Below are 57,671 nucleotides of genomic sequence, written 5' to 3'. Positions count from 1 at the left end.
CTTTTTTACTCTTTTTGGTTCTGCTTTTATTATTGCGGGATCGGCAGCGATGAATAATTATATTGATCGCGATATTGATCCAGTGATGAAAAGTAAAAAAGGAAGACCGACAGTTACAGGGAGATTTACACCATCAGCCGTGCTGATAACTTCTTTCTCTTTATTGGTTGTAGGTGAAATCTTTTTATTTATGGCTTCAACTTCTGCGGGAGTTTGGGGACTGGCGGGTATTTTTAGTTATGTAGTTTTATATTCTATGTGGTCAAAAAGAAGACATGTCAGTAATACAATCGTTGGTAGTATCTCTGGTGCCATTCCACCGGTAATCGGTTGGGCTGCAGTAGAACCAAGTTTGGGTATCGGTGCTTTCGGATTGTTTCTAATCATGTTTGTATGGCAACCACCACATTTTTATGCATTAGCAATGAAGCGTACGGATGAATACCGAGCTGCAAACATACCAATGCTACCGGTTGTGAAAGGCTTTAAACGCACAAAAGTGTCTATGCTAGCTTGGGTAATACTCTTATTCCCTTTGCCGTTCCTACTTAAGGAGCTAGGTATTGCTTTTCTAGTAATTGCTACAGCATTAAATATTGGATGGCTCGTGCTAGCACTAAAAGGCTTCCGTGCAAAAGATGATATCAAATGGTCTACTGGTATGTTCATATATTCATTAAACTATATGACTATTCTTTTTGTTTCCATGATCATCATTTCTATTTTTGTTTAACTACTGGAATTCTTTCTTTAATTGTTAAGAATTCATATAAAACTGAACCACAGTCCAAATGCACATGAACACAATAATGAAAGAGGGGTTTGATTTAGCTATGATGAAAGGGCTCAAAAAATGGCGACTTTTTTCACTGTTAGCAGCTCTTACGATTTTCTTGTCGGGTTGTGGCGAAGAATATTTATCTACGCTAGCACCTGCTGGACAAGTCGGAAGAGATCAATTTAATTTGCTACTACTCGCGACTGCAATTATGACTTTTGTTATTATAGTGGTAGTAATCATCTATGTAATCGCGCTTACTCGCTTCAATCGTAAAAAAGTTGGAGAAGATGTCATTCCTAAGCAAGTAGAAGGAAGTCACACACTTGAACTAATTTGGACAGTTGTTCCGATTATTTTAATTCTTATCCTTGCAGTTCCAACTGTTTATTACACGTATAAGCATGCAGATGTATCAGCAATGGAAGAAGTAGATGAAGAGGGGAATAAAACAGCTCTTCAAGTGAATGTAACTGCTAAACTATACTGGTGGGAATTTGAATATCCAGATTTAGGTATTGTTACTGCACAAGAATTAGTAGTTCCTACGAATGAAAAAGTTTACTTCAACTTAAAAGCAGCGGATGTTAAACACTCATTCTGGATTCCATCCGTTGGTGGGAAAATGGATAATAACGTAGAAAACGTTAACCAATTCTACTTAGAGTTTGATAAAGAATCTGAAGGTCTGAAAGACGGAGTATTCTACGGTAAATGTGCAGAGCTTTGTGGTCCATCCCATGCTTTAATGGATTTCAAAGTAAAAACACTAGCTAAGGAAGACTTCAACACTTGGGTAGAAGCAATGAAAACGACAGAAGCTTCTGCTGATTCAGAGCTAGCAGCACAAGGAGAAGAAATCTTTGTGAGCGCTGGTTGTATTGGATGTCATGCTACTTCAGGAACAGCACCTGCTGATCAACAAGGACCAAGCTTAGCGTCATTTGGAGATCGTAACCGTGTAGCTGGTTTCATGAAACATGACGAAAAAGATCTTAAAAATTGGATCAATGATCCTCAGAAATACAAGCCTGGAAATATCATGCCGCAGCCTGAAACAATGAACAACGGCAAGAAATTTAATGATGAGCAATTAGATGCTCTAGCAGAATACTTAATGGGATTATCTGTTGAAAAGTAATCTATCAACAGATAAATATGAGGGAGGTTTAAGCTGTGAGTTCTATAGCTAAGAAAAAAGGCTTTGGCGCAACCTTATGGGATTACCTTACTACGGTTGACCATAAGAAAATCGCAGTCCTTTACCTTGCTACCGGTGGTTTGTTCTTTGTAATCGGCGGTATCGAGGCAATGCTAATTCGTATTCAGTTAGCAAAACCGGACAATGATTTTTTAAGTGCTGGTCTTTTCAATGAAATTATAACAATGCATGGTACAACAATGATTTTCCTTGCCGCCATGCCGATACTCTTTGGTTTTATGAATGCCGTCGTGCCATTACAGATTGGTGCGCGTGACGTAGCATTTCCATTTTTAAATGCACTTGGATTTTGGTTATTCTTTTTCGGTGGTATCTTCTTAAACCTTTCTTGGTTCTTTGATGGTGCACCTGATGCTGGTTGGACTTCTTATGCATCTCTTTCTCTAGCATCACCTGGTTTTGGTATTGACTTTTATGCACTCGGGCTCCAAATATCCGGGGCAGGGACATATATAGCGGGTATCAACTTCCTAGTAACAATTATTAACATGCGTGCACCTGGTATGACGTATATGCGTATGCCGTTGTTCACTTGGACTACATTTGTTGCTAGTGCGTTAATTCTGTTCGCTTTCCCACCATTAACAATTGGTCTTTTCTTCTTAATCTTTGACCGTATGTTCTATGGTAACTTCTTTGATCACACAATGGGTGGTAATACAATTATTTGGGAGCATTTATTCTGGATTTTCGGACACCCTGAAGTATATATCTTGATCTTACCGGCATTCGGTATTTTCTCTGAGATTTTTGCTATATTCTCTCGTAAAAGACTATTTGGTTATACTGCGATGGTATTCGCTACAGTATTAATCGGTTTCCTTGGATTCATGGTTTGGGCTCACCATATGTTCACTGTTGGTTTAGGGCCTACAGCAAACGCAATCTTTGCGGTAGCAACGATGGCAATTGCGGTACCTACTGGGGTTAAAATCTTTAACTGGCTACTTACCATTTGGGGAGGAAGTATCAAGGTTACGACACCTATGCTTTATGCGTTAGGTTTCATTCCTTCATTCGTAGCTGGTGGTGTTACTGGTGTCATGCAAGCAGCTGCTCCGCTTGACTATCAATTACATGATTCTTACTTTATCGTTGCCCATTTCCACTACGTAATCGTAGGTGGGGTAGTATTAGCTATTTTAGCTGCGCTACATTTATACTGGCCATTAATGTTTAACCAAATGCTAAGTGAAAAATTAGGTAAGTGGACTTTCTGGTTCTTCTTTATCGGTTTCCACTTAACGTTCTTCGTACAGCATTTCTTAGGATTAATGGGTATGCCACGTCGTGTATTCACATTCGGAGCAGACCAAGGATGGGATTTATACAATGCTATCAGTTCTTCCGGTGCGATCTTCATGGCAATTGGTGTTATTATCCTAGTAGTGAATATTATTTTGACAGTTGTGAAAAACGAAAAAGTTGGTAATGACCCATGGAAAGATGGACGTACACTTGAGTGGGCGATTCCACAACCAATTCCATTCTACAACTTTAAACAAACTCCACTTGTTCGTGGATTAGATACTTTCTGGATTGAAAAGCAAGAAGGAAATAAAGAAGGAATGACATACGCAGAGCCAATCTCTGATATCCATATGCCAAATAATTCCTTTATTCCTTTCGTAATGTCTCTAGGTTTATTCATTGCAGCATTCGGTGCTCTTTACAATGACGTGCCTGATAGTGATTGGTCTGTACCAGTGCTCGTAATCGGTCTTGCAATCACAGTTGCTTCTATGGCTGTACGTTCTGTGAAAGATGATCTTGGATATCACATCCATAAAGAAGATTTAATGAAAGAAAAAGGGGGTAATTAATAATGGACTTAAATAAAAAGTACTCCCCGCAATCATGGCCTGATCATCCCGAGCAGGCTACACTGGAAGGTAAAAACAAGTTTTTAGGCTTCTGGCTATTCCTTGGTGGTGAAACGGTTCTTTTCTCGAGTTTGTTCGCAACGTATCTAGCGTTAAAAAACAAAGGTCCAGAGGGAATGGAATTCTCAACTCAAACATTATTTGAATTACCTTTAGTATTTGTGATGACGATGTTACTATTAACGTCTTCTTTGACAAGTGTTTACGCAATGTATCATCTGAAGAATCATAACTTTAAAGGTACTCAGACTTGGATGGCAATTACAGTTCTTCTAGGTTTAGCGTTCCTAGCATTAGAGATTTATGAGTTTAATCACTATGTACATTTAGGCTTTACTTATGGACAAAGTGCATTCTCCTCTGCATTCTTTACTTTAGTAGGAACACACGGTCTTCACGTTGTGATTGGATTAGGATGGATTATTCTATTACTAATTCGTAACGCAAAACGCGGATTTAACTTGTATAACGCACCAAAATATTATACTGCTTCGTTATACTGGCACTTCATTGACGTAGTGTGGGTATTCATCTTCACAGTAGTATACTTGATGGGAGTTGTTGGTTAAGATGGCACACGACACACAAGTTTACGTAAGATCTAACACGGAATTTGAATATTTAAAGCGCAAAAGAAGAGAAAATATGCGATTACAGGTTACAACCTTCGCTATCATGATTTTCTTAACGCTTATCGCATTTACTGCAGTAGCTGCTGATATGTCAAAATACTTCATTATTCCAATTATCCTGCTTTTAGCAGGAGTGCAAGTAGTACTTCAACTGTATTATTTCATGCACATGAGTGAGAAGGGACACAATGTACCAGCGTTCTTCTTGTACTTTGGCGCATTGATCGGTGCAACATTTGTTATTACGTTCATCACAATCGTTTGGTGGAACTAATAAAAAGAGGCTAAGTGAATTTTCACTTAGCCTTTTTATTATTTAAAAATGTATTCTTTGTATTTTGGTTGCAATGTTTTTAATCGTAACAAGTTACTAAAAGAGAAGTGCTGTTAAAGACAGCTGCATGACACCACCCAACATTTTACTGATGAACCTTTTTTCTGAATTGTCATAGTTCGTTCATTTGATGTTATGGTAGCAGCCCAGTATAATAAGATGGAGCAACGTTTAAAGGAGGGTGGACTATGTCTATCAGCATATTTGGGTTCCAGGCATTGTGGAGTCCGGTATTAATTGGATTATTAGCTTGTATGGCTATTTTATATTATTTAATCACAGTAAAGTGGAGAGGCGATTTTAAGGTCTCTGAACCATTGAAAAAGTCGGAAGCAATCAATTTTACTATAGCACTTGTTTTAATTTATATCGTAAAAGGCTCACCGATTGATTTACTTGCACATATTATGTTTTCTTTTCATATGACACAGATGGCTCTTTTACTCCTATTGGTGCCACCGTTACTGATCAAGGGGATTCCTTGGTGGGTGTGGAAGGCTGTAATTGAACTTCCAGTTGTGAAAAAGATATTTCCTATAGTGACGAAGCCCTTATTGGCTCTTATCGTGTTTACTGCTATTTTTTCGATTTATCATATTCCAATGATTTTTGATTATGTGAAGTTAAATGAAGCACTACATGGAGCATACACATTTGGCTTATTTTTATCAGCTGTGTTTATGTGGTGGTCTGTATTTGATGTAGTGGGAGAAGGTTTGCATGGCTTGAAAAAGATAGGCTTTATTGTGGCGAGTGCGATTCTTATCACACCAGCGTGTGCGCTAATTATATTTTCTGGACATGCCATGTATGAAACTTATACAAATGCGGATGTTTGGTTGAAGGCAATGGAGCTTTGTGTCCCAGTAGATACTTTATCCAGTCTAAACCTATCAGGACCTGAATTGTTCTCTAGTATGACACCTCATGCGGATCAGCAGCTTGGTGGCATTCTTATGAAGATAATTCAAGAGCTAATTTACGCATTTTTCTTAGCTTCGATTTTCTTCAAATGGTCTAAATCAGAAAAAGATAATGCGGACGCAATCACACAAAAGGCATTAGACGATTTAAAAATACAAGCAAAATTTTAATTTCTAAGGAGAATGAAGATGAGTCTTCCAGTTTTACCTACCATTAGTACATTTTTTATCGTACTAAGTGCGGTTTTAGTAGCAATCGGGTGGATATTAGTTAAGCAAAGAAAAATAGATGCACATCAAAAAGCTATGACCCTTGCTGCTATATCTGCCTTAACTTTTTTCATTATCTACGTTTCTCGAACTTTATTTATAGGGAATACGGCATTTGGTGGTCCAGAAGATATTAAAATATATTATACTATCTTCTTGATTTTCCACATTATATTAGCGACAGTAGGAGCAGTTTTTGGACTAGTTACGCTTTACCTTGGCTATAAGGACAATATTAAAAAGCATAGAAAAATAGGTCCTATTACAAGTGTTATCTGGTTTTTCGTAGCTATCACTGGTGTCGCAGTATATCTTCTGCTGTATGTTTTCTATAGTGGTGGAGATACAACATCTGTCTTTAAAGCCATTCTTGGTGGGTAAATCTAGGGTTGTTTCTATTATAAAAAGTGGGGTCTGAATCAATATTTTGATTCAGACCCCACTTTTTTGATTATAGCTTGAAATTTAAGCGAATCATTCCCGCTTCCTTTGCGGTTAAAAAGAGTATGACAATCAAAGGTCCTAGTAAAAAGCCTAGGAAGCCAAACAGCTTTGCTCCAACAAACATCGCGATTAAAATTGCGAGAGGAGATATGCCCATTTGAGAGCCCATTAGCTTAGGCTCGACAGCTCTTCTTATAATGAGCAGAATAATAGCTAATATCGTTAGCTTCGTAGCGAGTATCATATCTCCTGTAATAAAATGATAGATAGCCCAAGGCCCCAGTATTGCTATAGATCCTAATATCGGGATAACATCAATAATCCAAATGACGATTGCCATAATCAGTGCATATTTCGGAGAGATAATAAATAATAGACCAATGAAAGATGCGACAAGAATGATTAAGCTTGCTAGTATCTGAGCCTTGAAAAAACCAATTGCCACTTTTTTCACACTACCTGACATGAAGCGAACCTTATAGGCAGTAGCATCTGATAAGAAGGAAAAAAACTTAACTCTCAGCGTTTCGAGATCAAGCATAAATAGAAATAACGCTATGATAAACACAATAAAATTTACAATAAAACCTGGAATATTGGTAAGTAATGCTGAAATATTAGAATAGCTAAGGAGATCTAGCAAAGCATCTCGCATACTCATTAATATAGAATCCAATTTGTCCTGGATGGTAGAAACAATCTCGGTAGGTAGACCCTCCATATATTTGAATAAATTATTTTGAAAATCAATCCAAAATCCCGTTAGGTTGTTTAGATAATATGGAATCATATTGGATAAATAAAGGAGCTGGCTAATTAACTTTGTAATGACCAAATATAGCAAACCAGAAATGATGGTAATAAAAAAGCTGAAGTTTGCTATGACAGCCGGTTTCCGCTTCCATTTAAATGTCCTTTCCGTAAATTTGACGATAGGTTCAAGGCATATTGCCGTGAGCAAAGCCAATACGATAGGAATAGACGCAGGTAGTATAAAAAGAGCTACAAGAAGGAGTATGAGAATCACCACAGCGTATTTAATATGTTCTTTTTTTATTCGTTTTAATACCATTCTCCATTGCTCCTTTGTGCTTGCTCTTATTAGTATAGACAACATATTCCATTTTGAACGGGAAAATTTCCTTAACATTCCACTTTACGTTAACTTTTAGATACTTATTCTAACCTTTTCCATAAGGACAATATGTATATGGAGAATTTGAGTTTTTTTTTTCTATTAAGTGGGAATGGGTGGTAAAAGGAGTATATTCGATTATAGAGCTTATTCTCGTTCGAGTGGGACTTACTCTCGTTCGTAGAGACTTAATTCTCGTATAGGTGTCGATTACTCTCGGATAGACGGGGTTTACTCTCATTTAGGCCCAATACTCTCGTATAAGGATGGTTTACTCTCGCATACAAGTTATTTACTCTCACTTCGCTTATAAACAGGAATCCTGAATAGTGAGCAAGGATTTTTCGAAGCTAGAGCTTATTCTCGTTCGAATGGGATTTACTCACGTTCGCCAAGACTTTATTCTCGGATAGATGTCGATTACTCTCGGATAGACGAGGTTTACTCTCGTTTAGGACCAATACTCTCGGATAGGGATGGTTTACTCTCGGATACAAGTCATTTACTCTCACTTCGCTTATAAACAGGAATTCTGAATAGTAAGCAAGGATCTTCGATTCGATTCTAGAGCTTATTCTCGTTCGAATGGGATTTACTCTCGCTTGCCAAGACTTTATTCTCGGATAGATGTCGATTACTCTCGGATAGACGAGGCTTACTCTCATTTAGACCCAATACTCTCGGTTAGGGATGGTTTACTCTCGGATACAAGGGATTTACTCTCACTTAGCTTATAATCTAGTTATCGGTCAGGAATCCTGAATAGTAAGCAAGGAATTTTGGTACTGGTGCTTATTCTCATTCGAAACCCGAATAGGCAGCTTTCTCTTGGGTACGACAGGGGGGACAATTATTCGAAGAGAAATAGATATCCAATGCTCAATATCCGGTCTAGTAATAGAGGATGATTTAGAAGAAAAAAAGAAGACAAAGTCCATAATAGCTTTGTCTTCTTACAGGTTATGCATGGTGATTTTCAAATGCTGCAAGTTCTTTGTTTAAAGCAGCTAGTGTTTGTTGGCATGATTTTACAAGGTGGTTAGGGAAGTGCTCGCCTTCTCCATATTCCACACCGTGTGGATAGTAGTGCTTACCAAGAACAGGCTTTAGTAGGGTAATGTTTGCGTCATGAGCGCCTACATCTCCATCTTTTGTGTAACCAAACACGCGAAGATAAAAAGTTCCCTCTTTAATAACATACTTTTTATCGTAAGTCACTCGCTCATAGTCCCATTGACCTGCACGAACTAAACCATGTTCTTTCATTACATCATCAAGTAGATTTAAATCTACTACTCTGTTTTCTATTCCAGTGTTTTCGAAATACATTGCTGTTTACCTCCTTCACGTTCAATTACCTAAAAATACGTTCTATTTTATATTAATTTAAATTTAAGAATGTTGCAATGATAACATTGTCTGTTTATGTAATGACTTGATATACTATGAAGAAGAAACTGTAGGGGGTGGGGGTAATGAAAAATCTATTTCGCATTTTGCTTATAGTAGTATTTTTGTTATTACTCTATATATATTTTGATACTCCGATACAGGAAAATGAGATCATTACTGGCTCAAATAATTACGGACAGCTTATTCCTTTAGAGGAAAATGAAATAGTAGAGACAAATAATATTTTTGAAAGGCCGAAAATCGGACTTTCCACTTTCATTGGGCAGCCGACGAAGCAGGTGGTCGAGGAGTATGGGAAACCGATCAGGGTCGAGCCGTCTTCGTTTGGATATGATTGGTGGGTGTATAATGCTTCTTTTTCTAGTTATATGCTAGTAGGTGTTCAGGACGATAAGGTTACGCAGGTTTTTGCGTTTGGAAATATGCTAGACACGGCTCCCTACCAAATCGGTCAAACTCTTGAAGATATTTATCGTTTTACGCTCGTCTCTTCTGAGATAACGATGACCCTGGATGAGAATATGTATACGTTTTCTCTGAATGAGCAAGATATTCATACTAGAATACTGGTGCAGTTTGAGGACGTGTATGCCATGCTGTATATTGATCAGGAAGATCAAAGCTTAGAGGCTGTTCGGTTTACGGATCCAACTACCTTGCTGCTTCATAAACCTTATGATATTTTGTATAGCGGCTCTGTAGTGGAAACACCGATCCCAAACTCGTCGCTGCAAGCTAAAATAGATATTGAGAATGCTAGACAAGTAGTAGAGATTTCGAATGTCTATCGCTTTCGACATGGTGTAAAGGTGCTTGAATCAGACCCAGCTTTACAAGAGATGGCTCAAACAAATAGTGAAGAGATGGCAAAGAATAATATAGTAGCAAATGAAGGCTTTGAAATTGCCAAGTTTAGTGACAAGCTGAAGGAGTACTCGATTTCCTTCAATAGAGCAGGTGGAAACACTGCAGCCTTTTACTTTGATGCAGGAGAAGCAGTTAACGGCTGGTTGAACTCTAAGGATCATCGAGATACTTTATTAGGAAAAACGTACACCCATACTGGAGTAGGGGTGTACAGTAATTATTACACTCAAAACTTTATTGAACGACCGGGTATGTGGAAGAAAAAGTATGATTATTGATAAATATAAGTTCCGTTACTTTCCTCATATAAGGAGCGAATGTGCAGGGGGACGTTGTGAAGGGCAGCAAAATTTGCTGCTCTTTTTTGTATGACTTCGACGGGTTCATTTATTTTTTCTTGAAGCTCTTCGTAAGTCATAGAAGGGATTAGCTCTACTCCTTCATTGCGAAAGGGGTCTGATGTCATAATACCTGGGACATTTTTATAGAACTCTACTACATCTGCTTGTAAGTAATAGCCATAAACAACCGCTGTTAAGTCGCTGCCTCCTCTACCAAGTGTCGTGAAGTTTTGGGTGTTTTCGGAAACGCCTTGAAAACCTGGTACTACGATGCATTGAAATTCTTGAAATGACTGAAGGATTGCTTCTGTATCTACAGTTTTGATCACGGCGTTGCCGTAATCCTCATTCGTAATAATTCCAGCATTTTTGCCGTATAACATGGTTGCTGGAATACCATCGTTTTTCAGCTCTGCACATAATACAGACGCTGATATGAGTTCCCCACAAGCGGATAATAAATCCGTTTCTACACTAGGAGCAGATGGGGGGAGCAAATCTAGAAGAGTATCAGTAGCATAGCTTTGTCCTCTTCTACCCATGGCCGAGACGACAACTAACACTTGTTGATGAGCAGAAATTGCTTTCGTGATTCTTTCTTTGACTAATTGTCGGTGTTTCTCATCCTGCATAGCAATTCCGCCGTACTTTTGGACTATCATTTATTCAACAACTCTATTCGTGACATTTCAAACACTCCGTTCATACGATACAAGGAATTCATTTTACTGTATGCGATAACAAAAGTTTGGTGTAGGGAGTGAGTGGCTATTTATCCATTAAATGAACTCTTAGTGGGGTTAGAATACAAAATAATAGGGGAACTTCAAAGCCTTGCCATAAATAGATTTATTGATCATTCAAAACAAGTGCAAGATGGGGATGTCTTTGTATCAGAGGCGAACAATCCATCCTTTATTGAAGAAGCAATTAAAAATGGGGCAGTGGCTGTGTTGACGGAGAGATTTATTCCAGATTGTATCGTTCCCCAGATCGTTGTGCCGCATGATATGTGCTTGGTAAAAGATAGGATTGCCTATATGACTTTTGAGCAATATGGAAAGCATATGAAAACCATTGCCGTGACAGGAACAAATGGGAAGACAACCGTTACAACATTTACTGGTCAGCTTCTCATGCAGCAGGGTAAGTCTGTTTGTGTCATTGGTACGTTAGGGGTTTACGTAAACGGAGAGAGGCTAGCAGCAAACTATAGAAGCAATACGACGCTTCCTTTTTATGATTTTATTCAAGTAGTTCGTTATTGTTATGAGCATCAGGTGGATTATATTGTGCTGGAGGCTTCCTCCCAGGGCTTGTTGGATAATCGATTAGGAGGATATCCGATTGATGTAGCAGCCTTTTTAAATATAGGAAAGGATCATCTGGAGTTCCATGGTGGGATGGTGCCTTATAAGAAGGCAAAGGAGCTTCTTGTACTGTTAGCAAAGCATCTAGTGGTGAATGACAACGATGAATGGTGTAGGTCTGTTGCAGATAGAGCGTATTTGCCAACAAAAAGCTTTGGAGAAAGTGCTCATAATGATGTTGTATTTTCAAAAGAGGTCTATAGCTGCGACCCTAGTCGATACGAATTTATTGTGGAGGGAAGAAAGCTGCAAGCAGATATGCCTAACACCGGCTATCATAATGGTTTAAATTTAGCCGCAGCCATTGCTATCTTACTGACACTTGGATATGCATGCGAACGTGTAGAAGCGCTTCAGTTGCCAGCTGGAAGATTGGATAGCGTGAAAAATACGCATGGGGTAGAGGTGCTGGTCGATTATGCACATACACCGGACGCTTTAGAGGCTTGTCTGTCTGCTATTGCCTCTTACGCACGGAAGAATATTTATGTGGTGTTTGGGTGTGGGGGGAATAGAGATAAGCAAAAGAGAGCATCTATGGGGGAAGTAGCAACCAAATTTGCGACAAAGGCTATTATTACGTCCGATAATCCAAGAAATGAAGACCCGAATTTGATCATTGTGGATATTCTAAAAGGGGCCAATCCAGATAAGGTTTTATTAGAGCCAAATCGTAGAGCTGCTATACGCCTTGCGCTTGAAATTGCAGAAAAGGGTGATGTGGTGGTAATTGCGGGTAAGGGTCATGAGAAGGAGCAGATTATCAAGGATGAAATTCTACCCTTCTCAGACTATGAAGAGGTCGCTGCTTACTTTTTAGAGCTTGATGGCGTAATAACAAAGAAGGACCCTGTTGCGTAAGCGATTGTTTTGCCATCAGGCTGTGTAACCTTTGATTCTAAAACGATTGTTTGCTTTCCTTTATGTAAGTAGGAGGAAGTAGCGATAAGCGTCTTTTCTTGGGTTGCCTTCACGTAGTGGATGGTCATGTTCGTGGTTACGGCTCCTTTTCCAAGTGGGCGTAGATCCTTATTCACTAAAAATCCCATTGCGTTATCCAGTAGCGTGGCGATGATGCCACCATGTGGCATGTCAAAGCTATTGTAAATTAAAGGAGTTACTGGCATCGTAATTTTACATGTTTCGCCTTCAAAGGTAGTGTCCATTTGAAGTGCTGCGTTAATATAGGTTGGTGCCACTCCTGTTTGTTTGTTTTGAATGCCTAGTAGAAAGTCTTTGATTAGCTGCTTTTCTACTTCATTTGCATCCTTTAGTGTCTGTTCGAATAAGCCTTGTAATTCAGTCATTTCTTTAAACTCCCAACTTTTAAGGTAATAAGTTTAGCACATTTTCCTCTTTTTCTGTTATGATTAACAGGATTGGAGGTTTACTAAATGATAATGACGAGTGAATGGGCCGATATTATGGACCAGTCAGATGTCTTATGTACGATGATCTTATCCTCTGAGCAATATGACCAATACCTAAATGCACATCGTGCTGTATATACAAATAAGCAGCTTGTAGAGAAAATCTATCAATTTAACAAGCTGAAGGAGCAGTATGAGGATGTTCAACGCTTCGGTAAATACCATCCAGATTATTCAAAGGTCATGAAGGACATTCGTGTAATGAAACGAGAGATCGACATGACGGAGGAGATTGCTGCTTACAAGATAGCAGAGAATGACCTTCAAGACTTGATGGATCAAATTAGCTTGATCATTGGGAAATCTGTTTCAGAGGGTATTAAAGTGCCAGTTAGCAATCCATTTTTCTCCACAGGCTCAAGCTGTGGAACTGGCTGCGGCTCGGGTGGAGCTTGCTCTTGCTCGGCGTAAGCGTCATAAGTATCTGTTCAATAATAGAAGGGCTGTCCCAAAAGGTTCGAAAGAAGGACCTTTCCGGGATAGCCCCTTTTTTATATGCGAAGTTGCATATGATCAAGCTTGAGTGAATTAGCTTCTAGATTAAATGAGGCTGATAGTGATGATTCAATCGATCCCGGCTCAGTACATTTGTTGTCCGGACAGGAGTCTATATATCCTGCAATCCGTTAGCAACCTTTATGCAACCTCTATATTTTAATCAAGCTTTAGCGCATTCATCGCTAAATCTGGTCTGTCTGTAATAATACCCTTTGCTCCATTTTGAATGAGCTTTTTCATCATGACTGGGTCATTAATTGTCCAGTAGTGTACTGGGACATTCAAAGAACCAAGAAATTTTATGAAGCTAGGCATGTCCAATGGAATCATTTTCCAACGAATGGGAATCTGGAAAACATCCGCTCTTGGATGATATAGATGTCTAAATTGGCTTGAATAGGCAGTATAAGCCTTCTTTACTTCTTTCTCTCCTGCCCCTAGTACTACAGTATTCTGAGCATACAGATTAAAGCGGTCAATTTGTTCATCGTAAAAGCTCGTCACCACTACTCTGTCATATGCTTGCTTTTCCTCGATTAGCCTCCAAAGCTTGGATGGCATAAGGCTACCTTCGTAAGTGTCTGGCGCGTCCTTCATGTCAATGTTGACTAGCATTTGTGGATAAGCATCTAGCAATTCACCTAATGTTATGATTGTTTGTCCTTTATCGCGGAAGGAATTCACTCCATCCAGGTCAATAAAATGATAGCCTAAATCAGCAACTTTCAGCTCGTCCAACGTATAGTCGGAAACCTTGCCTGTCATGTCAGTAACTCTTTCTAATGTTTCATCGTGAAAAACAATAATTTCTTCATCTTTTGTAAGACGGATATCAATTTCAAATCCATGGACACCAAGACTTGCGGCTTGTTCAAAAGCTGCTGGTGAACATTCTGGTGCTAATGCCGCTCCACCTCTATGGGCAAGGATGATTGGCTGATCATACTCTAAAGCATCCTTAGGAGGTCGACTGTTAGGCTTTGATAGGGCTTTTGTACCTGCCCAAGCAGCACCGGCAGCTGCAGCAATTGCGATTGCGACATTCTTCTTTTTCCCCATGGGAATCCCCCTTTATGAAATACAGTCAAAATAGCTAATTTTTTTACAAATTGTTATTCTTGTCAAATTTTATTATAGCTAATGTAGAATTACCTGTCAGCAGTATTGCTATCATTTTCTTCCCTATGGTATTCTTTAAGGAAGAAGCGAGGGGAAATTTATGATAGAAAGACAAGGATTAATTGTTTATATAAATCACTTGAAGCAGGCTAAGTCTTTACGGAAATATGGTCACGTTCATTATATTTCGAAAAAACAAAAATATGTAGTTTTATACTGTAATCAGGATGATATTGAAGCAGCTAAACAAAAGATGAACAAGCTACCTTTTGTGCGACAAGTATTGGAATCGTATCGTCCGTTTATTAAAACAGAGTATGAGAATAGTAAGCCTGACAAAGCCAAGGAATATGACTACAAAATAGGCTTATAGCTTTTACTGAAACGGCGGGATTAAATTGTTTAATCGAAGAATCCCGATGACATACTGATAGAATAATCGGGATTCAGCAAACGTCGAGGAATGCTTTACACTTAATTGCACTGGCTCTATTTGTAAAGCTCCAAGCGCCTCCTTGAAGACAGTTAGTCTTTTCGGTTCCAGCTGATTGTTTGTGATTCCTTCTCGACAAATATAAATTGGAAAAAAGTTTGCACTATTGATGGGATTTAAAGCGACTGCAAGAGATATATGCTCTTTTCCAGCGTTCGTAGAGGTGAAGATAAATGCTCGGTGAATACGATCCTTATTCACTCTAGCAAGCTCACAAAGCTCAAATACATCTCCGAATCCCTCACCAAGCTCTATAAATCGTTGTATCATATAAACACTCCTTTCCAAATTATCTTACCACTTAGCTGGAGGACAAGACCATGAAAATAATTGTAAGCTGTTTATCTGTCATACTTATTGTAACCAATTGTGTCCTTTTGTTATTTCAATATGATGTATACTCCTCTAGCGTAGATGAGCAATCATATAAATATGAGCAGGAAATAGAACTAACCTTTCAAAAGGAAAAGCTTATAGTGGAGCAGCATTTTTATAATCTTCCACAAGAAGAGATGGTCATCCACTGGCCTGCACTTAGTACGAGCAGAAGCTGCCACCTAGAAGCAACAGAGAGCTGTGAAAGACTTGGCGAGGACCTTTCTTCCTTTCAGGAAGGAGAAAGTACCCAGCAAAGTATCTCCTATGAAATTTCTTTAGATGAAACGTGGAAGTCGCAAAATCTTGTACAAGATTTCACTGCCAAATTAAAAAATGGGGAAGTGACATATACCACGCTTCATATTACGGATGAGGGAAAAAGAGGAGGTATGTGGGTAACCGGACTTCCGACGTTAGGAAATACCTCTTTAGAGCTAATTGATTATACATTAGCATTTGGTGAAGGGGACGTTTCAGAGATTTATTGGCAAAAGGAGCAGCTCCCTGTTGTCTATCAAAATGATGCCTTTACAATTTACTCTAAAGAGAAGCTGGCAGAGGGCTTTACGAAACTGCTAGACGATTTAGTGTTTACCAATCAAGCACATATCTCTGTCCTCATGGGTGAGCAAGGGAAGATTGATGCTTCCTCGATTCTTTTCTTGAAGAATCAAGACGTTGCAACCATGCAAAGAGAGCTGATTGTGAAAAATATTGCCCTGCAATATAATATTTCTCCGGATAATCTTCTTCTGGCAGAGGTAGTTAGCAGCTTTTTAGTAGGCCAGCCGCTGGGGTCAGCTAAATCGGTTTGGATGTATAACGAGTTAAGCAGCTATTTTACGAAGGAGCAGCTAAATGCTTGGAGCACAGGACTGACGAAATTAAAGGATGTAGATGGGGAGAAGCTAGATCGTCATTTATCTAAAGTGCTTGACCTGAAGAGCTCCTTTTTTACAGCTAATCTTCAAACAAAGGACAAATTCCCATTGTTGTTTGAAGATGCTAGAAAGGTACTTGTGAATGAAGAGCAGAGCGACGATCTACACGTCCTTTTAAAGGATGGAAAAATTCTCTATAAGGCATACCCGTTATTAGAGGCATTAGGATATAGCTACCGAGATACACCTGATAAGGGGTTATATGTGGAAAATGAATCCCGTGCATTCCGCTTTCCTGTAGAAGAACCATTTTACGTATATAACGAGAAAAGATATGATGCATTTTCAGCTCCATTTGAGAAGATAGGCGCTGAAATATATATAGAGGAAGCTTGGATGATTCGATTATTTTTATTAGACATTCAAAAAAATGAGAAAGATATTTATTTAACGGAAAGAATATCTTCATAAGCTAGGAGTAATAAAATGAGAGTAATTTCGGGAACCAAGAAGGGACTGCCCTTAAAGGCTGTCCCTGGCTCCAATACACGTCCTACAACGGACAAGGTTAAGGAATCCATTTTTAATATGATCGGTCCTTATTTTGATGGAGGATTGTCAGTGGACTTGTTTGCTGGAAGTGGTGGGCTTGGCATAGAGTCTTTGAGCAGAGGCATAGATACTTGTATTTTTATTGAAAAGGATGCAAAGGCAATTGCAACGATTAATGAAAATCTAAAGAAATGCCGGCTAGAGGAACAAAGTGAAATTTACAGAATAGATGCATCAAGAGCGGTAAAAGCCTTTGAGAAAAGAGGCTTAAAAATTGATTTACTATTTGTAGACCCGCCTTACCAACGAGTTTCTTATTATGACTTAGTTTCTGTCATTGTGGAAAAGGGATGTATGAGCCAGAGTGGAATCATTATGTGCGAACATGAGAAAGGGGTAGAGCTTCCAGATGCTTACGGACAGTTTAAGCTGGTAAGACGTGAAGCTTATGGAGGGACGATTATCTCCATATACCGCAGCCCCTCTGAAGAGGAGAATTCGATTGAATAAAATAGCAGTAGTACCAGGAAGTTTTGACCCTATTACGAATGGGCATATCGATATTATTACGAGAGGCGCAGCAGTTTTTGGAGAAGTATATGTGGTAGTATTGAATAATTCATCCAAAAACCCTTTGTTTTCAGTCGAGGAACGAGTAGAGCTGATCAAACGTGTAACCTCTCATATTCCAAATGTGCGAGTGGATACTTTCTCTGGATTATTAATGGAATATGCACAAAATATTGGAGCGAGTGCAATCATTCGTGGGCTTCGTGCTGTTTCGGACTTTGAATATGAAATGCAGATCACTTCGATGAACCGCGTACTGAATGATGAGATAGAAACATTCTTTATTATGACAAAGAACCAATATTCCTTTCTCAGCTCAAGTATCGTAAAGGAAGTTGCGAAATACGGTGGTAATATCTCTGAGTTGGTTCCAGAGGAAGTAGAAGATGCACTTAAAATGAAATTTGAGAAGTAACATTAACTGAATGGTTCTTCTCGGCTGTGGTTGAATAGAACGGTGCCTTTACCGATCCCGAAGAAACCAACCGGAAAAATCAACCTAGGATAATGAACCCGCTTTATGTAAAAGCTAAACCCTCCAATGGCGTTGCTAAACAGCGATACGCCCAGGAAGGGTTTTTCTTTTTCTAGCGGAAAGCCACTACCCTATAAAATAAAAAATAATAGGAATCATCAGTACATGTAGACAACGGAATAAGAGATATTTTTTAATCGAGATTTTTGCTTTCTGTGCAAGCACAATTATTTGCATATGAATACTAATACCACTGAAGGCTATAATGATTGCCACGATAGCTGGCAAGACGCTGCTAGAGGATAAATACTGTCCTGCTAGGCTGATGCCGCCAGTCATTTCAAAAAACGAAGCAACAAATACTAATAGATAAGGAGAGATGGTAGGCAGTATCCCCTTAATAGTTTCGAAGACAATGAAGCTGATTGTCGTAAAGAATACAACCGTTGTCCCAATCAATAAGAGTATTTGAGAGGTTTCCTTAATGCTTTCCTGAAAAGGCGAAGCGGATTGCTTCTTTTCTACCTGTTGGAGCTGTATAGGCTTAGAAAAAATAATGAAAATGAAAAGAAACAGTAGGTTGACTAGATGGATGACCAACAATAATTTGAGCCCAGCAATTTCTGCATGAAAAATTTCAATTCCCACAAAGCCGACAACAAACATCGGACTGGGAGCGTGACAGATTGCTAGCAGCCAGCTGGCATTCCGGGCATTTAACACACCTATTTCCTTTAAGGAGGAGATAATAGAGGCTCCGCTTGGAAAACCACCAACTGCTGTAAGTAAGTAAATATTTATGTAAAGCTTAAATTTATTCGTCGTATGTAAGAAGCTTTGCTGTGTTCTAATAAACATTTGGGTAATAACTAAGTAAGGTAAAAGATAAGGCATCAGTGAGGAAGTGAATATCTTCATGCCCTCCAAAGCGCCTTTGTGAGAAACACCTGGCTGTAAAAATAAGAGTACAATAAGTGCCCAGCTGCCAATGGTAATAATTAGATGCATATTTGTCTCATCCTTTATCTTTGAGGAGTACTCCTCAATTAATATGAATATGATGTTAGACCGGAAAATCTTTTGTCAGAAAAATATGGAAGTGATAAACTAACTTATGTAATGTATTTATGAAAGAGAGGGATAACTTATGAAGAAGAGAAAGTCACTCATCCTTCTTTTTGTCATAGCAGCTTTGGCTGTTTTGGGATTTTATCCATTGGATTCGTATATCTCCAGACCAGGAGGAGCCTATGAGTTATCACCCTTTGTAGAGGTAGCAGGTGGAGACGAGAATGATGAGGGGACATTTAGTCTACTCACAATCGCTTTAGCAAAGGCTACACCACTTACCTATGCTTATGCAAAGGTAGCAGACAACCATAAAATCTATAAGGAAAGCCAGGTTAGAAGAGAAGACGAAGATGAAGAAGAATATAATGTTCGCCAATTAAAGCTTATGTCTGATTCTCAGTTTAATGCCATCACAGTTGCATTTGATAGGGCCAATAAACCCTTCACCGTTACGAACCATGGAATATTCGTATTTAACGTAGTGGATGGAAGTGGTGCGGATGGTATCTTACAGGCTGGAGACAAAATATTAGAGATGGATAATCTTCCGGAGCTTAGTGGAGAAGCTATTGGAGAGCATTTGGCTGATAAGCAAGAGGGAGATGTCATCACGTTAAAAATTGAACGTGACGATAAGGTGTTAACCAAAGAGGTTACCATTCAGATGATCCCTGAAAGAGGCACCGTTGGGATCGGCATCGAATACGCAGAAAACAAAATCGTAGAGACGACTCCGCCTGTAAAAATCAATTCAGAGGAGATTGGAGGACCATCAGCCGGCTTGATGTTTACGTTAGAAATCTTAAATCAGCTGTTGCCAGAGGATATTACAAAGGGCTATAAAATAGCTGGTACAGGGGAAATGCTGGAGGATGGTACGGTTGGTAGAATTGGTGGAATCGACTTAAAGGTGATCGCTGCGGATAAAGAGGGCAACGACATCATGTTCGCTCCAGACGATGATATAGATCCGGAAGTCTTAAGTAAGAATCCAGATGTCTTATCAAATTATGAGGAAGCTATGAAAACAGCCGAAAAAATAGGTACAACCATGAAGATCGTACCTGTCAAAACAATTGATGATGCTTTGGATTATTTAGAAAGTCTTCCGCCTAAGAAATAATTATTCGATGATCGGAATTTGTTTAAAGTCGCTGCCGATCATATGATGACCAAATGTATTTTGCAACCCTAAATAATAGAGATTTGCAGCTTTTACATCCAGCTGTAGCAGTATATTTTCCTTGCTTGCAGCCACCCTACTCACTAGGGGGAGCTGCAAGTCTTTTTTTATGGACTTCAGATAGGCCTTGCCCTTTTCGTTCATAGCAAGTGGGCGGATATATGTAGGATAATCAATGCTATGCAGCTGATCCCATGTAAACCCCGTATATATATGGGTAAGCATCCGTTGAATCCTAGTCCAAGTATATCGCTTCGATTTTATTTGTTCCATAAAAGGAAGAAAAGAGGTATGAGTAAGCGCCGCCTCCCTAATAGCATTCTCCATTCCCTCTGTGACCTCTGCGTATGCCGCCAATTCTTTTTGATCTTGCTTCAGAATTGCATAACGTAGAAGAGGGTAGAAGTGCTGCCAGCTACCAAAAGCATCTGCCGTTCTATGCCACTCCACTAACGCTACAGCGCTAGTAGTAGGCATATACTGTTGAATGGCCGATAGGTCCTGCTCCTCAAACAGTAATTTACGAATACCGGTGGCACTTGCAATCTGTTCCGTCTGTTTTGCATCATCATGATAATTAGCTACAATTCGCTGAATCGTCGTTGGCTTCATCGTAGAACCAAGGTAATAGGCTGCCTCCATGTAGTGATAGCCCAATATATTGTTCGGCTTAGATAGGTCCACCAAGGAGTTAGTAGAATCTCCAGCGAGCTGTTTATATGCTTCGTTCAATGCCTTTGGATAGCTGATTCCTCGTTGCACAGCTTCTGCAATAGCATGATTGTATTCTTCCTTACGAGAATGCAACAGCTGATAGGTATTGTTAAAGGCCGTTAGGGAACCTTCCTCGCTTCCAAAGCAAAAGGATTGGCAATTAAGCGCGTCTAAGCTATAAATAGCCCCCTTGGCAAAATCACTCGCCTGGGCGGTGGCAAAGGCATACGGAAGCTCGATTATTAAATCGACTCCAGCATGGAGCGCCATTTTAGCTCTTGTCCACTTGTCGACAAGAGCTGGCTCGCCTCGTTGAAGAAAATTACCTGACATAACAGCAATCATTACATCAGCTTCGGTTTTATTCCTAGAGGCTTGTAAATGGTGCAAATGGCCGTTATGAAATGGATTATATTCTACTACTATTCCGGTGGCTCTCATTCGAATCAATTCCTTTCCTTACAGAAATTATAATGTTAAAATAAAGTAGTGACAAGAAATTATCTTGACATCTAAATTTAGTCATTATATAATCAACTTTGTTGTCTTGAGGTGATAATCGTATGAAATGGGTAATTCATCAGCTTTCAAAATATCGTGAAAAAGGGTTAACTTTAGATGAATACGTTAATCTGGATAATGTGAAGGAAAGAAACCAGGACGTTCGAGAGATTTCACCCGTTCATGTAAAAGGGCATTGCACATTTGGTGCAGCGCAAATGAATTGTCATTTTCATCTTTCCGGGACACTTATTCTACCATGTGCACGCACTTGGGAGGATGTAGAGTTTCCATTCGAGATTGAATCAGAGGAAGTATTTAACTGGTCTGAAGCAGCAATTGCGAATGCACAAGCCTATGATAATTTTCATGTGGTGGAAGGCGACGTGATTAATGTGGATCCAGTCCTAGAGGAGCTTATTCTTCTAGAAATCCCACTTCAAGTGTATAAAGAAGGCGCAGACCAATTTAAACATGAGGGTGGAGCAGGCTGGAGTTATACAACTGATGAAGAGCTTGAAGACAAGAAAGATAATGACGAACCAAAATTGGATCCGAGACTTGCTGATTTAGCTAAGTATTTTGATCAAACAGACGAATAATAGATCTGTAAGGAGGTGCCACCAATGGCAGTACCAGCTAGAAGAACTTCTAAAACTGTAAAAAGAAAGCGTCGTACACACTTTAAATTATCCGTACCTGGTATGGTTGCTTGTTCAAATTGTGGTGAAATGAAATTGGCTCACCGAGTTTGTAAATCTTGCGGTCAATACAAAGGGAAAGAAGTAGTGAGCAAATAATACAGTATTTGCTTTCCAAAAGGCTACCAAAGAGACCATGGCTCTTCGGTAGCCTTTTTCTCTATATCTAGAAATAAGGGGTTTGGTTTGATGGCATATACATTAACCGAAAAGAACGGCGTACTAATTTTTGAAATTGCGAGACCGTCTATACATAATGCAATAAATTTCGAAGTGCTTGAGGGTTTAGAGAAGATGGCCGATATCGTTCGACAAAATGATACGATTAAGCTTGCTGTCATAACAGGAAAAGGTGAAAAATCCTTTTGCTCTGGTGGAGACTTATCGATTTTCCATAAGCTGAAAACAGAAGAAGAATCCTATAATATGCTTATTGAAGCTGCCAAAACGCTGTATAAGATTGCGACGTTAGAGGTTCCAACCATCGCTCTCATCAATGGAACTGCAGTGGGAGGTGGCTGTGAGATTGCTACTCTCTGTGACTACCGTTTGGTAAAGGAAGGTGCAAAATGTGGTTTTATTCAAGGGAAGCTTGCAATCACAACTGGTTGGGGCGGAGGCAGCTACCTCTTAGAAAAGGGATTGCAGCATGACCATGCGATGCGCATGCTAACAGAGGCAGTTCCTTACCAGTCAGATGAGCTTCTTTCATTTGGATGGGCAACACAGACCTATGCAGGCGATAAACTGCAAGCGCTGGAAAGTTTCATAGAAAAAATGCAGCTTCCACACGCAAGCGTTTTGAGAGCTTATAAAAAACAGGCCATTCGTAAGTGGGAGAATACCGGCTTATGGGAACGAATACAGGAAGAGGTCAAGGCTTGCTCGATCCTTTGGGAACACGAAGAACACCATCAAGCAGTAGAGTTATTTTTATCAAAAAGAAAATAAAACGAGAGTCTATTTACTCCCCCCTTGCATATATTAATAAAAAAGCAAAGGGTGATTGAGATGACTGTGAAATTAAGAAAAGATAGCTGGACAGAAGAAGAAGACAATCTACTAAAAGAACTAGTCTTAAAAAAAATAGAGGAAGGTCATACACAAATCTCAGGTTTCCAGGAAGCGAGCGTTTTGTTGGGTCGCTCTAAGCAGGCGTGTGCATTTAGATGGAACAAGAACCTTCGACCTCTGCTATTTCCAAAAGAAAAGGCTCCTAAAGAGAAAGTGAAAGAGGTTGCTGATTCCTCCTCTCTACAAAATCACCTCCAGCTAGCAATGGAGAGCTACGATGAGATGAAGCAATCCTATGATCAAATCTCTCAGGCTTACAATCTTTTAAAGAAAGATTATGAAGTATTGCTGGGCTGGGCAAAGCAAGGCATTAAGCATATCGAAAAAACATAGATACCATAAGTGAAAGAATCTCCTATTCAAAGAGATTCTTTTTTATTTTTGGTGGGATGTATGGATAGCTGAGCAGGTAGAGAAAAGGAAATACATGCGGTGCTGTTTGATTTAGGTGCGGTCAGTCGTCCGATACTTGCAGTCTAGTAAGAAATGCTTGCGATTGGTAGAAGGTTACTTGCGATAGACATGAATTTCCGTGCGCTAGACGATTGAAGACTCGAGAACAAGTCAAATTTTCTAGGCCTTATTCTCTTTATTTTAGGTAATAAAAGAAAATATTGGATTGAAAGTTGAATTCGCTTTCATAATTCGTTTAGACTGAAAGAGGGGAAAAATTCGCAAGGGGGTATTTTCGTATGAAAAAAATATTAATTGCTAATAGGGGAGAAATCGCACGTCGTATTATTCAAACTTGCAAGAAGCTACATATTGAATCGGTTGCTATCTATTCAGAAGCAGACGCAGATCTTCCCTTTGTAAAGGAAGCTGATTATGCTTTTTTAATTGGCCCGAGTCAAGTGAATCAGTCATATTTAAAAAGTGATGATATTATCGAGCTTGCCAAACGAGAAGGGGTAGACGGAATTCATCCGGGATACGGCTTCCTTTCAGAAAATGCTGAGTTTGCTAGAAAAGCAGAGGAGGCAGGCATTACATTTATCGGTCCCAAGGCCGAAACGATTGAACGCATGGGTGATAAGATCGAATCAAGACGAACAATGATTGCTGCAGGAGTTCCGGTTGTGCCAGGCACGGAGGAGGGTCTGTCCTCTCTGGAAGATGCGAAGAAAGCAGCAGCAGACATTGGTTATCCAATTATGCTAAAGGCGAGTGCTGGTGGTGGCGGAATTGGCATGATTCGCTGTGATGATGAGGACACGCTTGTGAAGCATTTTGATGCTATCAAAACACGAGCAAAATCTTACTTTGGAAGCGATAAAATATTCTTAGAGAAATTCATCACGTCATCTCGACATATTGAAGTACAAATCTTTGGAGATAGTCAAGGGAATGTCGTGCATTTATTCGAGCGTAACTGCTCGGTGCAACGTAGAAACCAAAAGGTATTAGAGGAATCTCCTTCTCCAAACTTCCCAGAAGAAGCAAGAGAACGACTATACGAGGCTGCCATTCAAGCTGCCAAAGCAGTCGACTATGTGAATGCAGGAACAGTAGAATTTATCGTCGACGAAAACCATCAATTCTATTTCTTAGAAATGAACACAAGGCTTCAGGTAGAGCATCCAGTAACGGAGGCAATTACCGGCTTTGATTTAGTGGAGTGGCAGCTGAAGGTGGCATCAGGCGAAGAACTACCAGTAAAAGACCAAACACTTATTCAAACAAAGGGGCATGCATTGGAGTTCCGAATCTATGCCGAGGATCCAAAAACCTTTTTCCCATCTCCAGGGCAAATCACGGCTATGACTTTGGGAGAGGAAATGGATATTCGAATGGACGCAGGGTACGAGGCTGGAAATAAAGTGACTCCATTCTATGATCCCATGATTGCCAAAGTCATTGTCTATGAGGAAGACAGAAGTTTAGCAATTGAGAAGGCGCAAAAAGTATTCGCATCTGCTAAAATAGAAGGTGTAAAAACAAATATTCCACTATTCAAACAGTTTTTACACGCAGAAGATTTTAAAAGTGGAGTATATTCAACATCTGTTTTAGGGGAATGGATGGAAAAACAAAGGGAGGAAAATTCAAAATGACAAAATTAGCATCTACAATGGCAGGCACTGTATTCACAGTAAACGTGGAAGTAGGAGAAGAGGTTTCTGCAGGGCAAGTAGTAATGGTGCTGGAATCTATGAAAATGGAAATTCCAGTAGAAGCAGAAGCTGCAGGCAAAGTTGCAGAAATCAACGCACAAGTTGGCGACTTCGTTAACGAAGGCGACGTTCTACTAACCTTTGAATAAAACACTAGCTTACTAGTCTAAAGGACAGTCCTCGGAAAGTGCGGGACTCCCTCACTTTCCTACATAAGAAGCAGGGTGATAGGCAATCGAGAATATCAGCTAGCTTAAAAGCTCTTTGCTGGCATAGTCACGTCTTCACAGAAATTTGCTATGAGCAATTATATAAATACTGACCAGTAACTCTTCAAAAGATAGAATCATAATTAATTAAATTTAATTATTTTTCGAAAATTAATCTATATAATTCTGACAAGGGAGCAACCGGCGGCGACTCCAGTGGGAGCGGGGTGACAGGCGAGACAGCACAACCACACGCGAAAGCGTTGGGTACTGGCTTGCCTAGTGGAGGGAAAACTAAGAACGTCACATCGTGTGACAACGTTTTCTTGACCAACATCCTGTTGGCCTCACGGAAAGCGTCCGCCAGGAAGCGGCCATATTGAAGTGGGAACTCACAAGAAAGTTTCATTAGTCAAATTTTAGTATTATTCATAACGGAAATTGTCCACCAAGAGTGGCTTCCTTAAATTTTGACTGGCAATCTAGAAGAGAGTCACCAACATCACGATTAATTGGTTCCACTGTTAATCAATTATATTTGTGAAGAAGAAGCGACCGGCGGCGACTCCGGCGGGAGGAGGGAGACAGGTGAGACATAGCAGCGGCACGCGTTAGCGTTCGGCTGTGGCTCACCGCTCCCCCCGCGGAAAGCGTCCGCCAGGAAGCGATTATACTAAATCAAATTGGAATCTCCGTAAGAAGGATTAATCCAATCAGATTTCAGTATCATTTCATTTTATCCAAGGCCAGCATATTGCTTGGCGAATTGCAAAGGGGTGCACATTCATGGGAGAAACAACGGGGTACAACGAACGTTTACAAGAAAAGCTCCAAACGATATTTGCAGGGGGACACCCAAAATATCACGAAAAAATGAAAGAACAAAACAAACTATTCGTCCGAGACCGTCTCGCTCTACTTTTTGACAACGGCGAATACATTGAAGACGGACGCTTCGCCAATGTAGAAGCAGGAGACCTGCCGGCAGACGGCGTAGTTACAGCAACCGGTAAAATAAACGGCCAAACTGTCTGTGTCATGGCCAATGACTCTACTGTCAAAGCAGGCTCTTGGGGATCTCGCACAGTAGAAAAAATAATTCGAATCCAAGAGCAAGCAGAAAAAAATAGAGTCCCAATGCTCTATCTAGTTGACTCAGCAGGAGCAAGAATCACTGATCAGCTAGATATGTTCCCAAACCGCAGAGGGGCTGGCCGGATCTTTCATAACCAAGTAAGACTCTCAGGCTTCATTCCACAAATCTGCTTACTGTTCGGACCATCTGCTGCAGGAGGTGCCTATATCCCGGCATTTTGTGACATAGTCTTTATGGTAGAGGGCAATGCCTCTATGTATCTAGGATCTCCGCGTATGGCGGAAAAGGTTATCGGCGAGAAGGTTACCTTAGAGGAAATGGGCGGGGCTAGAATGCACTGTACCGTAAGCGGTGTGGGAGATGTGCTTGTTTCCTCGGAAGAAGAAGCAATTGAACAAGCCAAAAAATATTTAAGCTACTTCCCATCTAACTATACGGAAAAGCCAAAGAAAGTGGACCCGAAGGATAGAAAAGAAGGAAGAACATTAGAAGCGATTATACCGGAAAATCAAAATGCACCATTTGATATGTATGAGGCAATTGATGCGTTGATTGATGAAGGAAGCTTCTTTGATGTAAAAAAACTATTCGCATCAGAGCTTATTACAGGCTTTGCAAGAATTGAAGGGCAGGCAGTTGGAATTATCGCCAACCAGCCAAAAGTAAAGGGTGGCGTCTTATTCGTAGATTCAGCTGATAAAGCAGCTAAATTCATCTCTTTATGTGATGCCTTTTCCATTCCGTTGATTTTCCTAGCAGATGTTCCAGGGTTTATGATCGGGACAAAGGTGGAAAGAGCAGGAATTATTCGACATGGTGCCAAGTTAATTGCAGCGATGAGCTCTGCAACGGTTCCTAAAATCTCTGTAATTGTACGCAAGGCATACGGCGCTGGGTTATATGCAATGGCTGGACCAGCTTTTGAGCCGGACGTATGTATTGCACTTCCAACTGCACAAATTGCAGTAATGGGTCCTGAGGCAGCGGTAAATGCAGTATATTCCAATAAGATAGAAGCGATTGAGGATCCAAAGGAGAGAATTCAATTTGTACAGCAGAAGCATGCGGAGTATAAAGAAGAGATTGATATTTATAAGCTTGCTTCTGAAATGATTATTGATGAAATCGTTGCTCCTAGTGATCTACGTAAGGAATTGGCAAATCGTTTACATTATTATGAAGGAAAAGAAATTGCTGTAGCTCCTCGAAAACATCCAGTGCTTCCTGTATAATAAAGGATAACAGTAAGGGTCTACCATAAGTGGTGGGCCCTTTTAATGAGGTGAGCTTTATGAATATAGGCATAGTTGGTGCGGGGGCTATAGGCATGCTATTTGGCTCTTATTTAGCTGAAGCAGGACATAATATTACCTTTTACGTGAGAAACAAAGAGGTCAACGAGTTATACATACATAAGCCAGATGCGAGTAAGCGACAAATAACATGCCGTATCGTCTACGATCTAGACAGCCTTCAGCAGATGGATTTAGTGATTATTGCTGTGAAGTACCATCACTTGTCTGCTATTAAGAAGGGACTAGATCAGTTACCAGATGAGGTTCCTTTACTATTTATTCAAAATGGTCTTTTGCATATCTCGTACATAGAATCCCTAAAGCAAAAGACAATATTATTTGGCTCTGTGTTGCATGGAGCTGCAAAAGAAGATGTGGCAACGGTTCACCATACCGGTGTGGGAAGCACGATAATAGGCCCGTATCGAGGGACGTGGGGCTTCATGAATGACTTTCTGCAAAGTGAATCTGAGAACTTTCCTTTTCAAAGAGCAAATGATATGGAACAAATTCTCTTTAAAAAGGCATTATTAAACTGTTTAATTAACCCACTAACCGCTATTGCGGGCGTGCCAAACGGAGATCTGGTGCGAATAGCCTCCTACAACACTATCATGAAAAACATCTATCGAGAATTACTTCAAGCCTTTCCCGAATGGGAGGATCAACTAACATGGCTTGAAGTGGAGGAATTATGTAAAAATACAGCACAAAATCGTTCATCCATGCTAAAGGATTTAGAAAACGGTCGTTTCATGGAAGTGGAAACGATTGTCGGAGCAGTACTTCAGCGGGCGTCGGCTCGAAAAAAAGAACTCCCGATATTGCATACCTTTTATTTATTGCTAACTGAAAAGAATGTAGGTGATTCTCATAACTAGCATCGTATCCTTGTTTCTCCTCATCCCGGCATTATTATTCGTATTATCCATATTATTTTTCCAGGTAGTTTTGAAAAAGGGGAAGAAATCTATTGGACTAGCCGCTGATGTCACAACTATTCTATTGTTTTTCTCGGTAGCTCATGTATTTGAGGTGGTATTTGAAGGGAATATTGGTTACCTACTAATTGTGTTTTCTATTCTCCTAGCGACCATTTTTACTATAGTTGATTGGAAAACAAAAAAGGAAATCGAGATTCTCCCGCTATTTCGAAAAGTGTGGCGGTTATTATTTATTCTATTATGTGTTGTTTATGCACTAATTTGGTTAATCGGAGTAATCCGATATGTTTTACATTATATAAGCTAATCATTTTTCTCTGCCAAGATGGAAGTGATATACTCGTTAAGTACTATAATAAAGAGGTGGAGAATCGTGCGCTTAGAGCAGCTTACACAACCATTCGTATCCCCATTCTATCAAGCCTATCTAGAGGAAGCAGAAAAACTTTCTTCTTTCTTTCATTATGAATGGAATCAGGATGCTTTGAATAAGAGATTAAGTGATACAAATTTTAACGGCTATAAAAGAACAGAGCTGGCTGCTGTTATCAAAGAGTATATGGAGCCATTTGGATTATCTGAAAAGAGTAAAGTACATCTTGAAGAATTAAAGGAAAATGGCGTGGTTGTAATTGGTGGGCAGCAAGCAGGTTTGCTAACAGGGCCGATGTATTCCATCCATAAAGCTATCTCCGTTATTACGTTAGCAAAGCAACAAAGAGAAAAGCTTGGTGTTCCAGTAATCCCTGTTTTTTGGATTGCGGGAGAAGACCATGATATTGATGAAATAAACCATGTTTACATAGAGAGAAGTAGAAGGCTACACAAGGCAGTGTATCCTGAAAAGTCGAGAGTAAAGAAAATTGCCTCTGAAACAACGATTGATCAGGAAGTGATGGAGCTTTACTTAGAGGACATTTTTCGTAGTCTACCAGAAACCTCTTATACAAAAGAATTATACAAAGGTATGCTGAAGGGTATTGAAAGGCATCGCACATATACAGAATTCTTTGCTGCTTTAATGAATGAATTCTTTGGAGAAGAAGGACTTCTCCTTATAGATGCTTCTTTTAAGCCGCTTAGAAAGCTAGAGGGAGAATATTTTCACACATTGGTAAAACGCTCCCCAGAAATAGCCGAGGCTGTATGTGAACAAGAACAAATGATGGTGGCTGCTGGCTATGGTGCGCCGATTGAAGCGAAGGAGAATGCAGCAAATCTTTTCTACGTGCTAGAAGGAGAACGCTTCTTATTAGAAAGAAAAGGCCAATTATTTGTAAATGAACAAAAAGGAATTTCTCTAACTACAGATGAGCTGCTTCAAACCACTCAAGAGAATCCAGAAGCGCTCAGCAACAATGTGGTCACAAGACCGATTATGCAAGAAATGGTCTTTCCGGTGCTTAGCTTTATAGCTGGCCCGGGCGAGATTGCCTACTGGGCTACCTTAAAGCCTGCTTTTGAGCTGCTAGATATGACAATGCCAGTCATCACACCAAGGCTAAGCATTACAGTAATGTCGACGAAGGTTCAAAGCTTGCTAGAGAGGCTTTCCTTCACTATTGAAGATGTGTGGAGTGGAGTAGTAGAGGAAGCGAAGCAACAACTTATTGCCGAACATCGTGACGATGCTATACAAGATCATGTGGATGGTATGAGAGCAGAGCTAGAGGCCAAGTACAAGCAGTTAGAGAATTTATTACAGAAAAATGATTTGCATCTAACACCATTAGTGGAGAAAAACTTGCAATATCATCAATTTCAATTTGATTATTTAACAAAAGCGATTGAAGGTACATTGCTCGGCAAATTAGATGCGGCGATTCATCGTTATGACCGCTTGGTGATGGAATTAGCACCAAATGGAGGGGTTCAAGAAAGAACGTATTGTCCAATTCAGCTATTAAACGAACAGGGAACTTCGATCGTGAAGGATCTGCTAAATGTCCCGTTTGAATTTAGTGGAAAGCATCAAGTTGTCTACTTATAAAATATATGGAGCGTTTCGAAAGTGTTTAACTTTTGAAGCGCTCTTTTCTGTTTCTGTGAATAAAAAATGGGACATCGCCCCACCGTTTAATGATGATACACTCTTTGGTGAGAAATATCGGTAAAAGGGTGAAATACTCCCACTAGGAAAACAAATTTCATCTCTGACAAGAGGTCATTGTGATAAAACCCCTTAAATCGAAACTCGGCATGTTTACAGGAAGTTGGAGAGATATGCTAATAAAGAATCAATAGGACAATACTAAACTCTTTAAATAGAACCAACTTTATGAAATAAAAAGTCATATAGAGGGAAAAGCTTTACCAATCACTTTATGGTTTTCTAAATTATCCCCTTGTTGTAGGAGAAATCGCTTAAAGAAGCCTGTCAGTTCACCGTTTATTCTGTCTCAACAAGTACTTATTTCACATTTTAATCATTTATAAACTTTTTTTGTAAAAAAGGAGTGGAGGAAAGTGGAGGGATGTGGTATGTTAATGTCATAAAGTGGGGTGAGTAGCATGTTCATGGGTGAATATCAGCATAACGTCGATGCTAAGGGCCGAATAATCATTCCTTCTAAATTTAGAGATCATTTAGAGGACTGCTTTGTTTTGACTCGTGGACTCGATAACTGCTTATTTGGTTATCCCATGAATGAATGGCGAAAGCTTGAAGAAAAATTAAAAGAGCTTCCTGTGACGAAAAAGGATGCACGTGCATTTACACGTTTCTTCTTCTCCGGTGCTACGGAGGTGGAAATTGATAAGCAAGGGCGAATCAATATTCCAAATAATTTACGTGCTTATGCAAAAATGGATAAGGAATGTATCATACTAGGTGTATCAAATCGCTTAGAAATATGGGCGAAGGAAGCTTGGGAGACTTACTTCGAGGACTCGGAGGACTCTTTCAATGATATTGCCGAGAATATGATTGGTTTCGATATATAGTAAAGAAATGGAGGGAATAGCTTGTTTCATCATACTACTGTATTGCTAAAGGAAACCGTTGATGGGCTGGCTGTTCGCCCAGACGGCATATACGTGGACTGCACGCTTGGTGGAGCAGGCCACAGCGAATATTTAGTAAAACAGCTAAACGAAAATGGAAGGCTGATTTGTTTTGATCAGGACATGACAGCCATTGAAAATGCGAAGGTTAAGCTAGCGCCTTATTTAGACCGTGTGACGTTTGTGCATGCCAATTTTAGGTACCTAAAACAGTCGCTATATGACTTAGGGATTGAAAAAGTAGATGGTATTTTATACGATTTAGGCGTTTCATCTCCGCAGTTAGATACCCCTGAAAGAGGATTTAGCTATAATTACGATGCCCCTCTTGATATGAGAATGGACCAGACAAGTGAGCTAACAGCCTACCATGTGGTAAATGAATGGCCATATGAGAAGCTTGTAAAAATTTTCTTCCGTTATGGAGAAGAAAAGTTCTCTAAGCAGGTTGCTCGTAAAATTGAGCAGGCAAGGGAGATTGCTCCGATAGAAACAACCTTCCAGCTGGTGGAGCTAATAAAGGCTGGGATTCCTGCAGCTGCCAGAAGAACAGGTGGACATCCTGCAAAGAGAATCTTTCAGGCTATACGAATAGCTGTTAATGACGAATTAGGAGCAGCAGAGGAGTCCTTGGAAGATGCAATCGATCTGTTGAAGGTTGGGGGAAGGATAAGTGTCATTACTTTCCATTCCTTAGAGGACAGGCTTGCAAAAACGATTTTTAAGGAAGCAGCCAGCTTGCCTAAATTGCCTCCAAATCTTCCGGTTATACCAGCCGGAATGGAGCCGGTCTTGAAGCTTGTGAATAGAAAGCCAATACTGCCGTCAGATGAAGAATTAGAAGTTAACAATCGCTCAAGATCTGCCAAGCTAAGAATTGTGGAAAAACTAAAAGAAAAGGGACGTGTTTAAATGGCTTTACCAAAGCATCAGCAAACATACATAGCTAGGCCTTCTTTTCCGGAGCAACCACAGATTGAAAAGCAGGCAAAACAAAAGAAGGGTATTATTACAAAAGGAGAAAAGCTCTTATTACTTGGGCTTTTAGCTACTGTAATAACACTGGCAATCTCAATTGTTCAGGCACAAACTGCGGTACGTGCTACTACAACTGAGATCGCGCAGCTTGAACAGCAAATCGATACAACTTCAAAAGAAAATACAGACTTGTCCATACAAGTAAGAGAATTATCTACCTATGAATCAATTTGGAAAAAAGCGGAGGAGCTCGGTTTAAAACTAAATGAGCAAAACGTAAAGGTAGTGCCAGGACAATGAATAAGAAATTTCGTTTTCAATGGGGAGCCTTTCTAATGTTTTTACTTTATGGAGGGCTCTTTTTTCTATTACTAGGTCGCTTTTTATTCATTCAAGTGACTGGCACGGTAGAAGGACAGGCTTTAGCTTCAAAGGCGGAGTCTAAATATAATAGAGAGCAAATAATCCCTGCTAGTAGAGGGAAAATAGTGGATCGTAATGGTGAAATTATCGCTGAGGATACCTTGAGCTATAAAATGATTGCTGTCATTAGTGAGACAGCATCAAAGGATAGTAGAGTACCACGCCACGTCATGGATACTGCTGCTACAGCGAAAGCACTTTCCGCTCATATCGATATGACGGAGGAGGAAATTCGAACCCTTCTAGACAGTAAAATGGAAGAGGGGAAATACCAAGTAGAATTTGGTAAGGCAGGCAGAGATTTGAGTCACCAAAAAATGATTGAAATTAAATCTTTGCAGCTTCCAGGCATTGAATTTATTCAAGATAAAAAAAGACTTTATCCAAATGGTATTTTTGCCTCACATCTTATAGGTTTTGCGCTTAAGGAAGAAGGGAAGAATGGAGAAGCCACTACTGTGGGGAAAATGGGTCTAGAATATATCTATGATGAAGAACTGACTGGTAAACCTGGAAAGGTAGAATTTCAAAGCGATACAAAGGGCTTTTTATTGCCAAACGCGGAGAAGATGGTTACCGAAGCACAGGATGGCTATGATATTCATCTTACTTTAGATAAGACGATTCAAAATTTCTTAGAGGATGCGCTAAATAAGGCAGAAGAGAAATATACACCTGAAAAAATGATTGCAATCGTTGCCAACGCAAAAACAGGTGAAATATTAGCAATGGCACAAAGACCGACCTTTGAGCCGAATTCGAGAGAAGGACTATCTACTAACTGGTTAAACGAGTCCATTGAGCAAACCATTGAGCCAGGGTCTACCATGAAAATCTTTACGCTTGCAGCTGCTATTGAAGAAGGTGTATGGAATCCGAACGATACGTATAAGTCGGGTAGCTACAAAGTTTTTGATAGAACTATATATGACCATCACCGACCTGGTTGGGGAACCATCAGCTATTTAGAGGGTTTTCAACGTTCATCGAATGTCTCTATGGCCTATTTACTTCAAAAATTAGGTGATGTAACCTTTATGGACTATGTGAAGCGCTTCGGTTTCGGAACCAAAACAGGAATTGATTTACCAAATGAAGCTACTGGGACTCTATTAAGTAAATATCCTAGTGAAAGATTAACAACTACTTACGGACAAGGTAGTACTGTTACTCCAATGCAGCTTGTTCAAGGGATGACTGCCATTGCAAATGAAGGGAAAATGTTGCAGCCATATGTTATTGATAAGATTGTAAATCCGAATACCGGAGAAATCGTGAAGGATAGCGAGCCGCAAGAAAAGAAATCACCGATCTCTGCAGCTACTGCAAATCAAGTGAAGGAAATCTTGGCAAGCACCGTTACAGCGGAGCACGGTACAGCTAAAAGGTTCCAGCTTAATGAATACACCACTGCTGGGAAAACAGGTACAGCACAAATTCCAATGGGGAATGGCAAATACTACTGGGGCAATGGCTTGTTTTTATATTCCTTCTTAGGAATGGCACCGGTAGAGGATCCACAGCTCATCATGTATGTTGCAGTACAAAAACCAAATATAGGGGCAACTGGATCAGGGGCTCAGCCGACTTCCGAAATATTTAACTCTGTCATAGAAAGTAGCTTAAAGTATTTAAATATAGAGCCTGAAAATACGGAAATAGCGGAGCCTATAAAAATGCCAAATGTAATTGGTAAAAATATGGAGAGCAGTCAATTAACTTTAGAGTCATTAGGGTTGAAAACTGTTATAATTGGACAGTCAGAAAATGTGAAAGAGCAATACCCGGACAAAGGTACATCTTTAATTCCTAGTGGAATCGTATTCCTAAAGGGAGAAGGGGATATCCAATTGCCTAACTTTACGGGCTGGTCAAAAAGAAATCTACTAATCTATCGTGCGCTTTCCGATTTGCCAATAGAAGTTGTTGGAGACGGTTACGTAACAACTCAAAGTTTAACTGCTGGCTCTATCGTGACAGCAGATACACCGATTGTTGTTCAATTAGAAATTCCAAAGGATTCGACAACGGTGGAAGCTTCGGAGGAAGAGACAGAAGAAGCTCTTCCACAAGATTAAAGCATAGTCATGGCTATTTTTTCATAAGTTATCTAAAACGGATAAAGGGGAAAATATAATATCTAAAAGGAAGCAAGTTGTTCGATTACGTATGATTTGGTTAATCACTGTCCTATTATTCCTTGCCGTTGGTGGTAAGCTGATGCAGCTTCAATTTTTTCAATTTGATGAGCTTACCACGAAGGCAAAGGAAAGCTGGGACAGGGAGCTGCCTTATGCATCGATGAGAGGGAATATACTAGATAGAAATGGTGAAATTATTGTGGGCAACAAGCTTTCTCCCACCCTTTTCTATATGCCTTCTCAAAACAAGGAGCCAGAAAAAGTTGCAAATGTCTTGTCTCCTTTGTTAGGAGTCCAAGAAAGCAAACTGTATGAGCAAATAAATAAGAGAGCCTATCTCGTGAAAATTGCTCCAGAGGGAAAGAATATTTCCTCAGAATTGGCGATGGATATACAGGATAGGAATATTAAGGGCTTATATTCAGGTATTGACTACATAAGAGATTACCCACATGGGCAAATGCTTTCTAGGTTATTAGGATTTACCGGATATGATGCACAAGGATTAGCGGGTATCGAATATCAGTATGATTCTGTCCTAAAAGGAAAAGAGTCTGCAATTCGTATGTTTACGGATGCAAAAGGTATTCCTCTGCCCCACGTAGATGATGGATGGAAAAATGGTGTTAATGGAAACCATGTTCAGCTTACTGTTGATATGAAAATACAAACAGTGGTAGAAAGAGAACTATCTCAGGCAATGGATAAGTATGAGGCAACACAAGGAATTGCAATTGTGATGAATCCGAATAACGGAGAGATTCTTGCTTTGGCCTCTGCTCCTAATTTTGATCCTTCTTCCTATCAGGAAGTTGATTCTACTATTTATAATCGTAATTTACCAGTTTGGATGACGTTTGAGCCCGGGTCTACCTTTAAAATTATTACCTTAAGTGCCGCTTTGGAGGAGAAGGTAGTAGATTTAGAGAATCAACATTTTCATGATGCTGGGTATACCATTGTAGAAGGCTCGAGATTACGATGCTGGAAGCGATCTGGTCATGGAAGCCAAACCTTTTTAGAGGTTGTAGAGAATTCCTGCAACCCTGGTTTTATTGAGCTTGGTAGAAGAGTAGGTCCAGATAAGCTTCAAGAATATATTCGGAAATTTGGCTTTGGTCAAACAACAGGCTCAGGCATGGCTGGAGAATCCTCGGGTATATTATTTAGTAAAGATCGATACGGTCCTGTCGAGCACGCAACGACCTCCTTTGGTCAAGGAATATCTGTTACACCGATACAACAAGTTCAAGCAGTAGCAGCTGCTATCAATGGTGGGTATCTCTACAAGCCATACATTGTAAAAAATGTATTGGACGGAGAAACAAAGGAAGTGCTTTCTTCTGCGAAACCGGAAATGAAAGAGCAAATAATCTCTGAAGAAACTTCCGCTCAAGTAAGGGAAGCGTTGGAGCATGTAGTTGCTCATGGGTCCGGCCGAAATGCTTATAGAGACCAGCTAAGAATCGGTGGAAAAACCGGTACTGCTCAAAAGGTACAAAACGGAAGGTATATGGATGGCGAATACATCGTTTCCTTCATTGGTTTTGCGCCAGCAGACAAACCTGAGTTGCTAGTCTACGTGGCGATAGACAATCCGAAGCATAGTACCCAGTTTGGGGGAGTAATTGCAGCTCCTATTGTGGGACAGATTATCGAGGACTCTCTTGAGACCACAGGTGGTGGCAAACAGCTAGAGAAGGAATATAGATGGGGCGATGTACAAACAACTCGTGTTCCAAACTTAGTAGGAACAAAACGAAAAGAAATCACCGCTTATATGTATCCTTTTCAAATTGTCTGGCATGGAGACGGAGATGAAATTTTATCGCAGCTTCCGAAAGAAAATAGTCTGATTCCTTTGGATGGGACTATACATGTTTACACAAAATAAGAATAACTATAGAACAAATATAGATAGTTGATCGTATTTAAGGAGATTTTTTTATGACATTGTCTACAACGATAATCACGCTATTAACAAGCTTTCTTATATCAGTAATACTTGCCCCTATTATCATTCCGTATTTAAAAAGGATGAAATTCGGACAGAGCATTCGAGAAGAGGGGCCGGAATCTCATCAAAAAAAAGCCGGCACACCAACAATGGGAGGCTTAATATTTCTAGTTTCTATCATCATCTCTACCTTAGCTATCTCCTACTTTTTTGACAAAATGACTACTCAAACCATTGTGCTATTAATCATTCTAGTTGGATTTGGGCTAATTGGGTTTTTAGATGATTTTATCAAGGTAGTGCTAAAAAGAAATCTTGGCCTTACATCGCTTCAAAAACTAATTGGTCAGATTGTCGTAGCAGTTTTCGCCTTTTTCTTGTTGAAGTTTGGTCCATTTGATACTTCTCTGCTCGTGCCATTCACAGATATGAAAATTCAACTGGGTCAGTTTTATGTAGCTTTCTTTATCTTTTGGCTAGTTGGGTTTTCAAATGCTGTTAATCTTTCAGACGGCTTGGATGGCTTAGTATCAGGAACTGCATCTGTTTCCTTCGCAACATTTGGTGTGCTGGCACTAGCTTATGAGCAAACAGATATTGCGATTTTTACATTTAGCGTAGCAGGTGCATTACTAGGGTTTTTATTGTTCAATAAAAATCCTGCGAAAGTATTTATGGGGGATACTGGTTCTCTTGCGTTAGGTGCAGCTTTAGCGATGGTTTCCATCCTAATCAAGCAAGAAATCCTTTTGTTGCTAGTAGGTATTATCTTTGTAATCGAAACCTTATCTGTTATTTTGCAGGTCATCAGCTTTAAAACGACTGGAAAGAGAATCTTCCGCATGAGTCCAATTCATCATCACTTTGAGCTTTCAGGATGGAAGGAACGTAAAATTGTTCTTGTTTTTTGGGCTATCAATTTTGTTGCAGCGATGTTTGTTGTGATCATGGAGGTTTTGTAGGTGAATGAACTACCAAGAGTCTATCATCAAAAGGTTTTAGTTTTAGGATTGGCGAAGAGTGGAACTGCTGCTGCAGAAATCCTTCATGATTTAGGAGCATTTGTCACGGTAAATGATTCCAAGCCCTTTGACCAGAATGAGAATGCAAAATACTTATTATCCAAGGGCCTAACAGTCATTTGTGGAAGTCACCCAGAGGATCTGCTAGATGAAGGATTTAGTTTAATTGTAAAAAACCCAGGGATACCATATACGAACCCAGTCATTGCAGAAGCTGTAAAACGTGGGATTCCTGTATGGACAGAGGTAGAGCTTGCCTATCGCATTAGTGAGGCACCGATTATTGGAATTACCGGCTCCAATGGAAAAACTACGACCACTACACTTATAGCGGATATGCTAGAAAAGGGTAATAAAAGACCACTGATAGCAGGAAATATTGGTACGGTGGCATCTGGAGTAGCAAGAGATGCGTCAAAAGAGGATCATATTGTAATGGAGCTATCCTCCTTTCAGTTAATGGGGACAGAGGAATTAAAGCCGAAGATTGCTATTCTCACAAATTTATATGAAGCGCATTTGGATTATCATGGCAGCTTCGAGGAATATGTAGAGGCAAAGTTCCATATTACAAAGAGACAGGATGCTACGGATTGGTTTATATACAATGCTGAGCAACCGTTAGTGGTGGAATGTGCAGAAAAGAGCAATGCACAAAAGGTGCCGTTTTTTGTAAGTGGAAAATCGGAAATTGGAATTAGTGCGGATACGCATTTTATCTACTGGAATGGAGATAAAATTCTGGAACGCGCAAGCATTGCTCTTAGAGGGAAGCACAATCTAGAGAATGTGCTTGCTGCCACTGCTGCTGCTTTACTGGTAGATTGCCCACTAGAGAGTATTCAGCAAACGCTAGCATCCTTCCAAGGTGTGAAGCATAGAACACAGTTTGTACGTGAATGGAATGGTAGAAAGTTTTATAACGATTCAAAGGCTACCAACACGTTAGCTGCTAAGAGTGCGTTAGAAGGGTTTAATGAGCCGGTAGTTTGGATTGCTGGTGGAGTAGATCGCGGACATTCATTTGATGAGCTGAGTCCTTATCTTGGTAATGTAAAGGCCCTTATTCATTTTGGAGAGACCGCAGAGAGACTCCAAGCTTTTGGTGAAAGTCAAGGAATACCTGTAGTTCAAAGAGTACAAAATCTCCAAGAAGCTGTGAAGCATGCAGTAGAGTGCTCCTCAGAAGGAGATATCGTTCTTCTCTCACCAGCATGTGCAAGCTGGGACCAGTATGCTAGCTTCGAGTTGAGAGGGAATGAATTTATTGAACAAGTGCAGCAGTTAAAGTAGTGAAAGGATGGCATAGTCGAAAGATAAAGTAACGCTATTTTTTATAGCATCAGTCCTTTTTTTATCGTTGGTTGGCATTTTTTTCGTGCACTCGGCTGGCTCTTATTGGAGCCAAGTGCACTATCAGGGGCAAATGCCCTTCGCGGTTAAACAAGCTATTTTCTTAGGACTTGGGATCGCAGGTGCTTATGTGATTCAAAGTAGGGTATTCATTCGGTCTGAAAAGTTTTGGAACATGCTATATATACTAGCCGTCGTTCTTCTTATTGCTGTTTTAATCCCAGGAATAGGAGTCGTGCGAAATGGCTCGCAAAGCTGGATTTCGTTAGGATTTACGAATTTCCAGCCTGCCGAGCTAGCAAAGATTGCTGTTTTAGGCGTCTTGGCGACTCTCTTAGCGAAGGGAGATAAGTCGAAGAAAAGACTCTATATGCGTTGTGGGGCTATTTTATTGATCCCTATTGCCTTAATCATGGTGCAACCTGATTTCGGTTCAGCATTTGTTCTTGTGGTTGGCGTATTTTTTCTCTTATTTGCTGCAGGATTACCGCTTAAGTTCTTTTTCGCGATAGGGGCATCTGGGGTGTTGGCATTGGCAGCTCTGATTATTTCCGCTCCTTATCGACTAGAACGAATAAAAGCCTTTTTAGATCCGTGGCAAGACCCGCTAGGTTCAGGTTTCCAAGCAATCCAATCGTTGCTTGCGATTGGCCCTGCTGGATTGTTTGGCTTTGGGTACGGAAATAGCAGACAAAAGTTTTTATACTTACCGGAGCCTCAGAATGATTTTATTTTTTCTATCCTACTAGAAGAAACAGGATTCATAGGCGGTCTGATTGTTATCACAGCGTTTGTTATTTTTTTCACCACTGGCTTTATGCTAGCAGCTCGTGCAAAAACCAAGGAAGCTCAAATGATGATTATTGCCTTAACATCGCTTCTAATGGTGCAGACCTTTTTGAATATGGGTGTCGTAACGGGCTTACTCCCGGTAACAGGAGTAACATTGCCATTCATCAGCTATGGTGGCTCCTCATTGGTTATGACATGGGGCATTATCGGGATTATTTTATGTTTAGCAAATACAAGTATTAAAGAAGGGAGGCGGTAGAATGGAAAAGGTAATAGATATCGAGGATCGAATTCCTACTTTAAAAGAAAAAAGAAGACGTAGAACAAATAAGAAGTTTTCCATTCTACTTCTTCTCTTTACACTCACATTGGCAGTTGTCCTCTATTTTCAATCCTCTTATAGTCAAGTGCAAAAGATTGAGATAGAGGGGGCTGCCTTGGTCCCTATGGAAGAATATCTAGAGCAACTAACCATTCAAGTAGGCGACTCAATGTGGAGTTTTAAAGAAAAGCAACTGGAGGAGCTTTTGGAACGTAACGGTTGGGTCAAAAAAGCCAAGGTGACAAGAGACTGGTTTACAACAGTTGCAATTAAAGTAGAGGAATACCAAAAAGTGGGATATATTGAATACGGGGATGGCTTTGAGCTGGTACTGGAGAACGGTAAGCAAATCAAACCCTATGAAGAAGTGCTACCAATAGACGGGCCTTTGCTGAAAGGCTTTGAGGAAGAAAATACTCGATTTCGTTTAATGAAAGAGCTCAAAAAGCTACAGAGTGAAATACTTAATTCTATCTCACAAATTCACTATACACCGAAAGAAAACGATAAATTTTCTATTCGGGTATTTATGAATGACGGAAATGAGGTACAAGCAATTCTTCCATCATTTGCGGAGAAGATGCAATACTATCCGTCTATTATCAGTCAGCTAGAGCCAGGATTAAAGGGTGTCATCGACATGGAAGTAGGCTCGTTCTTCCAGCCATACTCACAAACAACCATCGATATTGACTTAACAGAGGAGGCGACGGGGGATGAAGAAGGACAAACTCCATAAGAATCCTTTCCGAGGACGTATTCTTATTTCATTGGTCAGTCTCGTGCTTGGTTTTATACTGGCGTATTCCTATAGTCTTGCAGCAGGAGAAGAGGAACAGGAAACTGGTATGTATTCAAAGGAAATGGAAAAATATCGAGCACAGCTGATAGAGCAAAAGGAGCAAAATAAGGAGCTGATGGAAGAAATCAATCAGAAACATCAGACAATCAGGGACTATGAGCAGTCTTTTGCTTCTAGCGAAGAAAGCGTGGAAGAGCTTGTCCAAGAGGCTGAAATGCTAAGACTTCTGATAGGAGATATTCCTGCGAAAGGAAAAGGGGTAGAGGTTTCTCTAGAAGATGGAGCATATGATCCTTCCCAAGAGGATCCGAATGATTACATCGTCCATGAAAGTCATGTGTTTACGGTTATTAATGAATTAAAAATATCGGGGGCGGAAGCAATCGCTATAAACGGCCAACGACTTCATGCAAACTCCCATATCGTCTGTACCGGTCCTGTCATTACGGTAGACGGAAAGAAATTTCCTGCACCTTTTAAAATAGAGGCGGTAGGAGATCCTTCTGTGTTAATTGCTGCTCTTAACCTAGGTGGGGGAGTGGTGAGCCAGCTAGTGAATGATAATATTGTAGTAACAGTGGAAGAAAAGAGTGACGTAACAATGCCAGCACTACGTAATGAATAAAAGAGCAAGGAGTAAGGAGGCCGAATAATGAAAAAAACCGTCTATATTCGGTTTACTGTGATACTGTTAATCTTAGGTTTTATGTTGGCAGTTCAATATAACACGGTAAAAGATCCAGAGGTTCGAGACACTCGTGATATTTGGACCATTAGACAGGAGCTAGCTAAAGAAATGGAAATTCATTCAGAGCTTCTGTCAGAAGTAACCTCCTTAGAAGAAATCATCGGTAAATATGAAAATATGGTGAATCAAAGTCCAGAAATCGCTTTGATGGAAACAGTAGACGAATTAAAGAAGGATATTGGACTAGAGGAATTCAGTGGACCAGGGTTGGAGCTAACAATCGAGCCCTCATTAGAGAGTATGGCAGTGGGAGAGAAAGTAGAAGAGATTTCTCCAGATTTATTAATAAGATTATTAAACGAAGTAAATCGATTTAAAGCAAAGGCGATAGAGGTAGATGGAAAACGAGTTACTTATGCTTCTGCTATCCGAGATGTAAACGGTCGAACGACGATTAATAATTTAGCAGTCAAGCGAGCGCCCTTCATCATAAAAATCGGGACGTCAACCTATGAGGATGCAAGGAAAATGTACAATCAATTAGAGGCTTCCTCGCTAGCTGATGACCTTTATATAGATAATTTACGATTGAATGTTGGACAACCAATGGAAGAGGTTGTCATTACAGCTTATGATCAGCAAGTAAGCGCAGAATTCCTACAAGAAATTCCAGGAGGAGAGTAATTTATGTGGTTGCCATTACTAGGTTTGATTCTGGGAATTTCCTTAGGACTTTTAACAGATATTCAAATTCCAGAGGTTTATGAAAATTATCTTTCCATTGCAGTATTGGCTGCCCTAGATACGTTGTTTGGTGGGATTAGGGCTCAACTACAGCATGTATATGACGATAAGGTATTTGTGACGGGATTTTTCTTTAATATCGCACTAGCAGCAGCACTCGCTTTTTTAGGTGTTCACCTCGGGGTAGATTTATATCTTGCTGCAATATTTGCATTTGGCGTTCGCTTGTTCCAAAACATAGCGGTAATTCGTCGCTTATTACTAAATAAATGGGCAGATAGAGGAAAATAAATAACCAAATGTAGGAATGTTCCTTATTTGCTTAGAAACTTTTAGACTTTATATCGTTTTTACAATAGAATAATAAATAAAGAGTTTTCAGGAGGTGCCACGGGTTGAATCAGTCAGAAATGTATGTATCACTTGATATCGGTTCATCCTCCATCAAGGTATTGATAGGAGAAATGAATGATAATTCACTACACGTAATTGGTGTAGGAAATGTAAAATCAAATGGGATACGAAAAGGAACCATTGTTGATATAGATGCCACTGTACAATCGATTAAAAAAGCTGTAAATGAAGCGGAAAGAATGATTGGGATGTCTATTCATGAAATAGTCCTTGGTATTCCTGCTAATATGGCGAATATACAAAATGTTAAAGGTGTTGTAGCAGTTAACAGAGAAGATAGGGAGATTACCGATTTAGATTTAGACAGAGTATTAGAATCCGCACAGGTAATGTCTATCCCTCCAGAAAGAGAGCTTATCAGCATTGTACCTAAGCAATTTATCGTTGATCATCTGGAGGAAATAAAAGATCCGCGTGGCATGATTGGCACTCGTTTAGAGCTTGATGGTATGATGATGACCACCTCCAAAACAATCTTACATAATGTGTTGCGTTGTGTGGAAAGAGCTGGACTAAAAATTAGAGAGATCTATTTACAGCCTTTAGCCGGGGGACATTTTGCTTTAACAGAAGATGAGAAAAACCACGGAACCGCTTATATAGATATCGGTGGTGGCTCCACAACTATTGCCATTTTCAACGAGGGACATTTAGTAAATACCTCTGTCATTCCGGTAGGTGGAGACCATATTACAAAGGATTTATCCATTGTATTGAAGACGCCGACGGAGCAAGCAGAGATGATTAAATTACGCTATGGACATGCCTTCTATGATGATGCTTCAGAGGACGAGCTTTTCGAGGTTCCTGTAATCGGAGCTGACATGAAGGAGCAGTATTCACAGCGTTACATCGCAGAAATCATTGGTGTCCGATTAGAGGAGTTATTTGAACTGATCCTAGAGGATTTTTATCGAATGGGAGTTCAGGACCTTCCTGGTGGCGTAGTGATTACGGGTGGTGTTTCCAAGCTAGAAGGAATAGGGCATCTCGCTAGACATATTCTCCAGACGAGAGTAAGACTTTATACCCCAGATTATATCGGGGTAAGAGAGCCGCAATACACAACTGCTGTTGGCCTTATAAGATATGCCTATAAAGAAGACCTTTTCTATGGTAAAATTGGCAATAGCCAAGCATTGTCTGAAATGGAGTCAAGTGAAGTAACAGCAAGTCCTAAAAATCAAAAACAAACACCACAAAAGAAACCGACAAATGGAAATAAAGAAAGTGCAATGACAAAAGCAAAAAAACTATTTGACAAGTTCTTCGAATGACGTAACTTTTATCATAGTGAAGGGTATAGGAGGCAATAGGATGTTAGAATTTGAAACGAATGAAGATCAATTGGCTATTATTAAAGTAATCGGAGTAGGTGGCGGAGGAAACAACGCCGTTAACCGAATGATCGAGCATGGTGTGCAGGGTGTAGACTTTATTGCTGTTAATACAGATGCTCAAGCACTAAATATGTCCAAAGCAGAAGTGAAACTGCAAATTGGCGGCAAGCTGACTCGTGGATTAGGAGCAGGTGCAAATCCTGAGGTAGGAAAGAAAGCAGCAGAAGAAAGTAAAGAAATTATTGAGGAAGCTCTACGAGGAGCAGACATGGTCTTCGTTACTGCAGGTATGGGAGGCGGTACCGGTACTGGAGCTGCACCTGTTATCGCACAAATCGCACGTGATTTAGGTGCTCTAACAGTTGGTGTCGTAACACGTCCATTTACTTTCGAAGGTCGTAAGCGCTCGACACAAGCAGTTGGCGGAATCGGTATGATGAAGGAAGCAGTAGATACATTAATTGTCATTCCAAATGACCGTCTTCTAGAAATCGTGGATAAAAACACGCCAATGCTAGAAGCATTTAGAGAGGCAGACAACGTATTACGCCAAGGGGTACAAGGTATTTCTGACTTGATCGCAGTACCTGGTTTAATTAACCTTGACTTCGCTGATGTAAAAACAATTATGTCTAATAAAGGTGCGGCTCTAATGGGAATCGGTATTTCTGCAGGAGAAAACCGCGCTGCGGAGGCTGCAAAGAAAGCTATTTCCAGTCCTTTACTAGAGACATCCATCGATGGAGCAACTGGTGTCCTAATGAATATCACAGGCGGCTCCAATCTAAGTCTATTTGAAGTTCAAGAGGCGGCAGACATCGTAGCATCCGCATCTGACGAAGAAGTAAACATGATCTTCGGTTCTGTCATCAATGACAACTTAAAAGACGAAATCGTGGTAACCGTAATTGCAACTGGCTTCAACGAAGAAATCATCGCACAAAAGCAACCAAGAACTGGTGGTTTAGGAGCAGCACGTGCACAGCAAGCTGCAACTACTCAGCGAGAAGCTAGAAAAGAGGAGCCACAGCACTCCCAGCCAACTTTCCAACAGGAACGTCCTATAAACAATCATTCATCACAAGACGATGCACTGGATATCCCAACCTTCCTACGCAACCGTCAACGTAGAAACTAATAGCTTACTAGATTTGAGACTGTAGAAGATTCGACTTCTACAGTCTTTTTTGTTGGCTGGAACTTAGTGAGGTAACGTGTCATTTCGAGGAGGTTCCTCTTGCTTATTCATCGGATGGCCGGGAAGTGGGGCTTGCCGAGTGAGAGTAAATTGCTTGTGAACGAGAATAACGGGTCGCTGAATGAGAGTATTCCCTTTGAATGAGAATAAATAGTTTCTATCCGAGAATAAAGTTCACCTATCCGAGAGTAACTACTACTTGAACGAGAATAAATTCCTCGCGAACGAGAGTAAGCAGAATTTCCTCATAATCCAGTAATGACCCATAAGTAAGATTGACCTTGCTATCCGAGCGAATACTAAGTGGAAACGATAAAAATAGGATTTCCTCCTAATCCATCGTTTCCCTGATAAGCAGGGGCTTGCCGAGTGAGAGAAAATTGCTCCTAAACGAGAGTAATGTCCCGCCGAACGAGAGTATTCCTGTTGAATGAGAATAAATAGCTTCTATCCGAGAATAAAGTTCACCTATCCGAGAGTAAAGTTCTGGCTAACGAGAATAAATCCCTCACGAACGAGAGTAAGGAGGATCTCCACCTGATTCAGTGACGATTAATAAGTGGACTGACCATGCTATCCGAGCGAATATTAGTGTAAATGAGATAGAGGAGGTTCTCCTTACTGATTCATCGGATCGCTGGGAAGCGGGGGCTTGCCGAGCGAGAGTAAATTGCTTGTGAACGAGAATAACGGGTCGCCGAACGAGAGTATTCCTGTTGAATGAGAATAAATAGCTTCTATCCGAGAGTAAAGTTCACCTATCCGAGAGTAACTACTCCTTGAACGAGAATAAATCCCTTGCGAACGAGAGTAAGGAGTATTTCCTCAAAATCCAGTAATGACCGATAAGTAAGACTGACCTTGCTATTCGAGCGAGAATTAGTGTAAACGAAAAAATAGGATTTCACCTAAACAATCGGATACTCAGTAAGCAGATCTTACCAAGCGAGAGAAAATTGCTCTGAAACTGGATGGTTTTACTCTGAAAGAGGTATTACTGCTCGAAAGCAACAGTCTACTGCGCGGAAATCCAGGTCTATCGCTCGAAAATGGGGAGGTATTGTTCGTTCCTGGGGTTCTATTGCTCGGTGCCCAAATTACTGCTCGAACACCGCTGTCTACTGCACAGAACTCCGGAGGTATTGCTCGGTTCTCATGAATTGCCAGGGTTAAAGGGAATTTATTTACTGATATCCCTAATGAAATTTTAAGAGCTCGGTTCCCATAATTTGACCCATTTCGAGGGTTCTATTAATTGATAGAGTCCCTAATGTTCCTCCGAGAGCTCTGTTAGCATGCCTCCGCCTGTTAAAAATTTGTCGCTCGAAAATGTGGATTCGACCTTTTATTTTGACAAAGTTCTTAATTGGTAGGTGATAAGATTTTATCAAAAGGGGGGAGAGCTATGTACGCAGAAGTAATGATAGCAACGAATACGTTTTTCAATTATACGGTTTTAGCGTTTGCGAACAGAATCGGTTGGATTGAAAATCAAAAGAGATATTTGCTTCTGTCTGCCTTTGTTGCTGGGGTACTTACAGTTCTGTTCGCACACCATGTGATGACATTGTTGCTCACGTTCTTTCTGATGCTGGGAATTGCATTTTGGAAAAAGCGGACGCAGATGCTGAAAGCGATGTCTCTCACATTATTAGCCACGCTCTTTGCGGGAGGCTTGTTAACTGCGATAGCGCCGATGTACGAAAAAACTGGACAAACATTTATGCTCATCAATTATGGACTTATTGCTATAGGTGGATTATATCTATTGTCCAAGCATGTACTTAGGGTGCATATCTCTCAAACAGAAAGAAATTTAGTTTTTGCTTCCGACTTGCATCTGTTCGGACAACAGAAGGAGCTTCAATTATTTATAGACTCCGGCAATGTTTGTCGAGAGCCGCTTTCCAATGAACCGGTTCACTTTTTGTCTAGTGATGCAGTGAAGGACATCATTCCACCTGTACTATATCAGTTTATAGAAAGCTGGGATAGCCAGGATTACCAAGGCTTAGATGGACTCCCAAAAGAATATGCTGCAATGGTGAGATTAATTCCAATTGCTACCATTCAAAAAGAGAAGGCGTGGGTAATTGGCATAAGATTTGAGCAGTGGATGATTGGAGAAGAAAAGCTCCCGAAAGGCTATATCGTACTAACTAGGGGGAAAGAAAAATTTCCTCATGAAGCAGATGGCATCTTACACAGTTCCAGCTATTATCATCTAAAAAAGAGGAGTGTTAAATAATGATTATGCCCTTTATTCGTCGCATATATTACTGGATATTATCGCTACGAAGAAAACCGGTTCATTATATTGGAGGAAGCGAATCACTACCAAAACCACTTACGAGAGAAGAAGAGCGCGATATGTTAATTTCATTCATGAATGGCGATGAGCATGCGAGAGATGTATTAATTGAAAGAAACCTCCGTTTAGTTGTATATATTGCAAGAAGGTATGATCAAACGAATACGAATATTGAGGATTTAATTAGCATTGGCTCTATTGGGTTAATAAAAGCGGTGGAAACATTTAATTTAGATAAAGGAATTAAGCTTGCGACCTATGCTTCTAGGTGTATAGAAAATGAGATTTTGATGCATCTTCGAAAAACGAATCGGATGAAATCAGAGGTTTCCTTTGACGAGCCATTGAACTCAGACTCTGATGGGAATGAGCTATTACTATCCGATATATTAGGAACCAGTGAGGATTTGATTATTGAAGATGTAGAGAAAAAGCTAGAAAGACAGCATGTTTTTGAGGCAATTAATCTTCTTGGGAACAGGGAAAAGTATATTATGCAATGTCGATTTGGCTTGAATGGGCGAGAAGAAATGACGCAAAAAGAGGTTGCGGATCATCTCGGAATATCCCAATCCTATATCTCCAGGTTGGAGAAAAAAATAATTTTGGACTTAAAAGAAGTACTGAACGAGCCTATCGCTTGATGGCTGAAATTGGATAGTTTCCACTTCGAATAATCTCTCTTCCGACGGACAAACTGACTAAGAACTATTAAACAGTCCGGAGGAAGAGCTATGACGAGAACAAAAGTTGAATTATGCGGCATTGATACATCAAAGCTTCCTTTATTATCTCACGAGCAAATGAAAGCGTTATTTATAAGACTTCAAGCTGGTGAGGAATCGGTAAAAGATGAATTAGTAATGGGGAATTTGAGATTGGTACTAAGTCTTGTTCAACGGTTTGCCTACCGCGGAGAACAAGCGGATGATTTGTTCCAAGTTGGTTGTATCGGGTTAATAAAATCCATCGAAAATTTTGATTTAAAGCATAATGTTCGCTTCTCCACATACGCAGTACCAATGATTATTGGAGAAATTAAAAGACATTTACGAGACCACCATTCAGTAAGAGTATCTAGATCCTTAAGAGATATAGCATATAAAGCGATGAAAGCAAAGGAACAATATATAAACGAACACCTTGAGGAGCCTACGTTAGAGGATTTAGCAAAAATTTTAGAGATACCAGTGGAAGATATTCTTTTGTCCCTGGATGCCATTCAAGATCCAGTATCTCTGCAAGAGCCAATTTTCAGTGATGGCGGCGACGCTATCTATATGATGGACCAGCTTTGTGATAATGATGTATCAGAAGATCAATGGGTTACCTATTTTACCGTAAAGGATAGCTTTCAAAATCTAGATAGCCGTCAAAAGAAAATTTTAACAAAACGCATTTACTATGGAGCTACCCAAACAGAGATTGCTGCTGATTTAGGTTTATCACAAGCTCAAATCTCGCGCTTAGAAAAGAGTGCATTATCTACCATCCAAAGTCAGCTCAATTTGAAATAACGCTTTTTCTTCAGAGAAAAAGCGTTTTTTCTCTTGTCCTAACATATACTGTGGAAAGGAGGGGACGAAGTGAAATTTTCTGAAGCGCAGCAAAAAGAAGTCATAGAATCCGTTACTGGACAATTGTTAGGGTATATTGTGGATGCGGAAATAGATAAGGATACCGGCTATATTACATCATTTATTGTGGAATCTTCCGGAGGCTATCAGGCTTTTTTTAATAAAAAGAAGGAAACACAAAAAATCAGTGTTCGAAATGTCTCAATAATTGGAAAAGATGTTATTATTGTTTCGAAAAATAGAGATTAAGACTTGTTCATCATTGATAAAACAAGCTTTCATTGATACAATGAACAAAAGACAATTGATGAAAGTTTGGTTTCATATGAATAGTGTTCAAAATAATTTACAATCAATCCAACAACATATAGAAGCTGCTTGTGAGCGTTCTAGACGACATCCAGATCAAGTTCGCTTAATTGCTGTGACAAAATCTGTCTCGGTAGACAGAACAAAAGAAGTAATGGAAAGTGGCGTACTGCATCTGGGGGAGAACCGACCAGAGGGATTAGCGAATAAACAGGAAGCTATCTCTTCTGAACATGTCGTTTGGCATTATATAGGGACCTTGCAAACTAGAAAGGTAAAATCAGTCATTAATAAGATTGATTACCTTCATTCTCTTGATCGAATATCTCTGGCAGAAGAGATTGAAAAGCGAGCAGAGTCCGTAGTGAATTGCTTTGTTCAAGTCAATGTTGCCGAGGAAGAATCTAAGCATGGGTTGGCCTATGAGGAAGCGAAAGCTTTTATTGAACAATTAAAGGACTTTCCTAAGATCAAGGTTGTCGGCTTAATGACCATGGCACCGCTTACGGAGGACGAGGAGACTATTCGACGAGTATTTCGCAAGTTAAAGGAGCTCCAAGAAACGATAGAGGCAAAGCAGTATCCTCATGCCCCTTGTACAGAACTCTCCATGGGTATGTCTGGAGACTATGAAATTGCCATTGAAGAAGGAGCAACATTCATAAGAGTTGGAACTGCTTTAGTTGGGCAGGATAAGGAGGAAGATGTATGAGCATGAAGAACTGGGTAAAAAATTTCTTCTATTTAGAAGAGGATGAAGAAGCAGCTGCTACAACTCAACAATCTCCGAGACCTCAGCAACAGGCAATGGAGCAGCCTGTAAAACAACAGCCAGTAAAATATGCAAAAGAAAGAAAGGTAAGTGCCGTGCCAAAGGATACCAATGTTCCTAACCTTGTTAGCATTCAAAATATGCAAAAATCTTCAAAGGTAATCTTGATGGAACCGAGAGTTTATGCAGAAGCACAGGATATCTCGGAGCATTTAAAAAATAAAAGAGCAGTCATTGTAAACCTTCAAAGAATTGACAAGGAACAGGGAATCAGAATTATCGATTTCTTGAGTGGAACCGTGTATGCTTTAGGAGGAGATATTCAACGTATTGGAACAGACATATTCTTGTGTGCACCTGACTCAGTCGAGGTAGCAGGAACGATTTCCGATTACTATTACAATGATTTAGATTAATAGAGGAGCTTTCTTAAACATGTTAATTTTGATTCAGGTAATAAATACAGCAGTTACATTCTACATGTATGCGCTAATCATTTATATTTTTATGTCTTGGCTTCCGAATGTAAGAGAATCCAGCTTTGGCCAAGCATTAGGGAAGATTTGTGAACCATATCTAGACATCTTCCGAAGATTTATTCCCCCAATTGGGATGATTGATATTTCACCGATTGTTGCTATTTTTGCTTTACAGTTAGCTTTAAGAGGTGTGATATCTGTACTATTCTATTTGATGTAGCAATAAACAATCTAAATATGGAAGACGTAATAGACCTCACTTTTGTGGGGTTTTACTTTTAAGGGAGCATTTTTTATGGAGCATTTATTACAGCATTTTCGTAAGGATGAGCAGCCTTTTATAGAACAGGCAGTAAATATGATTCGTGAGGTGGAGGATCGGTATGCCCCTCGTCTTACAGACTTTTTAGATCCAAGACAGCGGTTTATCCTCGATACTCTTCGTAGACAATACGAAGGCGTGGAATCGGCTGTAGCAGGAGCACTGGAAGAGGCAGAGCGTCAGCGTGTGCTACTCTATCCTTCTTATTTTGAGCCTCAGGATAGTGATTTTTCGCTTGCTGTGATGGAGGTGAAATATCCGAAGAAGTTTGTTACCCTCCGTCATAAGGATGTACTTGGAGCAATTATGTCTCTTGGCATGGATCGCAGTAAATTTGGAGATATCCGTGTGCAGGACGATTCCATTCAATTTGTGGTGGCAAGTGAGGTCTTGGAATACGTTCGTGCCAATTTAACAAGTATAGGAAAAGTGAAGGTTCAAGTGGAATTGGTGGAGGATCCTGCACTTTATTTCCCACAACAAGAAGAGTGGCTGTCAGAGCTTCATATTGTCAGCTCTCTTAGACTCGATACGGTCATTTCCTCCGTTTTTAACATTTCTCGTCAAAAATCAGCAGCACTGATTACAGGTGGAAAGGTAAAGGTGAACTGGGCGGAACGAGACCAAACCTCTCTGGAGCTACAGGAATTGGACTTACTTTCTGTGCGTGGACTGGGCAGAGTCAAGCTATTAATGATTGAAGGAAGAACAAAGAAAGATAAGATTCGACTCCAAATTGGAAAATTAGAGCAAAAAAACTAATATTATTCCCAATAAAATTTTAAATTTTGATGTATTCATCCCCTGGTAATTGTATAATAGAGGGAAGAGAATGATAGAATGTAAAGGAGCTGGAGTAAATGCCATTAACACCGCTTGATATACATAACAAGGAATTCAGTAAAGGCTTTCGTGGATATAACGAGGATGAAGTAAACGAATTCTTAGATCAGGTTATGAAGGACTTAGAAATTATCCTAAAGGAAAAGAAGGAGCTTGAAAACAGATTAAAGGCTACATCAGAACAAGTAGGGCACTTCACTTCCCTTGAAGAAACATTACATAAATCGATTGTTGTTGCTCAAGAAGCAGCAGAGGAAGTTCGTCGCAATTCTCAAAAAGAGGCAAAGCTTATTGTGAAGGAAGCGGAAAAAAATGCAGACCGTATTGTCAATGAAGCTTTATCTAAAGCTAGAAAGATAGCATTAGAGATTGAAGAACTGAAAAAGCAGTCTAAGGTATTCCGCAATCGCTTTAAAATGCTTATAGAAGCACAGCTGGATCTTATCAACACAGATGATTGGAATCATCTAATGGAGTATGATGTAGATACAGCAGCTATTGAGCGTATTTCAGCTACGGAGGAATAATCCGTCAACCTTCTTGACTGTTCATCATACATTACCTATAATTACTTCATATATAACAAGCAACAGCGTAGATAAAGATGTCTAAAGGAAATTTCAGTTTAGCGACTTGAGGATGGTGAAAGCTCAAGCAAGAAATACTTTAGAGGATCACTTTGGAGCTGAGATACTGAAAACGTGTAAGTATCTCCGGTTTATGTCCCGTTATGACATACTAAGTGGTGGTTTCTATCTTAGAGACCACAATTAGGGTGGTACCGCGAGAATCTTACTCCTCGTCCCTTTGTTGGGATGGGGAGTTTTTATTTTTCGTCAAATTAAAGGAGGAGCAAATATGGAATACAAAGACACATTACTGATGCCAAAGACAGATTTCCCAATGCGTGGTAATTTGCCAGTAAAAGAGCTAGACATTCAAGCAAAATGGGAAGAGCAAGACATTTATCAAAAGGTACTAGACCGTACGAAGGATAGACCATTCTTCGTTTTACATGATGGTCCTCCATACGCAAACGGAGATATCCACATGGGCCATGCCTTAAACAAGGTATTGAAGGACATCATCGTACGTCAAAAATCGATGACGGGATTCCATGCACCATATGTACCAGGCTGGGATACGCACGGTCTACCAATCGAGCAGGCGTTAACGAATAAAGGAGTTAAACGCAAAGAGCTTTCCTTAGCAGAGTTCAGAAAGCTTTGTGAAGACTATGCGTATGAGCAAATTGAAAACCAACGCGCTCAATTCAAGCGTCTAGGTGTTCGCGGTGATTGGGAAAACCCATACGTAACACTGAAGCCAGAATTTGAATCTCGTCAAATTCAAGTATTTGGAGAGATGGCGAAAAAAGGCTATATCTATAAAGGCTTAAAGCCAGTTTACTGGTCTCCATCCAGTGAATCTGCGTTAGCAGAAGCAGAAATTGAATATCAAGATAAAAAGTCTCCATCTATCTATGTGAGCTTTGCGGTGACAGAAGGAAAAGGCGTGCTAGAAGAAGGCACGAAGTTCATCATCTGGACGACAACTCCATGGACGATTCCTGCAAACTTAGCGATTTCCTTACATCCAAAGGTAGAGTATGCAGTGGTGTCAGCGAAGGATTCTAAATTTGTCGTAGCAAAAGATTTAGTAGAATCAGTAGCTTCTGAGCTTGGCTGGGAAGAGTACACAGTAGAGCGCACGGTAATGGGTGAAGAAATGGACCGCCTTGTTGCGAAGCATCCACTTTATGATAGAGATTCTCTAATCATCTTAGGAGAGCACGTAACAACTGATTCTGGTACGGGCTGTGTTCATACAGCACCAGGTCACGGGGAAGATGACTTCTACGTAGGGAAAGCATATGGCTTGGATGTGCTTTGTCCAGTGAACGACCGCGGGGTTATGACAGAAGAGGCACCTGGCTTTGAAGGATTATTTTATGATGATGCGAATAAAGCAATCACAGAGGCATTAAAAGAAGCTGGTGCACTTGAAAAGCTGACATTCTTCACGCACTCCTATCCACATGACTGGCGCACGAAAAAACCGGTAATTTACCGTGCGACGCCACAATGGTTTGCGTCTATTGAGGCATTCAGAGATCAGCTGCTTCAAGCAATCAAAGAAACGAAGTTCACACCTGCATGGGGAGAAACTCGTCTTTATAATATGATTCGTGACCGTGGAGACTGGTGTATTTCTCGTCAGCGTGTATGGGGTGTTCCAATCCCAGTATTCTATGCGGAAAATGGTCAGGAAATCTTAACAGAAGAAACAATCGAACATGTGGCGAAGCTGTTCCGTGAGCACGGATCGAACATCTGGTTTGAAAGAGATGCAAAGGATTTATTGCCAGAGGGCTTTACACACCCAGGAAGTCCAAACGGCATCTTCACAAAAGAAACAGATATCATGGACGTTTGGTTCGACTCAGGCTCCTCTCACCAAGGAGTGCTTGCAGAGCGTGACGATTTAGTGTTCCCAGCAGATTTATATTTAGAAGGATCTGACCAATATCGTGGATGGTTCAACTCATCACTAATCACAAGCACAGCGATGTACGGTCATGCACCATATAAAGGATTACTAAGCCATGGTTTCACATTAGATGGCGAAGGACGCAAGATGAGTAAATCACTTGGAAACGTCATCGTTCCAGCGAAAGTAATGAAACAGCTGGGAGCAGACATCGTTCGTCTATGGGTTGCTTCTGTAGACTACACTGCTGATGTTCGTGTATCCGATGCAATCTTCAAGCAAGTAACAGAGGTTTACCGCAAAATCCGTAACACGTTCCGTTTCTTACACGGAAACATCACGGACTTCCATCCGGTAAATGATCGTGTGGCATTTGAAGACCTTCGTGAAGTGGATCAATACATGTACATGAAGCTTCAAGAGGTAATCAAAACAGTACGTGCTGCATATGACCGTTACGACTTCGCAACTGTTTACCACACAGTGAACAATTTCGTATCTGGTGAATTAAGCTCCTTCTACCTAGATATCGCGAAGGACGTTGTATACATCTACGGTCAAGACGACCCAGCTCGTCGTGCAATGCAAACGGTGATGTACGATACGCTACTAGCACTATTGAAGCTAGTGACACCAATTCTTCCACATACAACAGATGAGCTTTGGGCTTACCTAGCGCATGAAGAGGAAGAAAGCATCCAGCTGACAGATATGCCAGAAGCAGTAGACTATCCAGCATTCCAAGAGCTTGCACCAAAATGGGAAAAAATTATGGAGCTTCGCGACGATGTATTAAAAGCATTAGAAGAAACACGTAATGCAAAAACAATCGGTAAATCGCTAGAAGCAAAAGTAACGTTATACGTGAAACATGAATACCGCGACCTATTTGCAACAGATGCAATCGATTTCGCACAGCTATTCATCGTTTCTCAGTTCGAGCTAGCAGGTTCTCCTGCAGACGCTCCAGCAGAAAGCTTGGCATTAGAGCATGCTTCTGTAGTAGTCGTAAAAGCAGACGGAGAAAAATGTGAACGCTGCTGGACAATCTCTGAAACAGTAGGCACAAACGAAGCACACCCAACATTATGTACTCGCTGTGCAGAAGTAGTAGAAAAACATTACGTATAAGATGATGAACGAGCAAGCCTTGCGCTTGCTCGTTTTTTTTGTTGGGAGGGGGTGTGTAGAAATGGAAAGTCGTAAAACTGAGCATGATTGTAGCAAAAACAGGGGTGATTGTAGCAGAAATGGTGTTGAATGTAGCAAAACTAGCGGTGATTGTAGCAGAAATGCAGGTCATTGTAGCAAAAATAGTAGCGGGAGGCGCTCGAGAAATTGATTGTAGCAAAAAGGAGCTTGATTGTAGCAAAAAAAGCGATGATTGTAGCAGAAATACACGGGAAATGAAAGTCGTAAAAAATGCAGACCAAAGTCGTAAAAATGAAAAAACTTTGGACCTAATAGAGGATGAACAATTAAGACCATCTATGACTGTCTAGGAAAGAATGCTCCATGATTTAAGGGGAAGTTGCTTCTGCGAGCAATCCTTCAAGTGACCCAGAATATCCAAGTATCTATGAACTTGGTTATGGTACTCCAGGAGGAAATAGAGGAGTCAATTGTAGACATATCCTTTATCCATTCGTCGAGGGCATGAACACCAACAATCAAAAGCAATACGATGTAGATGATGCTTATGAGAGAGGAAAGGTCGTACAGAAACAACGGCAGTTGGAGTGACAGGTCAGAAAGGCGAAACTGTCTTTGACGCTTTCCGAAGAAATGAATTAACTGTAATAACTTCATTTATTACTGTAATTAATGCTGTATCTTTATTTACAGTCTGACTTATTAGTTGAACTAATCCGAGTTGGGCAGCTTTATAAAGTTGTACCAATAGAAATAATCCATTATGTAAAATAAAATAGCTGCGAATTTATCGAGTACAAGATTATGAAAATAAATTTAAAAAAAGTTATTGACTCTTCTAAGAGAAGATGTTATTCTAATTTAGCTGTCATTGAGATAGCGAAAAATGAACATTGAAAACTGAACATGCAAAACGTCAAGATATACAGCGATTGAAACATATCGCAAAACAAATGACATCATTTTATGATGATGCCAGCAAAATTTATGAGCTATCAAAGCTTATCTATTTTAGAAGTTTTCGAGACACGATGTGTTTCGTAAGCTAATTTTATGGAGAGTTTGATCCTGGCTCAGGACGAACGCTGGCGGCGTGCCTAATACATGCAAGTCGAGCGGATGATGAAGAAGCTTGCTTCTTCTGATTCAGCGGCGGACGGGTGAGTAACACGTGGGCAACCTGCCCTGTAGATTGGGATAACTCCGGGAAACCGGTGCTAATACCGAATAATCCATCTCCACACATGTGGGGATGTTGAAAGGCGGCTTCGGCTGTCACTACAGGATGGGCCCGCGGCGCATTAGCTAGTTGGTGGGGTAACGGCCTAC

Annotated in this window: 59 protein-coding genes, 1 rRNA gene and 1 other annotated feature (1 of these 61 running past the window's edge); of the genes, 52 read left to right on the top strand and 8 right to left on the bottom strand. The window is 40.2% G+C overall.

Features of this window, described 5'->3' with window-relative positions:
* The 7 genes from cyoE to AC1VU3_RS04790 form a co-directional block, all read left to right on the top strand.
* Positions 1–733: the 3' portion of a heme o synthase gene (cyoE, locus tag AC1VU3_RS04820; protein WP_480390013.1), read on the top strand. It extends 191 nt beyond the left edge of the window; the window shows 733 of its 924 coding nt (coding positions 192–924); its start codon lies off the left edge, out of view; the stop codon is at positions 731–733.
* Between the two features lie 100 nt (positions 734–833).
* Positions 834–1,919 (top strand): cytochrome c oxidase subunit II, encoded by a 1,086-nt coding sequence (gene coxB, locus AC1VU3_RS04815; RefSeq protein WP_480390014.1) that lies wholly within the window; start codon positions 834–836, stop codon positions 1,917–1,919.
* 35 nt (positions 1,920–1,954) lie between these two features.
* Positions 1,955–3,823 carry a cytochrome c oxidase subunit I gene (locus AC1VU3_RS04810; RefSeq protein ID WP_480390015.1) on the top strand — a complete coding sequence of 623 codons (1,869 nt, stop codon included), beginning with the start codon at positions 1,955–1,957 and terminating at the stop codon, positions 3,821–3,823.
* Positions 3,824–3,825: 2 nt separating this feature from the next.
* Positions 3,826–4,452: a cytochrome (ubi)quinol oxidase subunit III gene (locus AC1VU3_RS04805; RefSeq protein WP_482982928.1), complete on the top strand. Its 627-nt coding sequence runs from the start codon at positions 3,826–3,828 to the stop codon at positions 4,450–4,452.
* Between the two features lies 1 nt (position 4,453).
* Entirely contained in the window at positions 4,454–4,789 is a 336-nt protein-coding gene (gene ctaF, locus AC1VU3_RS04800; RefSeq protein ID WP_482982927.1) for a cytochrome c oxidase subunit IVB, read from the top strand.
* 248 nt (positions 4,790–5,037) lie between these two features.
* Positions 5,038–5,943 (top strand): cytochrome c oxidase assembly factor CtaG, encoded by a 906-nt coding sequence (ctaG, locus tag AC1VU3_RS04795; RefSeq protein WP_482982926.1) that lies wholly within the window; start codon positions 5,038–5,040, stop codon positions 5,941–5,943.
* A gap of 18 nt (positions 5,944–5,961) precedes the next feature.
* A complete protein-coding gene (locus AC1VU3_RS04790; RefSeq protein WP_482982925.1) occupies positions 5,962–6,423 on the top strand; it encodes a DUF420 domain-containing protein in 462 nt (153 codons plus the stop codon).
* A gap of 70 nt (positions 6,424–6,493) precedes the next feature.
* On the opposite strand, the gene ytvI is transcribed toward AC1VU3_RS04790, so the two are convergent.
* Together ytvI and AC1VU3_RS04780 are read right to left on the bottom strand one after the other, a co-directional pair.
* Positions 6,494–7,558, bottom strand: coding sequence for a sporulation integral membrane protein YtvI (gene ytvI / locus AC1VU3_RS04785; protein WP_480390020.1), 1,065 nt, complete (start codon positions 7,556–7,558; stop codon positions 6,494–6,496).
* 1,023 nt (positions 7,559–8,581) lie between these two features.
* The gene (locus AC1VU3_RS04780; RefSeq protein WP_480390021.1) at positions 8,582–8,950 is read right to left on the bottom strand and encodes a YugN family protein; all 369 of its coding nucleotides are present in this window, start codon (positions 8,948–8,950) and stop codon (positions 8,582–8,584) included.
* Positions 8,951–9,096: 146 nt separating this feature from the next.
* Here AC1VU3_RS04780 and AC1VU3_RS04775 point away from each other — a divergent pair, with 146 nt between their 5' ends.
* On the top strand, positions 9,097–10,179 hold the full coding sequence (locus AC1VU3_RS04775; protein ID WP_480390022.1) for a CAP domain-containing protein: 1,083 nt from the start codon (positions 9,097–9,099) through the stop codon (positions 10,177–10,179).
* Here the strand turns inward: AC1VU3_RS04775 and AC1VU3_RS04770 are convergent.
* Entirely contained in the window at positions 10,173–10,904 is a 732-nt protein-coding gene (locus AC1VU3_RS04770; RefSeq protein WP_480390023.1) for an amino acid kinase family protein, read from the bottom strand. The genes AC1VU3_RS04775 and AC1VU3_RS04770 overlap by 7 nt on opposite strands.
* Before the next feature lie 102 nt (positions 10,905–11,006).
* On the opposite strand from AC1VU3_RS04770, the gene AC1VU3_RS04765 reads away from it, so the two are divergent.
* Positions 11,007–12,473, top strand: coding sequence for a UDP-N-acetylmuramoyl-L-alanyl-D-glutamate--2,6-diaminopimelate ligase (locus tag AC1VU3_RS04765; protein WP_482982924.1), 1,467 nt, complete (start codon positions 11,007–11,009; stop codon positions 12,471–12,473).
* On the opposite strand, the gene AC1VU3_RS04760 is transcribed toward AC1VU3_RS04765, so the two are convergent.
* Complete coding sequence (locus AC1VU3_RS04760; RefSeq protein ID WP_482982923.1) at positions 12,422–12,919, bottom strand: PaaI family thioesterase; 498 nt, start codon at positions 12,917–12,919, stop codon at positions 12,422–12,424. The two genes, AC1VU3_RS04765 and AC1VU3_RS04760, sit on opposite strands and share 52 nt — an antisense overlap.
* Before the next feature lie 87 nt (positions 12,920–13,006).
* Here AC1VU3_RS04760 and AC1VU3_RS04755 point away from each other — a divergent pair, with 87 nt between their 5' ends.
* The gene (locus AC1VU3_RS04755) at positions 13,007–13,453 is read left to right on the top strand and encodes a YlbF/YmcA family competence regulator (RefSeq protein ID WP_480390026.1); all 447 of its coding nucleotides are present in this window, start codon (positions 13,007–13,009) and stop codon (positions 13,451–13,453) included.
* A gap of 243 nt (positions 13,454–13,696) precedes the next feature.
* On the opposite strand, the gene AC1VU3_RS04750 is transcribed toward AC1VU3_RS04755, so the two are convergent.
* Positions 13,697–14,599: a glycerophosphodiester phosphodiesterase family protein gene (locus tag AC1VU3_RS04750; protein ID WP_482982922.1), complete on the bottom strand. Its 903-nt coding sequence runs from the start codon at positions 14,597–14,599 to the stop codon at positions 13,697–13,699.
* Positions 14,600–14,759: 160 nt separating this feature from the next.
* Here AC1VU3_RS04750 and AC1VU3_RS04745 point away from each other — a divergent pair, with 160 nt between their 5' ends.
* The gene (locus tag AC1VU3_RS04745; protein ID WP_480390028.1) at positions 14,760–15,032 is read left to right on the top strand and encodes a YlbG family protein; all 273 of its coding nucleotides are present in this window, start codon (positions 14,760–14,762) and stop codon (positions 15,030–15,032) included.
* A gap of 3 nt (positions 15,033–15,035) precedes the next feature.
* On the opposite strand, the gene AC1VU3_RS04740 is transcribed toward AC1VU3_RS04745, so the two are convergent.
* Positions 15,036–15,422, bottom strand: a complete 387-nt coding sequence (locus AC1VU3_RS04740) for a DUF7147 family protein (RefSeq protein ID WP_480390029.1) — start codon at positions 15,420–15,422, stop codon at positions 15,036–15,038.
* A gap of 50 nt (positions 15,423–15,472) precedes the next feature.
* Here AC1VU3_RS04740 and AC1VU3_RS04735 point away from each other — a divergent pair, with 50 nt between their 5' ends.
* From AC1VU3_RS04735 to coaD, 3 genes are read left to right on the top strand one after another with little or no spacing between them, the layout of a single operon-like run.
* The gene (locus tag AC1VU3_RS04735; protein ID WP_482982921.1) at positions 15,473–16,882 is read left to right on the top strand and encodes a hypothetical protein; all 1,410 of its coding nucleotides are present in this window, start codon (positions 15,473–15,475) and stop codon (positions 16,880–16,882) included.
* 15 nt (positions 16,883–16,897) lie between these two features.
* Positions 16,898–17,473 carry a 16S rRNA (guanine(966)-N(2))-methyltransferase RsmD gene (gene rsmD / locus AC1VU3_RS04730; RefSeq protein WP_480390031.1) on the top strand — a complete coding sequence of 192 codons (576 nt, stop codon included), beginning with the start codon at positions 16,898–16,900 and terminating at the stop codon, positions 17,471–17,473.
* On the top strand, positions 17,466–17,948 hold the full coding sequence (gene coaD / locus AC1VU3_RS04725) for a pantetheine-phosphate adenylyltransferase (protein WP_480390032.1): 483 nt from the start codon (positions 17,466–17,468) through the stop codon (positions 17,946–17,948). The genes rsmD and coaD overlap by 8 nt, the downstream gene beginning before the upstream one ends.
* 186 nt (positions 17,949–18,134) lie before the next feature.
* On the opposite strand, the gene AC1VU3_RS04720 is transcribed toward coaD, so the two are convergent.
* Entirely contained in the window at positions 18,135–19,016 is an 882-nt protein-coding gene (locus tag AC1VU3_RS04720) for a hypothetical protein (protein ID WP_480390033.1), read from the bottom strand.
* Between the two features lie 139 nt (positions 19,017–19,155).
* Here AC1VU3_RS04720 and AC1VU3_RS04715 point away from each other — a divergent pair, with 139 nt between their 5' ends.
* Positions 19,156–20,202 (top strand): SepM family pheromone-processing serine protease, encoded by a 1,047-nt coding sequence (locus AC1VU3_RS04715; RefSeq protein WP_482982920.1) that lies wholly within the window; start codon positions 19,156–19,158, stop codon positions 20,200–20,202.
* On the opposite strand, the gene AC1VU3_RS04710 is transcribed toward AC1VU3_RS04715, so the two are convergent.
* The gene (locus AC1VU3_RS04710; RefSeq protein ID WP_482982919.1) at positions 20,203–21,417 is read right to left on the bottom strand and encodes a nucleotidyltransferase; all 1,215 of its coding nucleotides are present in this window, start codon (positions 21,415–21,417) and stop codon (positions 20,203–20,205) included. It abuts the gene before it with no gap.
* Between the two features lie 122 nt (positions 21,418–21,539).
* Between AC1VU3_RS04710 and AC1VU3_RS04705 the strand changes: the two genes are divergently transcribed.
* The 37 genes from AC1VU3_RS04705 to AC1VU3_RS04525 form a co-directional block, all read left to right on the top strand.
* Positions 21,540–22,079 (top strand): YceD family protein, encoded by a 540-nt coding sequence (locus AC1VU3_RS04705; RefSeq protein WP_480390036.1) that lies wholly within the window; start codon positions 21,540–21,542, stop codon positions 22,077–22,079.
* 24 nt (positions 22,080–22,103) lie between these two features.
* The gene (gene rpmF, locus AC1VU3_RS04700; protein ID WP_144537945.1) at positions 22,104–22,277 is read left to right on the top strand and encodes a 50S ribosomal protein L32; all 174 of its coding nucleotides are present in this window, start codon (positions 22,104–22,106) and stop codon (positions 22,275–22,277) included.
* Between the two features lie 90 nt (positions 22,278–22,367).
* Entirely contained in the window at positions 22,368–23,129 is a 762-nt protein-coding gene (locus tag AC1VU3_RS04695; RefSeq protein WP_480390037.1) for an enoyl-CoA hydratase/isomerase family protein, read from the top strand.
* Between the two features lie 60 nt (positions 23,130–23,189).
* Positions 23,190–23,585: a hypothetical protein gene (locus AC1VU3_RS04690; RefSeq protein ID WP_480390038.1), complete on the top strand. Its 396-nt coding sequence runs from the start codon at positions 23,190–23,192 to the stop codon at positions 23,583–23,585.
* Positions 23,586–23,944: 359 nt separating this feature from the next.
* Positions 23,945–25,306: an acetyl-CoA carboxylase biotin carboxylase subunit gene (locus tag AC1VU3_RS04685; protein WP_482982918.1), complete on the top strand. Its 1,362-nt coding sequence runs from the start codon at positions 23,945–23,947 to the stop codon at positions 25,304–25,306.
* Positions 25,303–25,515: an acyl-CoA carboxylase biotin carboxyl carrier protein subunit gene (locus tag AC1VU3_RS04680; protein ID WP_480390040.1), complete on the top strand. Its 213-nt coding sequence runs from the start codon at positions 25,303–25,305 to the stop codon at positions 25,513–25,515. Before AC1VU3_RS04685 ends, AC1VU3_RS04680 begins: the two co-directional genes overlap by 4 nt.
* 846 nt (positions 25,516–26,361) lie before the next feature.
* Positions 26,362–27,903: an acyl-CoA carboxylase subunit beta gene (locus AC1VU3_RS04675; protein WP_482982917.1), complete on the top strand. Its 1,542-nt coding sequence runs from the start codon at positions 26,362–26,364 to the stop codon at positions 27,901–27,903.
* Positions 27,904–27,962: 59 nt separating this feature from the next.
* Complete coding sequence (locus AC1VU3_RS04670; RefSeq protein ID WP_482982916.1) at positions 27,963–28,847, top strand: ketopantoate reductase family protein; 885 nt, start codon at positions 27,963–27,965, stop codon at positions 28,845–28,847.
* A complete protein-coding gene (locus AC1VU3_RS04665; RefSeq protein ID WP_480390043.1) occupies positions 28,831–29,217 on the top strand; it encodes a DUF3397 family protein in 387 nt (128 codons plus the stop codon). Before AC1VU3_RS04670 ends, AC1VU3_RS04665 begins: the two co-directional genes overlap by 17 nt.
* Positions 29,218–29,283: 66 nt before the next feature.
* Complete coding sequence (bshC, locus tag AC1VU3_RS04660) at positions 29,284–30,900, top strand: bacillithiol biosynthesis cysteine-adding enzyme BshC (RefSeq protein WP_482982915.1); 1,617 nt, start codon at positions 29,284–29,286, stop codon at positions 30,898–30,900.
* Between the two features lie 521 nt (positions 30,901–31,421).
* Positions 31,422–31,853 (top strand): division/cell wall cluster transcriptional repressor MraZ, encoded by a 432-nt coding sequence (gene mraZ / locus AC1VU3_RS04655; protein WP_480390045.1) that lies wholly within the window; start codon positions 31,422–31,424, stop codon positions 31,851–31,853.
* Positions 31,854–31,874: 21 nt separating this feature from the next.
* Positions 31,875–32,825, top strand: coding sequence for a 16S rRNA (cytosine(1402)-N(4))-methyltransferase RsmH (gene rsmH, locus AC1VU3_RS04650; protein WP_480390046.1), 951 nt, complete (start codon positions 31,875–31,877; stop codon positions 32,823–32,825).
* Positions 32,826–33,191: a cell division protein FtsL gene (gene ftsL, locus AC1VU3_RS04645; RefSeq protein WP_480390047.1), complete on the top strand. Its 366-nt coding sequence runs from the start codon at positions 32,826–32,828 to the stop codon at positions 33,189–33,191.
* A 35-nt stretch (positions 33,192–33,226) separates the two neighbouring features.
* Positions 33,227–35,392, top strand: a complete 2,166-nt coding sequence (locus tag AC1VU3_RS04640) for a penicillin-binding protein (protein ID WP_482982914.1) — start codon at positions 33,227–33,229, stop codon at positions 35,390–35,392.
* A gap of 91 nt (positions 35,393–35,483) precedes the next feature.
* Complete coding sequence (locus AC1VU3_RS04635; protein ID WP_480390049.1) at positions 35,484–37,349, top strand: penicillin-binding transpeptidase domain-containing protein; 1,866 nt, start codon at positions 35,484–35,486, stop codon at positions 37,347–37,349.
* Between the two features lie 53 nt (positions 37,350–37,402).
* Entirely contained in the window at positions 37,403–38,374 is a 972-nt protein-coding gene (mraY, locus tag AC1VU3_RS04630; protein ID WP_480390050.1) for a phospho-N-acetylmuramoyl-pentapeptide-transferase, read from the top strand.
* Entirely contained in the window at positions 38,375–39,727 is a 1,353-nt protein-coding gene (gene murD, locus AC1VU3_RS04625) for a UDP-N-acetylmuramoyl-L-alanine--D-glutamate ligase (RefSeq protein WP_480390051.1), read from the top strand.
* Between the two features lie 43 nt (positions 39,728–39,770).
* Entirely contained in the window at positions 39,771–40,838 is a 1,068-nt protein-coding gene (locus AC1VU3_RS04620; RefSeq protein ID WP_480390067.1) for an FtsW/RodA/SpoVE family cell cycle protein, read from the top strand.
* Position 40,839: 1 nt separating this feature from the next.
* Entirely contained in the window at positions 40,840–41,640 is an 801-nt protein-coding gene (locus tag AC1VU3_RS04615) for a cell division protein FtsQ/DivIB (RefSeq protein ID WP_480390052.1), read from the top strand.
* Positions 41,618–42,328: a DUF881 domain-containing protein gene (locus AC1VU3_RS04610; protein ID WP_480390053.1), complete on the top strand. Its 711-nt coding sequence runs from the start codon at positions 41,618–41,620 to the stop codon at positions 42,326–42,328. The genes AC1VU3_RS04615 and AC1VU3_RS04610 overlap by 23 nt, the downstream gene beginning before the upstream one ends.
* A 27-nt stretch (positions 42,329–42,355) precedes the next feature.
* Positions 42,356–43,075 carry a DUF881 domain-containing protein gene (locus AC1VU3_RS04605; RefSeq protein WP_482982913.1) on the top strand — a complete coding sequence of 240 codons (720 nt, stop codon included), beginning with the start codon at positions 42,356–42,358 and terminating at the stop codon, positions 43,073–43,075.
* 3 nt (positions 43,076–43,078) lie between these two features.
* Positions 43,079–43,426, top strand: coding sequence for a small basic family protein (locus AC1VU3_RS04600; protein ID WP_480390055.1), 348 nt, complete (start codon positions 43,079–43,081; stop codon positions 43,424–43,426).
* A gap of 104 nt (positions 43,427–43,530) precedes the next feature.
* Positions 43,531–44,826 (top strand): cell division protein FtsA, encoded by a 1,296-nt coding sequence (ftsA, locus tag AC1VU3_RS04595; RefSeq protein WP_480390056.1) that lies wholly within the window; start codon positions 43,531–43,533, stop codon positions 44,824–44,826.
* Positions 44,827–44,866: 40 nt separating this feature from the next.
* Positions 44,867–46,027 carry a cell division protein FtsZ gene (gene ftsZ / locus AC1VU3_RS04590; RefSeq protein WP_480390057.1) on the top strand — a complete coding sequence of 387 codons (1,161 nt, stop codon included), beginning with the start codon at positions 44,867–44,869 and terminating at the stop codon, positions 46,025–46,027.
* 1,465 nt (positions 46,028–47,492) lie between these two features.
* Complete coding sequence (locus AC1VU3_RS04585) at positions 47,493–48,335, top strand: sigma-E processing peptidase SpoIIGA (protein ID WP_482982912.1); 843 nt, start codon at positions 47,493–47,495, stop codon at positions 48,333–48,335.
* A gap of 5 nt (positions 48,336–48,340) precedes the next feature.
* Complete coding sequence (gene sigE, locus AC1VU3_RS04580) at positions 48,341–49,042, top strand: RNA polymerase sporulation sigma factor SigE (RefSeq protein WP_480390068.1); 702 nt, start codon at positions 48,341–48,343, stop codon at positions 49,040–49,042.
* 90 nt (positions 49,043–49,132) lie between these two features.
* Positions 49,133–49,915: an RNA polymerase sporulation sigma factor SigG gene (sigG, locus tag AC1VU3_RS04575; RefSeq protein WP_480390059.1), complete on the top strand. Its 783-nt coding sequence runs from the start codon at positions 49,133–49,135 to the stop codon at positions 49,913–49,915.
* Between the two features lie 69 nt (positions 49,916–49,984).
* Positions 49,985–50,224, top strand: a complete 240-nt coding sequence (locus AC1VU3_RS04570; RefSeq protein ID WP_482982911.1) for a PRC-barrel domain-containing protein — start codon at positions 49,985–49,987, stop codon at positions 50,222–50,224.
* Positions 50,225–50,300: 76 nt separating this feature from the next.
* On the top strand, positions 50,301–50,996 hold the full coding sequence (locus tag AC1VU3_RS04565; RefSeq protein WP_482983033.1) for a YggS family pyridoxal phosphate-dependent enzyme: 696 nt from the start codon (positions 50,301–50,303) through the stop codon (positions 50,994–50,996).
* On the top strand, positions 50,993–51,472 hold the full coding sequence (locus AC1VU3_RS04560) for a cell division protein SepF (protein WP_480390061.1): 480 nt from the start codon (positions 50,993–50,995) through the stop codon (positions 51,470–51,472). Before AC1VU3_RS04565 ends, AC1VU3_RS04560 begins: the two co-directional genes overlap by 4 nt.
* A 19-nt stretch (positions 51,473–51,491) precedes the next feature.
* Positions 51,492–51,755, top strand: a complete 264-nt coding sequence (locus AC1VU3_RS04555) for a YggT family protein (protein ID WP_480390062.1) — start codon at positions 51,492–51,494, stop codon at positions 51,753–51,755.
* A 75-nt stretch (positions 51,756–51,830) separates the two neighbouring features.
* Positions 51,831–52,619, top strand: a complete 789-nt coding sequence (locus AC1VU3_RS04550; protein ID WP_480390063.1) for a YlmH family RNA-binding protein — start codon at positions 51,831–51,833, stop codon at positions 52,617–52,619.
* Between the two features lie 98 nt (positions 52,620–52,717).
* Positions 52,718–53,227 carry a DivIVA domain-containing protein gene (locus tag AC1VU3_RS04545; RefSeq protein ID WP_480390064.1) on the top strand — a complete coding sequence of 170 codons (510 nt, stop codon included), beginning with the start codon at positions 52,718–52,720 and terminating at the stop codon, positions 53,225–53,227.
* Positions 53,228–53,286: 59 nt separating this feature from the next.
* Positions 53,287–53,510: a binding site (T-box leader), on the top strand.
* Positions 53,511–53,558: 48 nt separating this feature from the next.
* A complete protein-coding gene (gene ileS / locus AC1VU3_RS04540; RefSeq protein ID WP_480390065.1) occupies positions 53,559–56,321 on the top strand; it encodes an isoleucine--tRNA ligase in 2,763 nt (920 codons plus the stop codon).
* Positions 56,322–56,404: 83 nt separating this feature from the next.
* Positions 56,405–56,692, top strand: coding sequence for a hypothetical protein (locus AC1VU3_RS04535; RefSeq protein ID WP_480390066.1), 288 nt, complete (start codon positions 56,405–56,407; stop codon positions 56,690–56,692).
* Positions 56,693–56,765: 73 nt separating this feature from the next.
* Positions 56,766–56,933: a phage minor capsid protein gene (locus AC1VU3_RS04530; protein WP_480390070.1), complete on the top strand. Its 168-nt coding sequence runs from the start codon at positions 56,766–56,768 to the stop codon at positions 56,931–56,933.
* Positions 56,934–57,392: 459 nt separating this feature from the next.
* Positions 57,393–57,671: ribosomal RNA gene (locus tag AC1VU3_RS04525) — 16S ribosomal RNA — on the top strand; the annotation flags it as partial.

It is taken from the genome of Psychrobacillus sp. Z16_25 (assembly GCF_056856695.1).
Note: the sequence above shows the minus strand (reverse complement) of the source record. Positions and strands in the feature narration are given on the sequence as shown.

Coding starts and splice junctions, on each gene's coding strand:
- coxB (WP_480390014.1), top strand. CDS start 834: ATGATGAAAGGGCTCAAAAAATGGCGACTTTTTTCACTGTTAGCAGCT.
- AC1VU3_RS04805 (WP_482982928.1), top strand. CDS start 3,826: ATGGACTTAAATAAAAAGTACTCCCCGCAATCATGGCCTGATCATCCC.
- ctaF (WP_482982927.1), top strand. CDS start 4,454: ATGGCACACGACACACAAGTTTACGTAAGATCTAACACGGAATTTGAA.
- ctaG (WP_482982926.1), top strand. CDS start 5,038: ATGTCTATCAGCATATTTGGGTTCCAGGCATTGTGGAGTCCGGTATTA.
- AC1VU3_RS04790 (WP_482982925.1), top strand. CDS start 5,962: ATGAGTCTTCCAGTTTTACCTACCATTAGTACATTTTTTATCGTACTA.
- ytvI (WP_480390020.1), bottom strand. CDS start 7,558: ATGGTATTAAAACGAATAAAAAAAGAACATATTAAATACGCTGTGGTG.
- AC1VU3_RS04780 (WP_480390021.1), bottom strand. CDS start 8,950: ATGTATTTCGAAAACACTGGAATAGAAAACAGAGTAGTAGATTTAAAT.
- AC1VU3_RS04775 (WP_480390022.1), top strand. CDS start 9,097: ATGAAAAATCTATTTCGCATTTTGCTTATAGTAGTATTTTTGTTATTA.
- AC1VU3_RS04770 (WP_480390023.1), bottom strand. CDS start 10,904: ATGATAGTCCAAAAGTACGGCGGAATTGCTATGCAGGATGAGAAACAC.
- AC1VU3_RS04760 (WP_482982923.1), bottom strand. CDS start 12,919: ATGACTGAATTACAAGGCTTATTCGAACAGACACTAAAGGATGCAAAT.
- AC1VU3_RS04755 (WP_480390026.1), top strand. CDS start 13,007: ATGATAATGACGAGTGAATGGGCCGATATTATGGACCAGTCAGATGTC.
- AC1VU3_RS04750 (WP_482982922.1), bottom strand. CDS start 14,599: ATGGGGAAAAAGAAGAATGTCGCAATCGCAATTGCTGCAGCTGCCGGT.
- AC1VU3_RS04745 (WP_480390028.1), top strand. CDS start 14,760: ATGATAGAAAGACAAGGATTAATTGTTTATATAAATCACTTGAAGCAG.
- AC1VU3_RS04740 (WP_480390029.1), bottom strand. CDS start 15,422: ATGATACAACGATTTATAGAGCTTGGTGAGGGATTCGGAGATGTATTT.
- AC1VU3_RS04735 (WP_482982921.1), top strand. CDS start 15,473: ATGAAAATAATTGTAAGCTGTTTATCTGTCATACTTATTGTAACCAAT.
- rsmD (WP_480390031.1), top strand. CDS start 16,898: ATGAGAGTAATTTCGGGAACCAAGAAGGGACTGCCCTTAAAGGCTGTC.
- AC1VU3_RS04720 (WP_480390033.1), bottom strand. CDS start 19,016: ATGCATCTAATTATTACCATTGGCAGCTGGGCACTTATTGTACTCTTA.
- AC1VU3_RS04715 (WP_482982920.1), top strand. CDS start 19,156: ATGAAGAAGAGAAAGTCACTCATCCTTCTTTTTGTCATAGCAGCTTTG.
- AC1VU3_RS04710 (WP_482982919.1), bottom strand. CDS start 21,417: ATGAGAGCCACCGGAATAGTAGTAGAATATAATCCATTTCATAACGGC.
- AC1VU3_RS04705 (WP_480390036.1), top strand. CDS start 21,540: ATGAAATGGGTAATTCATCAGCTTTCAAAATATCGTGAAAAAGGGTTA.
- rpmF (WP_144537945.1), top strand. CDS start 22,104: ATGGCAGTACCAGCTAGAAGAACTTCTAAAACTGTAAAAAGAAAGCGT.
- AC1VU3_RS04695 (WP_480390037.1), top strand. CDS start 22,368: ATGGCATATACATTAACCGAAAAGAACGGCGTACTAATTTTTGAAATT.
- AC1VU3_RS04690 (WP_480390038.1), top strand. CDS start 23,190: ATGACTGTGAAATTAAGAAAAGATAGCTGGACAGAAGAAGAAGACAAT.
- AC1VU3_RS04685 (WP_482982918.1), top strand. CDS start 23,945: ATGAAAAAAATATTAATTGCTAATAGGGGAGAAATCGCACGTCGTATT.
- AC1VU3_RS04680 (WP_480390040.1), top strand. CDS start 25,303: ATGACAAAATTAGCATCTACAATGGCAGGCACTGTATTCACAGTAAAC.
- AC1VU3_RS04675 (WP_482982917.1), top strand. CDS start 26,362: ATGGGAGAAACAACGGGGTACAACGAACGTTTACAAGAAAAGCTCCAA.
- AC1VU3_RS04670 (WP_482982916.1), top strand. CDS start 27,963: ATGAATATAGGCATAGTTGGTGCGGGGGCTATAGGCATGCTATTTGGC.
- mraZ (WP_480390045.1), top strand. CDS start 31,422: ATGTTCATGGGTGAATATCAGCATAACGTCGATGCTAAGGGCCGAATA.
- ftsL (WP_480390047.1), top strand. CDS start 32,826: ATGGCTTTACCAAAGCATCAGCAAACATACATAGCTAGGCCTTCTTTT.
- AC1VU3_RS04640 (WP_482982914.1), top strand. CDS start 33,227: ATGTTTTTACTTTATGGAGGGCTCTTTTTTCTATTACTAGGTCGCTTT.
- AC1VU3_RS04635 (WP_480390049.1), top strand. CDS start 35,484: ATGATTTGGTTAATCACTGTCCTATTATTCCTTGCCGTTGGTGGTAAG.
- mraY (WP_480390050.1), top strand. CDS start 37,403: ATGACATTGTCTACAACGATAATCACGCTATTAACAAGCTTTCTTATA.
- AC1VU3_RS04615 (WP_480390052.1), top strand. CDS start 40,840: ATGGAAAAGGTAATAGATATCGAGGATCGAATTCCTACTTTAAAAGAA.
- AC1VU3_RS04610 (WP_480390053.1), top strand. CDS start 41,618: ATGAAGAAGGACAAACTCCATAAGAATCCTTTCCGAGGACGTATTCTT.
- AC1VU3_RS04605 (WP_482982913.1), top strand. CDS start 42,356: ATGAAAAAAACCGTCTATATTCGGTTTACTGTGATACTGTTAATCTTA.
- AC1VU3_RS04600 (WP_480390055.1), top strand. CDS start 43,079: ATGTGGTTGCCATTACTAGGTTTGATTCTGGGAATTTCCTTAGGACTT.
- ftsZ (WP_480390057.1), top strand. CDS start 44,867: ATGTTAGAATTTGAAACGAATGAAGATCAATTGGCTATTATTAAAGTA.
- AC1VU3_RS04585 (WP_482982912.1), top strand. CDS start 47,493: ATGTACGCAGAAGTAATGATAGCAACGAATACGTTTTTCAATTATACG.
- sigE (WP_480390068.1), top strand. CDS start 48,341: ATGCCCTTTATTCGTCGCATATATTACTGGATATTATCGCTACGAAGA.
- sigG (WP_480390059.1), top strand. CDS start 49,133: ATGACGAGAACAAAAGTTGAATTATGCGGCATTGATACATCAAAGCTT.
- AC1VU3_RS04565 (WP_482983033.1), top strand. CDS start 50,301: ATGAATAGTGTTCAAAATAATTTACAATCAATCCAACAACATATAGAA.
- AC1VU3_RS04560 (WP_480390061.1), top strand. CDS start 50,993: ATGAGCATGAAGAACTGGGTAAAAAATTTCTTCTATTTAGAAGAGGAT.
- AC1VU3_RS04555 (WP_480390062.1), top strand. CDS start 51,492: ATGTTAATTTTGATTCAGGTAATAAATACAGCAGTTACATTCTACATG.
- AC1VU3_RS04550 (WP_480390063.1), top strand. CDS start 51,831: ATGGAGCATTTATTACAGCATTTTCGTAAGGATGAGCAGCCTTTTATA.
- AC1VU3_RS04545 (WP_480390064.1), top strand. CDS start 52,718: ATGCCATTAACACCGCTTGATATACATAACAAGGAATTCAGTAAAGGC.
- ileS (WP_480390065.1), top strand. CDS start 53,559: ATGGAATACAAAGACACATTACTGATGCCAAAGACAGATTTCCCAATG.
- AC1VU3_RS04535 (WP_480390066.1), top strand. CDS start 56,405: ATGATTGTAGCAAAAACAGGGGTGATTGTAGCAGAAATGGTGTTGAAT.